This window comes from Bacillus sp. AFS029533, assembly GCF_002585125.1.
Lineage (GTDB): Bacteria > Bacillota > Bacilli > Bacillales > Bacillaceae_G > Gottfriedia > Gottfriedia luciferensis_B.
The window spans coordinates 1-57,671 of sequence record NZ_NUQC01000039.1 but is presented as its reverse complement, the minus strand read 5'-3'; the positions used below and the strand labels follow the sequence as shown (position 1 = coordinate 57,671).

At 32.3% G+C, this 57,671-nt stretch carries 56 protein-coding genes, 1 pseudogene and 1 other annotated feature (1 of these 58 running past the window's edge); of the genes and pseudogenes, 12 read left to right on the top strand and 45 right to left on the bottom strand.

Annotated features, from left to right (window positions below; translation table 11 throughout):
- The 17 genes from COE53_RS19285 to COE53_RS19205 all read right to left on the bottom strand — a co-directional run.
- On the bottom strand, positions 1-1,709 hold the 5' portion of the coding sequence (locus COE53_RS19285) for an InlB B-repeat-containing protein (RefSeq protein ID WP_098948559.1). It extends 1,120 nt beyond the left edge of the window; 1,709 of the gene's 2,829 nt are visible here — the first part of the coding sequence; the start codon lies at positions 1,707-1,709; its stop codon lies off the left edge, out of view.
- A gap of 611 nt (positions 1,710-2,320) precedes the next feature.
- Positions 2,321-3,646 carry a GntT/GntP/DsdX family permease gene (locus COE53_RS19280; protein ID WP_069032085.1) on the bottom strand — a complete coding sequence of 442 codons (1,326 nt, stop codon included), beginning with the start codon at positions 3,644-3,646 and terminating at the stop codon, positions 2,321-2,323.
- Positions 3,647-3,698: 52 nt separating this feature from the next.
- Positions 3,699-4,421, bottom strand: a complete 723-nt coding sequence (locus COE53_RS19275) for a GntR family transcriptional regulator (RefSeq protein WP_069032084.1) — start codon at positions 4,419-4,421, stop codon at positions 3,699-3,701.
- Positions 4,422-4,439: 18 nt separating this feature from the next.
- The gene (locus COE53_RS19270; RefSeq protein ID WP_091021162.1) at positions 4,440-5,453 is read right to left on the bottom strand and encodes a sugar kinase; all 1,014 of its coding nucleotides are present in this window, start codon (positions 5,451-5,453) and stop codon (positions 4,440-4,442) included.
- Entirely contained in the window at positions 5,446-6,198 is a 753-nt protein-coding gene (gene dagF / locus COE53_RS19265; protein ID WP_091021161.1) for a 2-dehydro-3-deoxy-phosphogluconate aldolase, read from the bottom strand. The genes COE53_RS19270 and dagF overlap by 8 nt, the downstream gene beginning before the upstream one ends.
- Positions 6,195-7,304, bottom strand: a complete 1,110-nt coding sequence (locus tag COE53_RS19260) for a DgaE family pyridoxal phosphate-dependent ammonia lyase (RefSeq protein ID WP_069032081.1) — start codon at positions 7,302-7,304, stop codon at positions 6,195-6,197. Before COE53_RS19260 ends, dagF begins: the two co-directional genes overlap by 4 nt.
- Entirely contained in the window at positions 7,282-8,385 is a 1,104-nt protein-coding gene (locus tag COE53_RS19255) for an amidohydrolase/deacetylase family metallohydrolase (RefSeq protein ID WP_098948558.1), read from the bottom strand. Before COE53_RS19255 ends, COE53_RS19260 begins: the two co-directional genes overlap by 23 nt.
- 338 nt (positions 8,386-8,723) lie before the next feature.
- Positions 8,724-9,164, bottom strand: coding sequence for a GNAT family N-acetyltransferase (locus COE53_RS19250; protein WP_098948557.1), 441 nt, complete (start codon positions 9,162-9,164; stop codon positions 8,724-8,726).
- A 249-nt stretch (positions 9,165-9,413) separates the two neighbouring features.
- Positions 9,414-13,511 (bottom strand): S8 family serine peptidase, encoded by a 4,098-nt coding sequence (locus COE53_RS19245; protein ID WP_098948556.1) that lies wholly within the window; start codon positions 13,509-13,511, stop codon positions 9,414-9,416.
- A gap of 503 nt (positions 13,512-14,014) precedes the next feature.
- Positions 14,015-14,473 (bottom strand): tRNA (N6-threonylcarbamoyladenosine(37)-N6)-methyltransferase TrmO, encoded by a 459-nt coding sequence (gene tsaA, locus COE53_RS19240; protein ID WP_069032077.1) that lies wholly within the window; start codon positions 14,471-14,473, stop codon positions 14,015-14,017.
- A 112-nt stretch (positions 14,474-14,585) separates the two neighbouring features.
- Positions 14,586-15,287, bottom strand: a complete 702-nt coding sequence (locus COE53_RS19235) for a hypothetical protein (protein WP_098948555.1) — start codon at positions 15,285-15,287, stop codon at positions 14,586-14,588.
- Positions 15,284-16,156 (bottom strand): ATP-binding cassette domain-containing protein, encoded by an 873-nt coding sequence (locus tag COE53_RS19230; RefSeq protein ID WP_069032075.1) that lies wholly within the window; start codon positions 16,154-16,156, stop codon positions 15,284-15,286. The genes COE53_RS19235 and COE53_RS19230 overlap by 4 nt, the downstream gene beginning before the upstream one ends.
- Before the next feature lie 12 nt (positions 16,157-16,168).
- Positions 16,169-16,540, bottom strand: coding sequence for a GntR family transcriptional regulator (locus COE53_RS19225; RefSeq protein ID WP_069032074.1), 372 nt, complete (start codon positions 16,538-16,540; stop codon positions 16,169-16,171).
- A 169-nt stretch (positions 16,541-16,709) separates the two neighbouring features.
- Positions 16,710-17,159 (bottom strand): S-Ena type endospore appendage, encoded by a 450-nt coding sequence (locus COE53_RS19220; protein WP_069032073.1) that lies wholly within the window; start codon positions 17,157-17,159, stop codon positions 16,710-16,712.
- A 155-nt stretch (positions 17,160-17,314) separates the two neighbouring features.
- Positions 17,315-18,547 carry a BclA C-terminal domain-containing protein gene (locus tag COE53_RS19215; protein ID WP_180242457.1) on the bottom strand — a complete coding sequence of 411 codons (1,233 nt, stop codon included), beginning with the start codon at positions 18,545-18,547 and terminating at the stop codon, positions 17,315-17,317.
- Positions 18,548-18,626: 79 nt separating this feature from the next.
- A complete protein-coding gene (locus tag COE53_RS19210; protein WP_069032071.1) occupies positions 18,627-18,962 on the bottom strand; it encodes a DUF3992 domain-containing protein in 336 nt (111 codons plus the stop codon).
- A 25-nt stretch (positions 18,963-18,987) separates the two neighbouring features.
- Positions 18,988-19,365 carry a DUF3992 domain-containing protein gene (locus tag COE53_RS19205; protein ID WP_091021152.1) on the bottom strand — a complete coding sequence of 126 codons (378 nt, stop codon included), beginning with the start codon at positions 19,363-19,365 and terminating at the stop codon, positions 18,988-18,990.
- A 331-nt stretch (positions 19,366-19,696) separates the two neighbouring features.
- Between COE53_RS19205 and COE53_RS19200 the strand changes: the two genes are divergently transcribed.
- A complete protein-coding gene (locus COE53_RS19200; protein ID WP_098948554.1) occupies positions 19,697-21,292 on the top strand; it encodes a peptide chain release factor 3 in 1,596 nt (531 codons plus the stop codon).
- Between the two features lie 136 nt (positions 21,293-21,428).
- On the opposite strand, the gene COE53_RS19195 is transcribed toward COE53_RS19200, so the two are convergent.
- A complete protein-coding gene (locus tag COE53_RS19195) occupies positions 21,429-21,995 on the bottom strand; it encodes a helix-turn-helix domain-containing protein (protein WP_098948553.1) in 567 nt (188 codons plus the stop codon).
- Positions 21,996-22,128: 133 nt separating this feature from the next.
- Here COE53_RS19195 and COE53_RS24120 point away from each other — a divergent pair, with 133 nt between their 5' ends.
- Positions 22,129-22,281: a ribbon-helix-helix domain-containing protein gene (locus tag COE53_RS24120; protein WP_180242456.1), complete on the top strand. Its 153-nt coding sequence runs from the start codon at positions 22,129-22,131 to the stop codon at positions 22,279-22,281.
- Between the two features lie 172 nt (positions 22,282-22,453).
- Here the strand turns inward: COE53_RS24120 and COE53_RS19190 are convergent, their stop codons facing one another.
- The 6 genes from COE53_RS19190 to COE53_RS19175 form a co-directional block, all read right to left on the bottom strand.
- Positions 22,454-23,479, bottom strand: a complete 1,026-nt coding sequence (locus COE53_RS19190; protein ID WP_098948552.1) for a hypothetical protein — start codon at positions 23,477-23,479, stop codon at positions 22,454-22,456.
- Between the two features lie 355 nt (positions 23,480-23,834).
- Complete coding sequence (locus COE53_RS24115) at positions 23,835-24,008, bottom strand: hypothetical protein (protein ID WP_180242455.1); 174 nt, start codon at positions 24,006-24,008, stop codon at positions 23,835-23,837.
- A gap of 193 nt (positions 24,009-24,201) precedes the next feature.
- On the bottom strand, positions 24,202-24,378 hold the full coding sequence (locus tag COE53_RS24110) for a hypothetical protein (protein WP_180242454.1): 177 nt from the start codon (positions 24,376-24,378) through the stop codon (positions 24,202-24,204).
- A gap of 85 nt (positions 24,379-24,463) precedes the next feature.
- Complete coding sequence (locus tag COE53_RS19185; RefSeq protein WP_098948551.1) at positions 24,464-25,588, bottom strand: phage major capsid protein; 1,125 nt, start codon at positions 25,586-25,588, stop codon at positions 24,464-24,466.
- Between the two features lie 824 nt (positions 25,589-26,412).
- Positions 26,413-26,850, bottom strand: a complete 438-nt coding sequence (locus tag COE53_RS19180) for a hypothetical protein (protein ID WP_098948550.1) — start codon at positions 26,848-26,850, stop codon at positions 26,413-26,415.
- 21 nt (positions 26,851-26,871) lie between these two features.
- Entirely contained in the window at positions 26,872-27,762 is an 891-nt protein-coding gene (locus tag COE53_RS19175) for a hypothetical protein (protein WP_098948549.1), read from the bottom strand.
- A 232-nt stretch (positions 27,763-27,994) separates the two neighbouring features.
- Between COE53_RS19175 and COE53_RS19170 the strand changes: the two genes are divergently transcribed.
- Positions 27,995-28,624, top strand: a complete 630-nt coding sequence (locus tag COE53_RS19170) for an NUMOD4 domain-containing protein (protein WP_180242453.1) — start codon at positions 27,995-27,997, stop codon at positions 28,622-28,624.
- A 124-nt stretch (positions 28,625-28,748) separates the two neighbouring features.
- Here COE53_RS19170 and COE53_RS19165 read toward each other — a convergent pair whose 3' ends face one another.
- The 4 genes from COE53_RS19165 to COE53_RS19155 form a co-directional block, all read right to left on the bottom strand.
- Positions 28,749-29,327: a hypothetical protein gene (locus COE53_RS19165; RefSeq protein ID WP_098948547.1), complete on the bottom strand. Its 579-nt coding sequence runs from the start codon at positions 29,325-29,327 to the stop codon at positions 28,749-28,751.
- A gap of 159 nt (positions 29,328-29,486) precedes the next feature.
- Positions 29,487-29,906, bottom strand: coding sequence for a hypothetical protein (locus COE53_RS19160; protein WP_098948546.1), 420 nt, complete (start codon positions 29,904-29,906; stop codon positions 29,487-29,489).
- A 166-nt stretch (positions 29,907-30,072) separates the two neighbouring features.
- Complete coding sequence (locus COE53_RS24105) at positions 30,073-30,246, bottom strand: hypothetical protein (protein ID WP_180242452.1); 174 nt, start codon at positions 30,244-30,246, stop codon at positions 30,073-30,075.
- Between the two features lie 148 nt (positions 30,247-30,394).
- Positions 30,395-31,270: a tyrosine-type recombinase/integrase gene (locus tag COE53_RS19155; protein ID WP_286162600.1), complete on the bottom strand. Its 876-nt coding sequence runs from the start codon at positions 31,268-31,270 to the stop codon at positions 30,395-30,397.
- 417 nt (positions 31,271-31,687) lie between these two features.
- Between COE53_RS19155 and COE53_RS19150 the strand changes: the two genes are divergently transcribed.
- Positions 31,688-32,029 carry a DUF3862 domain-containing protein gene (locus COE53_RS19150; RefSeq protein ID WP_180242451.1) on the top strand — a complete coding sequence of 114 codons (342 nt, stop codon included), beginning with the start codon at positions 31,688-31,690 and terminating at the stop codon, positions 32,027-32,029.
- Here COE53_RS19150 and COE53_RS19145 read toward each other — a convergent pair.
- From COE53_RS19145 to COE53_RS19125, 5 genes are all read right to left on the bottom strand, one after another.
- The gene (locus COE53_RS19145; protein ID WP_098948543.1) at positions 32,011-32,409 is read right to left on the bottom strand and encodes a hypothetical protein; all 399 of its coding nucleotides are present in this window, start codon (positions 32,407-32,409) and stop codon (positions 32,011-32,013) included. The genes COE53_RS19150 and COE53_RS19145 overlap by 19 nt on opposite strands.
- Positions 32,410-32,557: 148 nt before the next feature.
- Entirely contained in the window at positions 32,558-35,641 is a 3,084-nt protein-coding gene (locus COE53_RS19140) for an MMPL family transporter (protein ID WP_098948542.1), read from the bottom strand.
- A gap of 21 nt (positions 35,642-35,662) precedes the next feature.
- On the bottom strand, positions 35,663-36,175 hold the full coding sequence (locus COE53_RS19135) for a MarR family winged helix-turn-helix transcriptional regulator (RefSeq protein ID WP_069032066.1): 513 nt from the start codon (positions 36,173-36,175) through the stop codon (positions 35,663-35,665).
- 213 nt (positions 36,176-36,388) lie between these two features.
- Positions 36,389-37,300 (bottom strand): DMT family transporter, encoded by a 912-nt coding sequence (locus COE53_RS19130; RefSeq protein WP_286143658.1) that lies wholly within the window; start codon positions 37,298-37,300, stop codon positions 36,389-36,391.
- A gap of 14 nt (positions 37,301-37,314) precedes the next feature.
- Positions 37,315-37,869: a GNAT family N-acetyltransferase gene (locus COE53_RS19125; RefSeq protein WP_069032065.1), complete on the bottom strand. Its 555-nt coding sequence runs from the start codon at positions 37,867-37,869 to the stop codon at positions 37,315-37,317.
- 388 nt (positions 37,870-38,257) lie between these two features.
- Between COE53_RS19125 and spxA the strand changes: the two genes are divergently transcribed.
- The 3 genes from spxA to COE53_RS19110 all read left to right on the top strand — a co-directional run bounded on the left by spxA (position 38,258) and on the right by COE53_RS19110 (position 39,634).
- Positions 38,258-38,653: a transcriptional regulator SpxA gene (gene spxA, locus COE53_RS19120; protein ID WP_069032064.1), complete on the top strand. Its 396-nt coding sequence runs from the start codon at positions 38,258-38,260 to the stop codon at positions 38,651-38,653.
- 101 nt (positions 38,654-38,754) lie between these two features.
- Positions 38,755-39,168 carry an RrF2 family transcriptional regulator gene (locus COE53_RS19115; protein ID WP_069032063.1) on the top strand — a complete coding sequence of 138 codons (414 nt, stop codon included), beginning with the start codon at positions 38,755-38,757 and terminating at the stop codon, positions 39,166-39,168.
- 130 nt (positions 39,169-39,298) lie between these two features.
- Complete coding sequence (locus COE53_RS19110) at positions 39,299-39,634, top strand: IDEAL domain-containing protein (protein WP_069032062.1); 336 nt, start codon at positions 39,299-39,301, stop codon at positions 39,632-39,634.
- Between the two features lie 203 nt (positions 39,635-39,837).
- On the opposite strand, the gene COE53_RS19105 is transcribed toward COE53_RS19110, so the two are convergent.
- The 5 genes from COE53_RS19105 to COE53_RS19085 all read right to left on the bottom strand — a co-directional run bounded on the left by COE53_RS19105 (position 39,838) and on the right by COE53_RS19085 (position 44,891).
- Positions 39,838-40,746 carry an SH3 domain-containing protein gene (locus tag COE53_RS19105; RefSeq protein WP_084006707.1) on the bottom strand — a complete coding sequence of 303 codons (909 nt, stop codon included), beginning with the start codon at positions 40,744-40,746 and terminating at the stop codon, positions 39,838-39,840.
- A gap of 217 nt (positions 40,747-40,963) precedes the next feature.
- Positions 40,964-42,439, bottom strand: coding sequence for an MDR family MFS transporter (locus tag COE53_RS19100; protein WP_069032061.1), 1,476 nt, complete (start codon positions 42,437-42,439; stop codon positions 40,964-40,966).
- 338 nt (positions 42,440-42,777) lie between these two features.
- On the bottom strand, positions 42,778-43,026 hold the full coding sequence (locus COE53_RS19095; protein ID WP_025671950.1) for a DUF3243 domain-containing protein: 249 nt from the start codon (positions 43,024-43,026) through the stop codon (positions 42,778-42,780).
- A 155-nt stretch (positions 43,027-43,181) separates the two neighbouring features.
- Positions 43,182-44,045, bottom strand: coding sequence for a DegV family protein (locus tag COE53_RS19090; protein ID WP_098948541.1), 864 nt, complete (start codon positions 44,043-44,045; stop codon positions 43,182-43,184).
- 177 nt (positions 44,046-44,222) lie between these two features.
- Positions 44,223-44,891: a DUF6944 family repetitive protein gene (locus tag COE53_RS19085; RefSeq protein WP_069032059.1), complete on the bottom strand. Its 669-nt coding sequence runs from the start codon at positions 44,889-44,891 to the stop codon at positions 44,223-44,225.
- A gap of 107 nt (positions 44,892-44,998) precedes the next feature.
- Positions 44,999-45,262 (top strand) — a binding site (T-box leader).
- A 76-nt stretch (positions 45,263-45,338) separates the two neighbouring features.
- On the opposite strand from COE53_RS19085, the gene lysS reads away from it, so the two are divergent.
- Positions 45,339-46,907 carry a lysine--tRNA ligase gene (lysS, locus tag COE53_RS19080; RefSeq protein WP_069032058.1) on the top strand — a complete coding sequence of 523 codons (1,569 nt, stop codon included), beginning with the start codon at positions 45,339-45,341 and terminating at the stop codon, positions 46,905-46,907.
- Positions 46,908-46,974: 67 nt separating this feature from the next.
- Here the strand turns inward: lysS and COE53_RS24100 are convergent, their stop codons facing one another.
- Positions 46,975-47,127, bottom strand: a complete 153-nt coding sequence (locus COE53_RS24100) for a hypothetical protein (RefSeq protein ID WP_165347078.1) — start codon at positions 47,125-47,127, stop codon at positions 46,975-46,977.
- A 149-nt stretch (positions 47,128-47,276) separates the two neighbouring features.
- On the opposite strand from COE53_RS24100, the gene COE53_RS19075 reads away from it, so the two are divergent.
- The gene (locus tag COE53_RS19075; RefSeq protein WP_098948540.1) at positions 47,277-47,786 is read left to right on the top strand and encodes a hypothetical protein; all 510 of its coding nucleotides are present in this window, start codon (positions 47,277-47,279) and stop codon (positions 47,784-47,786) included.
- A 110-nt stretch (positions 47,787-47,896) separates the two neighbouring features.
- On the opposite strand, the gene COE53_RS19070 is transcribed toward COE53_RS19075, so the two are convergent.
- The 4 genes from COE53_RS19070 to COE53_RS19055 all read right to left on the bottom strand — a co-directional run bounded on the left by COE53_RS19070 (position 47,897) and on the right by COE53_RS19055 (position 51,367).
- Positions 47,897-48,514 carry a rhomboid family intramembrane serine protease gene (locus tag COE53_RS19070; RefSeq protein ID WP_069032056.1) on the bottom strand — a complete coding sequence of 206 codons (618 nt, stop codon included), beginning with the start codon at positions 48,512-48,514 and terminating at the stop codon, positions 47,897-47,899.
- A 235-nt stretch (positions 48,515-48,749) separates the two neighbouring features.
- Positions 48,750-49,685 carry a serine hydrolase domain-containing protein gene (locus COE53_RS19065; protein ID WP_098948539.1) on the bottom strand — a complete coding sequence of 312 codons (936 nt, stop codon included), beginning with the start codon at positions 49,683-49,685 and terminating at the stop codon, positions 48,750-48,752.
- Between the two features lie 98 nt (positions 49,686-49,783).
- A complete protein-coding gene (locus COE53_RS19060) occupies positions 49,784-50,401 on the bottom strand; it encodes an NUDIX hydrolase (protein WP_069032055.1) in 618 nt (205 codons plus the stop codon).
- 201 nt (positions 50,402-50,602) lie between these two features.
- The gene (locus COE53_RS19055) at positions 50,603-51,367 is read right to left on the bottom strand and encodes an exodeoxyribonuclease III (protein ID WP_069032054.1); all 765 of its coding nucleotides are present in this window, start codon (positions 51,365-51,367) and stop codon (positions 50,603-50,605) included.
- Between the two features lie 1,713 nt (positions 51,368-53,080).
- Here COE53_RS19055 and COE53_RS19050 point away from each other — a divergent pair.
- Positions 53,081-54,514 carry a flavin monoamine oxidase family protein gene (locus COE53_RS19050; RefSeq protein ID WP_098948564.1) on the top strand — a complete coding sequence of 478 codons (1,434 nt, stop codon included), beginning with the start codon at positions 53,081-53,083 and terminating at the stop codon, positions 54,512-54,514.
- A 405-nt stretch (positions 54,515-54,919) separates the two neighbouring features.
- On the opposite strand, the pseudogene COE53_RS19045 reads toward COE53_RS19050, so the two are convergent.
- Both COE53_RS19045 and COE53_RS19040 read right to left on the bottom strand, forming a co-directional pair.
- A pseudogene (locus tag COE53_RS19045) lies at positions 54,920-55,237 on the bottom strand (ferritin-like domain-containing protein); the annotation flags it as partial.
- A gap of 342 nt (positions 55,238-55,579) precedes the next feature.
- Positions 55,580-56,206: a 3'-5' exonuclease gene (locus COE53_RS19040; RefSeq protein WP_091021142.1), complete on the bottom strand. Its 627-nt coding sequence runs from the start codon at positions 56,204-56,206 to the stop codon at positions 55,580-55,582.
- Positions 56,207-56,368: 162 nt separating this feature from the next.
- Here COE53_RS19040 and COE53_RS19035 point away from each other — a divergent pair, with 162 nt between their 5' ends.
- Together COE53_RS19035 and COE53_RS19030 are read left to right on the top strand one after the other, a co-directional pair.
- A complete protein-coding gene (locus COE53_RS19035) occupies positions 56,369-56,776 on the top strand; it encodes a CidA/LrgA family protein (RefSeq protein WP_180242450.1) in 408 nt (135 codons plus the stop codon).
- Positions 56,763-57,452: an LrgB family protein gene (locus tag COE53_RS19030; RefSeq protein WP_098948537.1), complete on the top strand. Its 690-nt coding sequence runs from the start codon at positions 56,763-56,765 to the stop codon at positions 57,450-57,452. Before COE53_RS19035 ends, COE53_RS19030 begins: the two co-directional genes overlap by 14 nt.
- Positions 57,453-57,671 lie beyond the last annotated feature (219 nt).

Genomic DNA, 57,671 nt, shown 5'->3' with positions numbered 1-57,671 from the left:
CTCACTTTATGATACGGAAGAGATACGATAACGAGTACTCTTGCTTTGTACTCACCAACCTCTGAGGTCGCTGTAACTGCAACCTTTCCTCTTTGAATAGCTGTTACATTCCCATTTGAATCAACGGTTGCAACCGACGGATTACTCGATGACCAATGGATGGTTTGATTAGACGCATCAATTGGTGTCACCTCTGCTGTTAGTTTCCCTGTTGTACCGATTGTCAAATACAGTGGGTCCTCAGGCAGTGTGACTTTGACATAATCGTTCACGACGATTGGAATTGTCAGTTTCTCTTCATTATTTTTCGTGGATACCCCTTCTAATACCGCTGAACCGGGACCTATCACACTAACTCCCCCGTTATAATAGGAATAGACTATTGACTGATTCGAACTGGTCCAATGAAAGGTTTCACTTGCATCCGCCGGATTAACGGTAACTAACTTGAAATCCGTACCGTAATCGACTGTTAGTTGTTGAATTTGATTAAGTGGACGAAGATCAAGTATGATGGCATAATCATCAGAAGCAGCAGAACCGACCGCTAGAATTCCGTGTTCATTTGTTGTGACACCGTTAAATTCATCATAAACCGAGCCACCAATGGTTTTTTTCCACACAACGTTACCATCACGGTCATATTGAACGAGTAATGCATCTTCTCCATCCGTATTGAGATGGTCCAAATCACCATCATTCGAGAACGCACCACCCGCAGCTAGAAACCCATCACTTGTTGGTGTGACTGCGTTAAAACCATCTGATCCACTCCCCCCGAACGTTTTCTTCCATACAACGTTTCCGTTTACATCATATTTTATAATTAATGCATCAGACGAAGCTTTTCCTGCGATGATAACTCCATCATCTGTTGTTATGATGCTATTGTACGAAGAAAAAAGGCGACCACCATATGCTTTTTTCCAAATGACATTCCCTTCTACGTCGTATTTCACGATGAATCCAGTCGGAAATCCTTCGGTCAGACCTGTTACATCTCCATCTTCTGAGCTTGTTTCTCCTACCGCGATATAGCCATCACTTGTTGTGATAACTGAGTGAAACATATCAGATTCACTACCACCAAATTTTTTAAGCCAAATTTGGTTCCCATTGTTATCATATTTGACGATAACCGCATCGCCATTCAAATAACCAGCAGTGATAAACCCATCACTTGTTGCAGTGACGGAGTTAAATGAATTTTTACTATTGACACTTCCTAGTTCATTTTTCCACTCAACGTTCCCATCACGGTCATATTTCACGATGATGGCATTTATATAACCCTCTTTTAGGGTTAAATCACCATCATTCGAAGCGGCATAGCCAACTGCTACTGTACTATCACCTGCTGTTGTAACTGCATTAAATGCATCACCGCTACTACCACCAAACGTTTTTGTCCACTTGATGTTCCCATTCGGACCATATTTCACGATGATGGCATCTTCGTACCCTTTATTAAGGCCCAATAATTCACCTTCTGTTGAGTCCGAATAACCTACTGCCACATGATCATCGCCCGTTACGGTAACAGAGTTGAAATGGTCACGCTCACTATGACCATCACCAAACATATCTAGTTTGCCGAGCATTCTTGACGGTTCATTCGCTGCTTTAACAGTTTGAATGAAGGAAGTTAAGTTACTAGTTGAAAAAAACAATAAGCAGATAAGGACAATTTTAAAAGTAGTCTTCATCATTCACACACCCTTCTAGATCGACCAACGATGTCATCGAACTTCTATTAGACAATTATATAATTGTTCAGACTATCTTGATAGAGTTTTTCTACCAATTCCTTCCTTTGATTTTTTCGAGTCTTTAAAGTTGAAACTTAGGGGTGAAACAATGCAGTTAGATGAAGAAATGCTAGAAAAGAAGATTGGACTGCAATTAAAATCCGAAAATAGCAAATAAAAATTGCAAATCTGCAATTAAAACTTGAAAACCGCAAATAAAATTAGCAAATCTGCAATTAAAAATCAAGAATCGCAAATAAACTGAATAATTACCTATGCCAGTAAGGGTATTACGAGTTAATAATTTTACAATACTAGCAACTTTGAATTGGCAAACTACCAAATATGCTCTAACACATACAAAATAGTATAAAATTCTTCTAATAACCAAAATAAAGTACGATTTTATTAACTATAGATGAAAATTATTATGAAATACCCCCACTACTTTAGATCACCAAAGCTCTGGTAATAATATCTGATGTTCTAAAAAGCGTTCTTATAAATATTGAAAAAAGAGGCGCCTTTTGTGTCAGTTAACCTGACTTTTGAGACAGCCTCTTCCTTTATTCTTAAATAAAAATATCTAATACTAATGTAAGTCCAAACGCTACAAACGAAAGAAGCGTTTCCATTACTGTCCATGTTTTGAATGTTTCTTTGACAGTTAATCCTAAGTATTCTTTTACTAACCAAAAACCTGCATCATTTACATGTGAAAACATTAGTGAACCGGCGCCAGTTGCAATAACAAGTAATTCTAAGTTTACACCTGTCATATGTGCTACTACTGGTGAAACAATTCCAGCAGCTGTTGTTAAAGCAACCGTAGCAGAACCAGTTGCTATTCTTATTAAACCTGCTACCAAGAATGCAAGTACGATTGGTGATAGTGACATTTGTTCAGCCATAGTTGCAATGGCAGTACCAACACCGCTTTCAATAAGAATTTGTTTAAATGCTCCACCTGCACCGATGATTAAGATAATTGAAGCTAAAGGTGTTAAACATTCATCCGTTAATTTTTTGATTAAAGTTTTGTCCATTCCTTGGCGATACCCTAATAAGTAATATGCTGCAAAACAAGAGATTAATAGAGCAATTACAGGGCTACCAATTAAAATGAAGAATTTAGCGATTGCACTAGGTAGGGATAAGTATGGTGTAATTACCGTTAACACCATTAGTAAAACTGGAAGTAAAATAATGAAAAATGATACTCCTGTACTTGGTAAAGCATTCGACTTCGTTTCAACTCGAATTAATTCTGGTTCACCAATTGGCGTTACACGTTTGTGAATCCATTTTGAAAAGATAGGACCTGCAATAATTGCAGTTGGAAAAGCAATGATTAATGAATAAAGTAGGACGCGTCCTAAGTCTGCATTATAAATACCAATCGCTGTCATCGCACCAGGATGTGGTGGCACTAAACCATGTACGATTGATAAACCAGCAAGTACTGGGATACCAATTAATAGAATATTTGAATTGGTAGATTTACGAATTGATATAACAAGAGGTAACAAGATTACTAGACCTACCTCAAAAAATACTGGAATTCCAATAATAAATCCTGAAAGCAACATTGCCCATGGAAGGTTTTTTACGCCGAATTTTTTGATAAAGAAATCAGCTACTTGCATTCCTGCTCCAGAATCTGACATCATTTTTCCTAAAATCGTACCTAAAGCTAAAATCCCAACAAGATGGCCGAGAACAGCGCCTACTCCTGTTTCATAAGCAGTTACAATTTTATCCATTGATACGCCAGAAAAAACGGCTAGGAAAAGGCCAGCTACTGATAAACTAATAAATGCATGCCATTTCCACCACGATACTCCTAATATAACTATAACGATTGCTACTAATGTAATTCCTATTAAATATAAATCCATTATTTCACACTCTCCCTTAGTAATCGCTTACATTTTATATAATGAAGATACATTACTGCGTTGAATCATTGTAAGTTACAACGTAATTTTGTTTGGCCGTATTATAGTACCCTTCACTGATTTCTAAAACATTTCCATCTTCATCACTAGAACGACGTATTCTTTTTAATGTGGTTGTGCCTTTTTCTAAATTTAGAATCTCACAAACATGATCCGGAGCGACCGCTACTGCAAATTCATCTCGGAAAGATTCTAATCGAATATTATTTTCTTCTAAGAAACGATATAAGGAACTGATCTGTATGTCTTCTATTTCTTCTTCTGTGACATCAATTGAAATATAGTGTGTAAAGTGAATATATGGTTCATTTTCCAGTAAATAAATCCGCTCAATTTGGACATATTTATCACCAAATACAGAATAAGGAATAGAATCCGCTGTTATTTCCGGCTTTTTTATACTCAGTACTTTTTTAGTAATATGATGTCCTTCCTCTACTAGAATTTCTGTAAAACGTTTCCCTTTTGAAAGTTTTGCGCTCGTTACATTCGCAATAACCTTTGTTCCTTTACCACTTTTCTTTTCTAAGTATCCTTCTTGAACAAGTTCTTTTATAGCATTTCTAATCGTAATTTTACTAACACTAAACTCTTCTTCTAACTGAGGTTCAGAGGGAATATTTGTGTGAATTGGATAAACTCCGTGTAAAATTCGATCCTTTATCATCTCTTTAATTTGTAAATATAACGGTCCTTTTCTACGATTCACACTCATTCCCTTACCTCTCCTTTTTTAGCGCTTAATATCATCAATTGTCCCAGCCATAGCTGATAAAATTTCTGCTTCAGTTGACATTGGAGTATCTCCAACAATCGTACATGCTAACATACCCGCTGTTTGAGCAAATTGAACGGTTTTTTCTGGTGAAAACTCAGTTAACACACCATGTAGTATACCGCTAGTATAAGCATCTCCAGCACCAATTCGATCGTATACGGAAAATGAAGTATTTTCCGAGAAGTGAAACTCTCCATTCGTGTAAATATATCCACGTAATGAATGTGAATTATCACTATTAATTGCTCGGTGCGTTCCAGCAATAGTTTGTATGTTATATTGTTTTGCAACTTTAGGAATAAGGTCTTTCAGTTGTGTTTCCCGGGAAGTACCTTCTGTCTCCATTCCTAAAACATACATCGCATCTTTCTCATTCATCATCACGATATCAGCTAAAGCTAGCATTTCTTCATAATGAGGTTTTGCTTTACTATATCCTCCATCCCATAAAGAAGGTCTGTAATTACAATCGAAACAAACTAATCCGCCATTTTCTTTTACTTTTTTCGCGAGCATTTTCATTGTTTCTCTGACATCATCTGTCATCGCTAGTGTAATACCACAAAAATGGATCACATCTGCTTGTTTTGCAATTAGATCAAGATCATAATCGATATAAGATGCAGTATTAAAGCTACTTTCTAACCGATTAGTATAAGTCACACGACTGGAGCGCTGTCCGAAACCATTTTCTAAAAAATACAGTCCAAGATATTTACCGCCTCTAGTTATATAATTTCGATTAATTCCTAATCGCTGTAAGAAAGCAACCGCAGCATCTCCTAATGGATTGTTTGGCAATTTTGTTACCAAATAGCCTTCATGACCAAGTTTAGTCAACGCAGAAGCAACATTTACACCAGTTCCCGAGAAAGAATATTGTAATGCGTTTGCTTGTGCCAGTAGTTCATACCCTGGCACTTGCAATCGCATCATTACTTCTCCGAAAGCAACAATTTGTTTACGCATATTTTTCAACCAAACTTTTAGTGATTGCTAATAATTTTCTTACATCTTCAGGATTAGTTTTTCCAGTTTCTTCATTAATAATTGAAGAATATACATGTGGGATAATTTTAGGTACTTTTTCTTCCAATGCAATTTCTAAAATCTCTTCAAAATTCTCTAAATCAATACCACCTGTAGGCTCTAGGGCAAAACCTTCTTCACCACATGCTTTTGCTACAGCACGGAACTCTTCTACGTGTTTTAAACCTTTCATTGGGAAGTATTTTAATGCATTTCCACCCATGTCACGAACTAAGGCAATCGCAGATTTGATTGGTACAATCGCTGTTTCGCTAGCAGCACTTACAGGTCCAGTAGAAATATTTACATAGCCTACTTTTCCAGTTGGAGATACAAGGGAATTGATCCAACTATCTTTTTCACCTAAGTTAGCGCGAGTTGCTCCTACTGCAGGAAATACTTGATTAATATGACTTCCTGGATAATGTTTAGCGATTTCTGCAACAACTGCTGCTTGTTTGTTATCACCAGCACCAAGTCCAATCGATACTGCTTCATCAATTGCTGCACCGTATTCTTTCATTGCTGTAACTGCAGCCTCTACAGTTGGGTAATCTTTAGAAAGAACACCTACTAATACATGACCTTCTGCAGCTTCAAAAACTTCAACTGCATTTTCAATACTATTAGCTAAAACATTTAATGCTACTCGGTTGTTATAAAAACGTTTTTCAATTTTTGTCATTGTTCAGTTCCTCCTAATATTGCTCTAAGTTGTGCTTCTATTACGTAAATATCATCTGATTGTAGTGGTCGTGGATCAATATCAAAAAATCCTTGACGAACTCCGTAATCACGAGTGTAAATCGCGATACTACCATTCTTTAATTGATCATTTACATCCTTTGCTGTAGTTTTCGTTACAACAGGATCAATTTGGATTCGAGCTCTAAAAATAGCTCGTCCCGCTTCATCTTGTACAATCGTGACTTTTAAACCATCGATCGATTCTAGTGATTTTAAAACTTCTAAACTAGCTTTTTCATTTTCACTATTATCTTTTTTGACAAAATATTCATCCAAAGCCTGCAGCAGACCAAAAGTGGTTTCTTTACCAACTTTCATACTTCTACCGATACAATGTAATTGTACTTTTAACCATTCGATATATTTTTCCTTACCAGCAACAATACCTGAAGTAGGTCCTTCAATTGCTTTCGAACCACTATATATTGCTAAATCAGAAAATTTGACATATTTTTGCAAATCTTCTTCAGCAGCAGCATCTATAATGAAAGGTACATTATTTGCCCGCGCTACTTCCCAAGCTTCTTCAACTGAAATCATATTTTTTTGAACAGCATGATGAGATTTCACATATAAAATTGCAGCTGTTTTTTCATTAATAGCATCTGCAATATGCTCAACTTTCCCTTCATTTGCATAACCGACTTCTACTAATTTACCTCCACCAAGGAAAATCATTGTTTCAACTGGAGCACCATACTGTACGTTGTGCCCCTTTAACATAATGATTTCATTTTTATGAATTGGTTCTTGGTGTAATCTTTCGCTTTTACGTCTGTTTCCTTCAGTTACAATGGCCGCTACTGAAAGTGCAATTCCACTTGAAGCAGAGTTAACAACAACAGCTGACTCTGATTTAAGAAGACCTGCAATATGAATTCCAGCCTTATCAACTAAGTCCGAAATTTCAACGTAATTTTGACCACCTATTTTCATCGCTTCCATTACAGTGTCCGTAGGAGCAGAAACACCTAATATACTCATCCTACCGCTTGCATTAATTACCCTTTTCAAACCATATTTAGCATTCAACGTGTTCTCCATTAATAACCACTCCTTTTACTACGATTTTTTGTTCAGCTTTACGCTTGTCTCCTTCAGAATCAAGTAAGGTTGTCACTTCATCTTCAATAGTAAATAAAGTGAGGTTCGCAATATCTCCTACTGAAATTCTTCCAAGTTCCGGTTTATTAAGCCACTTAGCCGCATTAACGGTAACAGCATCAATAATCTCTTCTAGTGAATAACCTAAGTATAAAAATTTTGATAAAACATGTGACATACTATAGACTGGTCCATTCAATCGATTTTTCCGATAAATATCAGTACTAATCGTATCGAATTTAATTCCATGTTCTTTAGCTTGCAAAGCCGTTTTAAACGAAAAACTTGCATTGCCATGCCCAACATCCAAATGAACACCTCGATTAATTGCATCTAGAAAATTTGGAAGAGGTCTTCCCATTTCATCAAATAAATTATTTGCTTTCCCATTTAAGTAGTGAGTAATAATATCTTTATTTTCAAGTAGGTTTAGAACATCATTAATATCTGGAGGTCCTGAACCTATATGAACCATAAGTGGTAAATCTGTTTCGTTAGAAAACTTACGCGCTATTTTTAAAGGTTCGACACCATTTTTACCTACTACACTTTTGCTAATCCTTGCCTTCAGTCCGATAATAAAATCTTTATGCTCTGCAATCGTATTTTTGAGTTGAACCTCATCTAACCAAGACAAATCAGATAACTCATCAATTCGTTTTAAGCCAATTCGCGAAATATTTAAAAATGCGAAAACATTTGTTTTTGACTTTTTACAGCTACTAACCAATTCGGACAAATTATCAGCACCAGTGCTACCCGCATCAACAATTGTAGTAACACCTGTTTTATAACCGATCTCGTCGACATCATCACCATATGGCTCAAATTCTGCAAATGCATGGACATGCAGATCAATCCAACCACTAGAAACAAATACATTATGCTTGTAATCTACTATTTTCTCACCATTACCAGTTCCAGCAGCTACAATGTCTATAATCTTTTTATTTTCTACTATGATATCTACAGAACTTCCATCTATCATTTTTACATTCTGTAGTACGAAATGATCCTTCATTTCCCCTCATCCTTTTCAGTAAACAAAACTAAAATTGATTAATGTATTCGTTTACATCAATCTTGTTTATTATTCCAATGTAGAATAACATCTAAATTCGAGTTAGTCAATATAACGTTATAATGTTTAAATATTTTTTTATCCTTTTACTTAAAACCAATCACGAATAACATGCGTCAGATGGTCTATTCATCACTTTCAACCTGCTTACTATTTGCTATTAAAACTTTGTTATTATACAAAAAAAGCTTGTAAACATGGAGGAAACTCCAATTGTTTACAAGCTTAAGCGAAGTGAATTTACCAAATTCGTTTTCATAATCAGTAATATGATCCTTTTAGTATACAATTAATTCTTTATTAAATACTTTTTGCGATTTTGTATTTTTAAACCCAATCTTTTCATAAAAAATAAGTGTCTCTATTCTAGTTTCATTTGTCCGTACTCGTATTTCTTTAAATCCCGATAATTTTGACCATTCTTCGCATCTTTCCACTAGTAACTTACCAATTTTTTGACCCCGATATGTACTATCAACAATCAAACCACCAATTTCAACATATGGTGGAGACTCAATCAAATATCGTCCGTGAGCATGAATCCATCCAATAAGTTGACTTTCAATTTCTGCTACAATGACCACATGATCATTCTGATTTATTATTTTATTTAATCTTTCAATGACTTCATCTTTTTCAACATTGTAACCCAATTGACCTGATAATCTAGCAATTTCTGAACTATCATTTGTTGAGGCAATTCTATATTTAATTTCCATACTCCACCTCGCATTTTATTTTGTATTTACAAATTGTTTTTTATTTAATACTTGTACTTCTCTAACTAAGACTTTGTTATTTGAATCATAATACAAAATGTTAGAGGATAAAAACTAAAGGAGAAACATTCTGAATTTTCGTTTTTTCTATCGAATTAAAATTGTTTCAGATTCCATTAACATTTTTATTTAATCCATCAAGAATATCAACAATCTAAAAAACCTATCCGATTCGGATAGGTTCAAAATCTAATTGATTCCTAAAGACTTCTTAATCGAATCAATTGTTTTTCCATTATACTCCTTAACACCAGTAGGAGTATCTAATACATAATCATTCTCTTTTAAATAATTTGGTTCAAGTAACTTGAAATCCAATGAGTCAACTTTACCATCAAAATTAATATCAGCATTACGGTTATTCGAACCCCAATTTTGTTCGAGTAGTATTACATCATAAATATCAACTACATTATCTTTATTAAGATCCCCAGTATTTTCTCTTACAGTAGGATAAGAGATACTTTCACCAATAAAAATATCACGATCTTTTCGACCAATTTCCATAGGTGTGTAAGTAGTAAAATGACCTGGGACATCTATGATGACTGTATATAATTGTTGCGTAATTGGAAGTTTACTGAATACTATGTTTCCATTCTTTTGAATTTCACCAGTATAATATTGACCATTGGAGTCTTTTGCTTTTGCTTGTGCACCGATAGTAGTGTAATCAATTGCAAAGTTAAAACTGCCAGTTGCATTTAACAATCCTGCTGCGTTGATTTTTGCAGTAGCATCTGAATAAGCTGAGTAGCTTGGTAAATATCCAACTTGAGTATACGGGTTTACTGTTTTACCATTTAGATCTTTATACGAAGATGAAGTGATATAGAAAAAAGTAGTATTAACGTTTACAAAAGTATCTCGGTTCGTCTCTACTTGCATATCAAACAATGGCGTATCACCAGTTATACCATCACCTGGTGCCTTTATATTAATTGTATTTGATTTGCTGGTAGTTCCTGTTGAAGTAACTGTAAATTGAGTATCATCAGATAAAGCCTTATTTTTATTAAATCCGACTGAGTTAAAAAATCTTGAAGTGTAATCGAATTTAAGTGTTAGATCTTTTGCATTTTGCAAACCGTGAGCATAGAACGTATAAGTTAATTGATCACCCATTGTAAAAGATTCTTTATTTGGTTTGGCATAAATATATTGTGTTCCTGGTTTCATATAGTAAACTACTTTCGCCATCGTTGAATTACCCGCTCTGTCCGACGCTACAAATTGGAGCATATTGACTGGATTTGGAGAATCCACAGATATTTCTTTGGAAAACTTACCATTTGCATCAGTAGCAATACCAATGGCCGGAGCGTTTGGTCCATACCAAGCTTTATTAGTTGCTTGTGTAACATTCATACCGCTATTTTCCATTTCCGTTGCTTCATTATCTATAATATTTCCAGATAATGTAACTGTTTTTTGGCCAGGTGCTAATTCAACAAATGGAAGATCACCTTTAGGTAGTGCATTTGTATCATCTAATGTGAATGTTGGACGGTTATTATCGATATATACTTGGTCTGTTTTGGTGTACTGTTTTCCGTCTAAATTTGTACCAATTACTTTCATTTTATATATTCCTTGTGTTGCTTGAATCGATGTGTAGCCAACTGGTTTCTTAGCATTACCTGTAAATGGAAAATAGCGACCAGTAAAGGCTTTTTGAATATAGAGATCTTTATCAACTCCTGCACTTGACACATTAATTGTACCAATTATTCCTAAATCTTTATTAGTTTTTGGATCTACTAAAATAAAATCTAATGTTTTCATCGGTGAATTTAATTTAAAATCTAAATCAGACGCCTTAACGCTATATGGTGCAGTATCACGAGTTGTAGAGATGCTTGGTGAATGAACTTTGAAATATTCAAAGCCTTCTTCTACTAAACGGAATCCAAATGGAATTTGATAATGATCGTCTGGATCTTTTTCATTCACAACATGAATATAGCCCTCATATGTTCCTTTACTTGCAGTTGTTGGGATCGTAAGTGTTGCAGGAATCATCTCCTGGCTATTCTTCTTCATTTTAAGATCTTTAGGTACTGTTACACTTACCCCGTTTGACTTAGCATCCAAAGATCCACGTGTACCGATATTATATTCTACCGAAATATTATATTTTTGCATTTTATCAGTATGATTTGTGATTAATATATTTGTAGTTTTCGAAATAGCATTATTATCTACAGGAATAAAACCATAACTAAGACCACCAGTTTGCTCATCAATATTTACTTTTTCATTATTTTTAAAATATGGCGTTGTATCTTGAACGCCTAGTTCGATACGTGAATAAATCGCTTCATAAGGATCTACTCTACCTGCCCCAACTTCAAACACGCTGTATTTACTTCTTAACGGATCCGCTGTATTCATCAAGACGGTTTTAATATCAGCAGGCGTATAATCCGGATGAGCTTGTAATAATAATGCAGCTATACCAGTAACATGTGGAGTTGCCATTGACGTACCAGACATTCGCATATATGCAGAAGAATAATCTGTTGAATCATTTTTGTTATTGATATATGCAGGAACAGTCGATAATACATCTACGCCTGGTGCTGTAACTTCGGGTTTAATATCATATAAAGTTCCTGATGGCCCCCTAGAACTAAAGCTAGCTAAATCATCACCAGGAATTACATCTTCACCAATATTACCTAATGTAACTGATGGTGTACCATTACTAAATAAATCGCTAACCGCTAAGCCATCTTTATTTGTCATTGAAAATACCGGGATATTATCATTGCTTTCTCCCAAATAATACGGGATCTGTCCCTCAGTGGCATTATTGTTGTATATAATTACCCCTACAGCTCCATTTTGCTTTGCATAGTTCATTTTATCAACAAGTGCATACGTCCCTCGAGCAACAAATGCAATCTTACCTTGAACATTTTTTCCTGTGTAATCTGTTGGACCACCTTCTCCAACATTTACAATTTCAAATGTTTTTCCAGACATTTTAGTAAAATCATCTGTCCATTTTTTTGTCATTAATCGAAGAGTACTATCCTTACCTTTACCGTTTACTAAAAATTTACTTGCGAATGTAGTAACTGTAGTTGGTACAGAACTCGCACCTACTGTTAACGCAAGTGCTGCTGCACCTGGAGAGCCTAGTGTGTACATACCATCTCCAGCATTTCCTGCTGCAACGACAGCTGTAACACCATTTAAAACGGCATTATCAATTGCTAAGCTAGTTGCTTCTAATGGATCGTTTATAGAGGCCCCAAGCGAAAGATTAATTACATTCATCCCATCGGCTACCGAACGATCAATTCCTGCAATTACTGCAGAATTAGAACCTGAACCATACGGTCCCAATACGCGGTATACATATAAGTCTGAATCAGGCGCTACTCCGGTTACTTTATAATCAGAATTATTTTTCCCTCTTCCAGCAATCGTTCCGGAAACATGCGTACCGTGATCAGTATAATATGAGCTGCCATTAACAAATTCAGCTTTTTTAGAAGCTTTCCATTGATCGTATGTTGCTTCCATTGGGTTATTATCATTATCTACGAAATCATAACCACCTTTGTATGCATCTTTTAAATCGGGATGGTTATAATCAATACCCGTATCGATAACACCTATCTTAATATTTTTACCTGTAAAACCTTCTTCATGCAATTTATCAATTTTTAAAAATGGTAAACTATCAACCTTTGATTGGTCCTTTTCGACTGGTTCATCCGGTGGCTTAATTTGTATTATTGAATCACTATAAACAGCTTTAACTGTATCCAAATCTAGTAAATCCTTAATTTGATTTGCTGGAAGTGTCAATGAAACGCCGTTAAACGCATTCTGATATGTATATTTAATTTGAATTCCTTCATTACTTGCTTTCTCTTTATTTCCTAATTTTTCTTGTAATTCTTGTTTAAAGTGAGCATGCGACTTAGTTACATTTTCCTTCGCCTTTTCTAATGAAATTGACTCCCCTTCAACAGCCTTCTCTAACTGTGCTACTTTAGCAGGAAGTTCTTTAAATTCAACAATTACAGAAACATCTTTATCACTTGATAGGTCGATATCATCTGATAATTGCAAACCTGTTTTTGAACCAGCAAGATCTAACTGATTCAAAGCCTCCCTTTGTTCTGCTGTAAGTGATTGTAGAATGCTTTCTGCTTCACTTGAGTTCGCATATGCTGGCTTTTTACTAATCATAGTCGATCCCAAAATTGTACTGCTAGCTAAAACTAGTACTGATGTGGTTTGAAAAAATTTACTACTTAACCCCTTCATTTAATAACCTCCAACTTTTTCTTAATTAAAAGATTCTAAAATAAGAAAGAATATATGTGATTTTTCAGAAAAATCACTTAACTTAGATTATAGCTAGAGTTTTTCTTGAAAAGTATTGGGGGAATTTTCATGAATGAAGGAAATTATAAAATAAATTAAATGTCGATATTAGTAAAATCTGATAAAAAAATAAAGTATTGCGTTTACCTAAATGTAGATTCATGTAGTTTAATGTAAAATCCCATTAAAAAACTTGGGGGAAATTCACTAATAACGCCTTATATTATTGTTCTAGCTAAATTTTAAATTAAAAATTTTTAACTATTAGTACAATATAAAAATGATCAGAGCAAGGGCGTATGTGAGTGGCATCTTAAATACATTGTCATCAATTGTTTTTATAAGGAAATAATAAAAGTTGGATTAATTTATTTACATAAAAACAAAAAAAGAGTTTCCCCAAAAAAACCTTTGAGAAAACTCTTTATCTTTTTTTAATTTCTTCACCAATATTTTTCCATTAAAGCCTTTGACCATTCTGCTTGTTTGATCTCTCCTTTTGGAAGAAATTCTTTCATAATTGGTTTGATATCAATGATTGGCGTTCCATCGATCGCATCTAACCCTTTAACTGTAAGAATGCGGCCACTGTGTTTTAATAGTTCTACTGATGTTAGCCCTAATTTATTGGGTCTGTTTTTACCTCTTTGAGCAAAAATTCCAACCTTTGGATAATGAATATTATTTCTAGGATGTCTAGCATTATATTGAATCATTTCATCAGTTACTTTATCGAAATAAAAAATTATCTCTAAATGTGAAAAATCACTTATTCCACTTAATGCTTCTTCATTAAACTCCTCTACTAACTCAATTTCAGAAATAATTGACCCCCAGTTATCGTCTTTAATTTCTTTTCTTGAATTTTTAACAAACGCAATTGGCTTAATAGTAAATGTCATCAATTCATCTCCTAACTTATTGTATTTCGTCTATATTATACTGAATTTTTCGTTAATAATTTATAAAAGAAAAAGTATGCATTCTATCCACATACTTTTTCTTGAATCGGTTTTAACTTCTACCTCTCATTTTTAATGGTGCATTGATCATCATTGGAAATGTTAATAATTGAAGCACTATTCCTACTAATCCAATTAAAGTAAACAAATTAATCGGATTAATATTAAAAATCATAGAATAAAAGTCTGAACTTATTCCATTGATTGATAAAAAGGTCATTAAAATACTAACTAAAACTAGTGTTAGTAGAAAATAGAGAATCCCCAATCTTCTAACTAATACAGCAATAAAAGAAGAAAGCCCTAGTATAATAAAACCAACCATTAGGTCGACCCAATAATACGTAAAGAAATGATATCCTGAGGAAACTAAATCTGCAGGATGGTAAAAGTGAAAACTATTTATTCCTTTGTCTAATAATATTTTCATAATGTAATACATTATATTTAAATAAGTAATACTTGAAATAACCATTAATACTGACATTACATTATAAGATTTTAGAAACTGTCTTCTTGTACTACCTAATCCAATTGCAACTTGGAAAGGAATGACCAATCCTGCAACCGCGAATGTACTAATCCCCCCATAAATCGGTCCAAACAAAGCTGCACCACTTTGTAAAGGGATATTAAAAATTAAACTAACGAGTACGTAAACAACTGATAATAACAAAGTAATTAAAGAAAATATTTTAAAATACCATTTCAATTCATCGAAAACTAGTTGATAAGTGCCTCTTATCGAGTTCATCTTTTCACCTCTTTGTTTTTTGTTTTATTTATTAAATAGTCTTGTAGAGTTGCTTTTTCAATTTTAAGATGATGATCTTCAGCGATTTTTTTCCATTCATTTGTAAATAACTCATCGATCATTACTTTTTTAGTCGAACTGATTTTTGAGGATTCAAGTATAGAAATATTTTTCGTTACATGTTCTATTGAATCTATATTGCCAGAAAGAATAATACCTTTCTCCCGCATAACATCCATTTGTTCATGAAATAGTACTTTTCCATCATTTACTACAACGATCGTTTCACATAATGGTTGAATTTCTTCGATATGATGTGTTGAAAGTAATATGAGTCTTGGATTTTCTTCATAGCTTTCCAATAATGCATCATAAAATAGTTTTCTTTTCACTGCATCTAGTCCATTAGTTGGCTCATCGAGAACTGTTATTTTTGCGTTACTAGCTAATCCTAAAATGATTTGCACTGCCGTTTTCATTCCTTTTGAAAACTTAGTGATTTTTTTATTCATCGGTAACTCAAAAACTTGCACTAAATGTTCAGCAAATTCTTGATCCCATTCAGGATGAAAGTACCTTCCGTATTTTAATAAATCGTCTATTCTCCAATTATGACCAAATGGATGATTTTCTTGGATATAACAAATATTCTCAAGAACATTTAAATTATTATAAGGTTCTTCCCCTAAGACTTTTATTGAACCTTCGTTTGGTTTATAATGGCCAGCGACTAAACTCATCAAAGTTGTTTTTCCTGTACCATTTCTTCCCCATAATGCAATAATACTCGGTTCTGTTTCAATTAAATTGAAATTCGTTAAAACTGGTGTATGCTTATAGCCATATGTCAAATTTTTAATTTCGATCAATTTTTACCCCTCCTAATTCGAGTCGTTTTTTCTCTTTATTAATTCAATTACCATTTCTTCATTTAAATGAATTCTCTTGGCTTCTTTAAGTAAAGGTGCAACATAATCTTCATAAAACTGCTGTTTTCGCTCTAAAAGTAACTTTTCTTTTGCTCCAGTAGAAACAAACATACCTACACCTCTTTGTTTAAAAATTATCTCCTTATCAACTAATGCTTGAAGTCCTTTCCTTGCAGTTGCAGGATTAATATTAAAAAAGCGAGATAATTCATTTGTTGAAGGCACTTGTTCACCCTCTTTAATTCTTCCGTCTATAATTTCGTCCATAATCATCACCGCAATTTGTTGAAATATTGGTTGTGATTCATCTAATGTCGGTTTCATTAGCACCTTCCTTTCTGGTTAGTTATTTAGTTAGTTACTCATGTAACTAACCATACTACTCCTTAAATCATATGTAAAGTGTTTTATTTAAGTACGCCTATTTTTTAGGAAATAAAAAAAAGCTTAATGCGATTATGCAATAAGCTTATGTTTAAATACTATGTGTTTATTATTTTTCAATAATTTTACCAGTTATACAATATTTTCCTTCTAAATAAATTGGAGATTGACCTGAGTGTAGTATGGTCACAGTTTTTATATATTGACTAGTATAGCTACTCGTATTACCTGGTAACACGGAAATTATATGACAGATATTGCTACTTACTTCGATTGTAATCGGTCCAGTACTGCCTTCGCTATTATAGACTGAAATCGTTGCTAAAGCAGTTAAATTTCCACCTAAACTCCACAGTTCAACTGGTTTATCAAGATTATCTTGAATCATAATATTGCCAAATAGATCAATTGGAATACATGGATCACATTTTGTTGGCGGAGGTATTGGTGTTGGGGGGGTAGGTGGTGTTGGCGGAGGTACAGGTGGTAATAGAGTTGGAGAAGAAACTGGTAATTTAATACTAGGTAAGTTTGATATATCTGGTCTTTTTTGTTTCAATTTTTATCCCTCACTTATTATAGTTAATATCCTATGTATCTAAAATACTGAAAAGGCATTATTTTTAGTATTAAATAAAACATAAAAAGAAAAGTGACCACTATTAATCTTACTCATATAACTTGTAGTCACTTGTTGAATTAAAATAATATTAATTAACCTACTCTAACAATGGAAATTGTCGCAGCGGTCGTACCAGCTGCTAACGATACTGTAGCGGCTAAAGTAGCAGACACCATTACTTGTATCGAATCACCTGCATTTATATTAATAATCACTTGATTACTGACTAAACTTAATCCAACTGCAGCAGAAATATTTGTACCTGCAACTCCAGCCCCATTTCGAAATAACTGAAAAGTCGTTAATAAAGATAATGTAGGATACACTTGATATGTTATTAAATATCTACCACTTGTATTAATCGTAAAAATGGTAGCTGTTGGGTTGTTCACTGTTATATCTGCTGATAAATTTTGCGCGTTCGGAAACGGTATCGGTGAAGGGCCTAAAAGTGTAATCGCAATTGTTGCTCCAGAGGTATTTGCTGCCGATCCAGAAGTATTAAAACTTGATCCGGTTGATCCTGTTGCTCCAGTTACTCCGGTTGCTCCCGTTATTCCGGTTGAGCCGGTTACTCCCGTCGCTCCCGTTATTCCGGTTATTCCCGTTACTCGTGTTACTCCCGTCGCTCCCGTTATTCCAGTTATTCCCGTTACTCCTGTTACTCCCGTCGCTCCCGTCGTTCCCGTTATTCCAGTTGGGCCGGTTACTCCCGTCGTTCCCGTTGTTCCAGTTAGGCCGGTTACTCCCGTCGCTCCCGTTATTCCAGTTGGGCCGGTTACTCCCGTCGTTCCCGTTATTCCAGTTGTTCCAGTTGGACCGGTTACTCCCGTCGTTCCCGTTATTCCAGTCGGACCGGTTGACCCGGTTACTCCTGTCGCTCCCGTTATTCCGGTTGGGCCGGTTACTCCCGTCGATCCGGTTAATCCTGTCACCCCAGTTGCTCCGGTTGTTCCAGTTGGGCCAGTTACTCCTGTCGTTCCCGTTATTCCCGTTGACCCGGTTAATCCTGTTATTCCGGTTGAGCCCGTTGCTCCGGTTGGACCGGTTAATCCAGTTGCTCCTGTTTCTCCTGTCGTTCCCGTTATTCCACTTGGCCCGGATACTCCTGTCACCCCAGTTACTCCTGTTTCTCCTGTTATTCCCGTTGCTCCAGTCGGGCCCGTCACCCCAGTTGAGCCAGTTACTCCTGTTGGACCAACTTTTTTAATCGCATTACATGAAAAACTATTACAACAACTACATTTATTCGAATTGGAATTGAATCCTTTTACGAAAGGAATTGCATTACCATTCTCATCTTTATTATTCATAAAAGAATACATTAATTATCGTTCCTCATTTCATTACATAGGACTGTTCAAAAAATTATTCTGAACAATACTATTTAGATAAAATGAACTATTACATTGAATATCTAACCGTTAAACAAAACTCACCCTCTACTACCCCGGTTAAACCTGTAGTATCAATTTGAATTTCATCGAATAGCTTTTCTGAGAAAGCTACACTACTTTGAGGTGGGACAGTAAGGGTATCAATTACATTTCCTCCTCTTAAAAAATTAACAACGATATTATCTGTTCCTGTATCATTTTTTACATAGCCTGTTGCAGAAATAATTGGAGCGATATTATTTGTAAAGATTGTGATAATACCGGGTGTATTCACTTGCCAAGTTATACAAACTTTGTCTTGAAAAATATTTTTAGTTGAGCAACAACTTAATCCATTACACATTTGCTTTTCTCCTCATTTTCTTCAATTAAACAGAATATCGTGTTGTTATACAAAACTCACCTTGAAATAGTATACCTGCTCCAATGGGAATAACGGCTTGTATTACATCAAATCTTCTAATTGTAAATGCCAAACTAGAACCTAATGTTACAACTTCAGAATTAATCGTGCCTCCAGCAGAGTTTAAAAATAAAATCTGTATTGGTGTTGCAACAGAACCTACCTCATACTTCACAAAACCAGTTCCTATAATATTTTGGTTAAAATTATTTTTAAAAAGTGGAATTGTAACGGTTGTTGCATCTCCTACTGCTTGCCATGGTGTACATACCTGGTCTTGAACAAAAACCTTTTCAGGACAGCAAGTTAATGTTGATGTTGAACAATTACATGATGATGCCATTTATGTTTACTTCCTTTCTTTCATTAAAATGAATCATTATCATATAGTAATCAAAGTGTCCTGAACATGCTTGTACATTTGTCATAAAAAAAGGAATCTATCACCCATAACTAGGAGATAGATTCAGCATTTAAAAGATTGATAAAAAAATGAATGTTATATGAAAAAATTACAAAATAAAACGAAAAAAGAAAATTCTTATTTCATAACTTGGAAATACTTTGTATATAACTTGGTTACTAAATGTTTCATCAAACGCTGAATTCTAGTATAATAGATAAGATGTAAAAATTTGTTTATGATCTTTGATTTAGAAAGGACTTTATAATAGATGTCAAATAAAGAATTAATCAATCAAGTTGCTAAACGCCGTATTTTTGGGATCATCTCTCACCCTGATGCTGGTAAAACAACTTTAACTGAAAAATTACTACTTCATGGTGGGGCTATTCGTGAAGCTGGTACTGTAAAAGCTCAAAAAAATTCAAAATATGCAAAATCTGACTGGATGGAAATCGAAAAACAACGTGGAATTTCTGTAACTTCCTCTGTTATGCAGTTTGAATACGATGAAAAAATGGTATCAATTATGGATACTCCTGGTCATAATGATTTTGGTGAAGATACATATCGTGTACTAACTTCTGTTGACTCTGCTGTAATGGTAATTGATGCTGCAAAAGGTATTGAAGCACAAACTAAGAAACTTTTCCAAGTTTGTCGTTTACGTGGTATTCCTATTTTTACCTTTATGAATAAATTAGATCGCCAAGCTAAAGATCCACTAGAATTAATGGAAGAATTAGAAGAAGTTCTAGGTATGCCTTCTGTTGCAGTTACTTGGCCAATCGGAAGTGGAATGCAATTTGAAGGGGTTTATGATCGATTAGAAAATGAAGTTCATCTTTTCCGAAAAGACGAAGTTATTAAACTTGGTCAAGATGGCGTTCATGGTCCTGAATTAGAAGCACATTTAGAGCCTTCAAATTTAGAAAATTTACGAGATGAAGTTGATCTTTTAGAAGGTGCAGGAAATGAATTCAATTTAGACTTAGTTCGAGCTGGGGAACTTACTCCTGTTTTCTTCGGTACAGCATTAGTCGATTTTGGTGTAACACCATTTTTAAATCATTTCTTAGATATGTCACCTGCACCAGGACCTCGTAAAACAATTAATGGTGAAGTTAATCCAACTGATGAAGTATTTAGTGGTTTTATATTTAAGATTCAAGCTAATATGAATCCTGCTCACCGTGACCGTATTGCATTTCTACGAATTTGTTCTGGTGTATTTGAACGAGGAATGAACGTAATGCTTTCTCGTACAGGAAAACAAATTAAATTAAGTCAATCAACTCAATTGATGGCTAATGACCGTGAAACGATTGACAGAGCATATGCTGGTGACGTAATTGGTATTTACGATTCAGGTACTTATCAAATCGGAGATACAATCACATCTAGTAAGCAAAAATTATTCTTTGAGCCATTACCAACTTTCCCACCTGAGTTATTCTTACGAGTTAGCCCAGTTAATTCATTAAAATCTAAGCACTTCCATAAAGGTGTTGAGCAATTAGCTCAAGAAGGTGCAATTCAAGTTTATAAAAATGAATTTAATGAGGTTATTTTAGGTGCTGTAGGTCAACTTCAATTTGAAGTATTTGAATACCGCTTAAAAAATGAATATGGATCTGATATCCGTAAAGACCATGTTGATTATAATATTGCTCGATGGGTTAAAACTGATGATGTAAAAGGACTTAAGAAATATCAAGACATGCGTAACATGCTAGTATTTGACCGTTTCGAACGTCCATTATTCTTATTTGCAAACGAATTTACATTCAATCGTTTTAAAGAACGTCATGAGGAATTAGAATTAGTTGAAGCGCTTGATGTTAACAATGAAATACAAGTTGATTAAGGTTATTTGAGGTTGAATATTTAAAGAGGTGATGAGTAAAAACGTCACCTTTTTTTATGTAATTTTATGATGGTTTATAAGGTTAATTCTGATACATATCTTGATATAATTAAGTTTAAAAATATCAAAAAAGTATTTACCTTATGAACTCTGTTAACTGTTTTTCTAACTCCTTTCTCTGTTTTCTTATATCTTCTGTTTCTTGTTGTTTAAAATAAGACTTATTTAACCAGGCTGGAACAATTTCAGTTCTTTTAGACATTTTATTACCTGTATTTCGAACCCTATTTTGATTAGTAACTGTGTTAACTACCTTTTGATCAGGCTTTACAACCTTCTGCACTATCTTACTCTTTATTTCTTTAACTACTTCAACAATCTCTTTTATCAATTCAAATGGTTTGAAAGGTAATAATCGAATAATATTCGTTGATCGTCTACCATCAATAAATTGAGCTGATACACAAATGATTTCGTACTCTTGCATACGTTTTACTGTCCTCTGTACTGTCTTAGTAGACACATTTAATTCAGTGGCGATAGTGGAGTAGCTTTCGTAGAACTTACCTTTATATTTGCGTAGTTTTGAAATGATGTACTTAACGATCATTCCAGATTGTTTTGAGAAATAACGTAGTTTTGTTTGCATGTGTCTATTACCTTGTTCAAAGATGTCAGAAACGTTTGTAAGTGTAGTAGTCATTGTGTTCACCTCACCTTCACTGATTGTAATTTTAATATACAACACAACTCTGCAAAGGTCTAGACTTTTTAACATACTAATATACTTTTGTTTGAGTTATACTATAAGTAGACATATATCAAGAGGTGTTTATATGACCATAAAACCAACAAAAGGTGCTATAAATATTACTTTAGAAAAAGAAATGATTGAAAAGTTAAGATTAGAAGCAGCAAACAATAAACGTACTTTATCAAACCAAATTGCTTTTATTGTTGAAGAATATTGGAAGATAAAGAATGGGTAATGATTAAATTCATTACTCTTTTTTAATTCTATATTTCTTCAAACATTCTTTTTTTACAGGACTGGCTATTAGACAATATATAGGACTGACCATGGGACAATTTTCTGACAATTAGAGCCATAAAAAAAAAGAGACTTTAATAAAAGTCTCAAACGCGTTTGTTGATTTTGAATTAATTGAATTGATTTATTTCGTAATATTCTTGTCCTTCTGCAGTTAATTCTATTTTAATTAAATCATCATCTTTTATTATTGATACTAATTTTTTATCTTTTAAATAAAAAAATGCATTTTTATATTCATTATGTAATGTTTTAAAGTCATCTGAAGTAAAATTGAAATTGTATTTAGATTCATAATATAGAGAATTATAAAGATTAGAAATAATGGCTTCACGATATAATCGCCTTTGTGTTATTGACAATTCTCCTATATCTAAATCTAAGTTTGAAAGCATAGTTACTGTAAATGTATCTTGAATTTCGTCCTCATCTTCAAAGAATGTATCTAGATATTCTTCATTGTCATTCTGATGCTCTTTATTTATTAATTCTTTCAAAATATATTTAAAATCTGTTATTATTTCATCTCGTTTTACAAGATGGTTTATTTCTATCAGACGATTATAAATATCTTCATTAAATTTACTATGATCTAAATAAAATCTTCTAGACATTGGTATGTACCCTGTATTATTAGGATTAATTTCCACTGTGATTTTCCACATTAACAATAGACACCCAAAAGTTACTTCTGATTGATATAATTTTAAATCTTCTTTTTTTAATAAATTTAAATACGCATCAAATATATAATAAATTAGATTAACTTCTGCCCGTTCATTATATCTTCCACTCAAATCCTCATGCAGATTTTGTGAACGAACTTTAATGTAACTAGAATGTATATTAGGAGTTATATACAGTGAATTTTCAGAAACGTGTTTAATTATATCTACTCTGAAAGATGAGTTGTCAGTCCATTCTACTAAACTATCCTTCCTAAACTCATTTGTTACTTTAAAATAATCATATATATATGGAATAACTTTATAATAAAACTTCTTTAAACTTTCTTTATCTTTATTTTTCTTTTCCCTCCTTAGTGTTAGGAAATTATTTAAATTCTGAGTAAAAAGCGCACCCAAAACTGCTGATATAAGGGCTGAAAAAAATATTTTTATCCAAATTTCACTCATCTTACCTTTGTCCTCCATAAAATATAATATTTTTAATTGTACTACACAAAACTCTGAATCGTCAGTAAACTCCTCAAATTATGAAAATCTATATTTAGTACAATATGCTAAAAAATTAAATGATTAGATAAATACAACTAGTTGTTTTTATACTTAAAAATTAATAATTTACTTTAATAGAGCCTTTAAAATAAATCATTTCATTTAGGGAAGTTTTTATGAGCAGTTGGCAGGTGTAGGTATAGCTATTTGAAGGATTTTTCGAGTCTTAGGATGGGGGGATGAAAAAAAGATGCCACAACGGACATCTATACCTTTCTATGTAAATGGACAATAAAAACTTGCTCAATTATATTTAGCTTTCCCATCTTGCTAATCGCCTTTTTAAGTTTGCGATTTCCTCATCTTGCTCTTTAATTATTTCCTCATTGGCTTTCTCAATCTTTCTCCCCAAAATATGATAAGCTAAGAGAATTAAAAACATTATTGTCGATGGAGCATAGATGCTCCAATCTACTCCAAGTGCCATCGTCATTACCACCTTCATATATATTGACGTATATTAAATAATATTATATATCAACAATACAATGATATATATATATATTATTTATCTTATGTCCTCATACACCCCATATTGTTGTGTACTTATTAGTAATGTTATTACTATGTCATTCTCATTACTTCTGACTGTTTCTCCAAGCGTTATAAATAAAAAAGGATCAAGTATCTCTACTCAATCCCTTGAAATCAAACAGATCCAGCATCTCATTAGCATCTTTAAGACACTTCAAACATCTCTTTGTTTCATCAGTTAGATATGCACCTGATCCGATTAATTCAGTTAGTTTATCTTCAAATACTTTTACCCATTGTAAAACCTCTTGCCTTGTTCTCATTGTTATATCCTCCATATAGTAATGTTTTAGCTTAGAGATCATTTCTGATCATAATAAAAAGGGAGCTATTACTCCCTGTGATTGATTATTTACCTACATAAACTGCTAAACCTTGAGGCTCAGCCACCGAACCATCAATTTCAACATATCCAGCAATCCCCACTGCGTATTGTTTAGCGTATAACTCTTGTAAAACTTGAATTTGCACATCCTGAGTCATTTTTACTTTCATACAAGAAAAGTCTCCATAATACAGAGCTTTTTTACCCACTCCATTGACATCTACTGCATCAGAGATCATGACAGGTTTATCTAATAACAAGCCATTCTCAAATAGATTTAAAGGGCGACCTTGAGAATCTACCATTGATTTGATATAGCCCAAAGTAGCTGGATTCATCAGCCACGCACAATTAGGATCATAGTGAGCTGGGATCTTAGTCTGCATTGCAACTAACTCAGGATATGTGATTACTAGTGTAGTAGCACCAGCAACCTGTTGTGTAACTCCTGTAGCAAGTGATCCTTGAATCTTGCCAGCTCCACCTGTGCCCTTGATTAATTCATTTTCTAAGAATAATGAAATAGACTTAGCAAGAGCATTGATAACATATCCTAATACATCAAAGTTATCAGTACGATTAATTAATGAACGACCGATTTTAGTTAATGATCCAATAATTAACGATTTTAGAGTTACTGCTGAGAACGTTCCAGCACTCTCCACCATGTCAGTAAATTCTGTTTGGTAAGCAGTAGTATGTTGAGTAAAATCATAAATAGGTAATTGAAGATCCTCTTTTACCTTGTATAATTCAACTTTTGATAATAGTGGTGAAATGTTGATCACTTTATCAATAACACGAGATGCTACAGAAACAGGAATAATAGATCCATTTGATCCAGCATTTAAAGCTCGTACATCTCCTTTAATAAAATCAATAAATGCTCGTTCCTCAGATTCTTGTAATTTACGTTGTTCTTTTTCGTTCATGTGTACTTTATCTCCTTTTGTGATCACCATTCGATCCTCTTTTTGCATTTGGTTTAACTGTGATTCTCTTTCGATTTCAGCAATCTGTGACTTGATAGCCTCAATGCGATTTGTTTCTGACACTTTGAAATGTCGTTTTTCTTTCTTAGCGAGTGCTAAAAGATCATCCATCTCGTCTAATAGCTCATTTCTTAATTCCTGTTGGGCTTTGTTCATTTGAACACTCCTTTGTATTTGCCTGGTCTCACTGGGCTTATATTTTCACTGTTATGAAAGGTCTTTTTAAAATGATTTAGGTATTTAAATCAAAAAAGACTCCATCTCATTAAAGATCCCACCAGCCTACTGTTACTGATGAGATCTAAATAAGAGAGAGCTTTCCTTGATTGGTGGCCATAATTGACCATAATAAAAAGAGACCTACTGAGGATTAGTCAGTAAGTCAAAAGGTGATCCAATTTTTTAGGAGGTTAGGAGAATCAAGACTAACGAAAAAAGTAACGTTTTAATAGACTCAAAGAAGAAATCAAAAGAAAGAATAAATTAGAGGATTTAAGAGAATGAGAGTAATCTTAAATCATTGGTTATATTCTTAGTGCTGATCAACATTCTGAGCCTCAAAAAATATTGCTATAAAGGTAAATAACCCCTATATACTTAGTGCATGATTCGTACCTTTTTATCAGATCAATGTCATTACAAAAACAATATGTAATAATTACAAAAATATTTTCAATATGTAATATGCTCAATCCCTTGGTATGACTGGTTTTCGAGCCTCAAAATTACAAAAATACATAAATTACAACAGTTTTCTCATACTCTCTATATATCAACTTATTACTTTTAATATCTTTCTATATAAATATTATTACTTTTAAAAATAACTAATTATATATATATTTTGTAATAAATAAAGGTAATCCCTTTGATACCAAGCGTTTGACAAATTACAAAAAGCATTACAAATGCAAAAAGTCATTGTAATAATCTATTAGTTTTGTAATTTTGAATATAAAAAAGAGTAAGGATCAATGTCCCTACTCTGGTAATACGATATATTCAACTACTGTCTTTGGTTTGTAGTAATAGATTCTACCACTTGGAGAGACTAAAGGAATCTCTGTAGTATAATTTATATATTCCTCATCCATTTGAATTTTCCAGCCTTTACGCTTTAATATATTCTTAAAGGCTCTTTCATTATTGATCCCTATCCCTTTCTGATAACACTCCCAACAACCTCCTTGTCTATTTGATGTAAGATTATTAGGTATCACATTTGATACATGACCATTATTACATCTCATTTTGACAGGAGTGGAGGCGTTTTTCCAAGCTCCTATGACTTTATATCCTAATTCATCTGTAACCTTTATAAGCCTGTCCAATGATCCTGTTACCTTTGAATTATATTCTCCATCAGCTCGATATAATCTAACCTCGTTTAATAGTTTAATTCCTCTATATTTAATCATAATTTATTTCCTCCCTTCCAATTAATACTGACGTGGTAATGGTAAAGATTTATCCTCTGATACTAATTTAGATGGATATCTTACATAACCATCTTGACATTCCCATTTGAAATTAGCTCTTGTCATGCGATTGTATTTGACCTGTTCATCATGCGTTTTAACCTGTTCCCCTTGAGGAACGACTTTTTTAAGATTGGACTTTTTATCTTGATCTTCTGAAATATAATTCCAACCATAATAGTCTTTAAATTCAGCATTCATTCTGATCTTATTAACTGCCTGTTTAAGCGTCTTTCTTATAGCACCCTCTGAAACACCTCTCTCTTGAGCTAAGAGAGTGTTTGTCACATTTGATGTTAATTTATTAGCAAGTACATCAAACTGTTTCTGAGTCAAGCTACCAAGCTCTTGTAAGTCGTTTAACATTTTATCCTCAATCAAATGGTAGATACCTCTATCATGTGGATTATTGTTGAAATCATCTTTTATCCATCGCTGATGTTCAAGAATTTCTAATAGATCTATCTCAGATCCGTCAGGCTCTTTTTTCTTAGGTGATTTAATAGATTCGTAGTACTCCTTTTGCTCCCATTCTTTTATGAAATATGAACTTTCACCATTTGCCCTATGTCGCTGTTTAAATGTAGATCCTTTTTCTTCAAACTCTTGAGTATGCCTTGACCAGTCAATATTATTCAGATCATTTGTAAATTCATTTTCCCAATCAATAGGCTGGATCAATCCCTGTGCTAGTTTCTTTTTGTAGTAAAGAGCTTGTAAATTAACCTCGTCAGCCTGTGTCCATCCGTTTGAATAAATATCACCATTTACAGTGATATATTTTTGATCGTTTCCTCTTGCATTTGTGATTTTGACTTTATAGAAGTCTTTTTTATTAGAAGTGTTTTTCATGATGTTCTCCTCTCAAAATACGTTTACAAACTCTTAACGTGAGAAGGAGTTGAAATTCACAATTGTAAATAAAAAAAATCCACTATATGAAACCAGGCAGGATCAAAATAGAAAATATTAACTTGTCTTTTCAAGGGTACGAATTAAGCACTAATAATAGAGGGATCATATTAATTCAGTACACGAGATGCTGAAATTTGTTCCCAACATTAATTATTGGGAGCTGATTAAGTTGACAGTTAAGGAATTTATTCAAGGAAAAGGAAAAGAATATTTTATTAATCAAACATCACCTGAAATTTACAAAAAATATCAAGAGTGGTCTGTTATTAAGGAATTAGAGGTCTGCAGTAAACAAATATTAAAAAGAACTATTCAAAATGAGTTTGATTTAAGTGTAAAACCTGTATGTATACATGGAAAAACAATGAGAGTTTATACTGATATACCTAATCGACCAGCAAATAACGTGCCATTATTTATTGAAGGTGAAGAATGGGAAACAATCAATGGATTCGAATCTTATCAAGTTAGTACCCTGGGGAGAGTTAAAGGAAAAAATATGATCATTAAACCATCTGATAATGGGCTTGGATATTTGCAAGTTGGATTACGAAAAAATAATGAATCAAAATTCGTTTTAATTCATAGATTAGTCGCTCAAGCGTTTATATCAAATCCTCATAATCAACCTTGTGTACATCATTTTAATGGAGATCGTACTTGTAATTATGTGGGCAATTTATCTTGGGTAAGTCATGAGCAAAAATCTTACTATGCTAATTCTTATCAGAAATTGTTTAAAGACAAAAAATTAGTGTTCGAAGATAATCAATTTATATTAAAAAATAAAAATATATAGAGCAAAGATATTTTAAAGCAGAGCAGAGCTGATCTTGTAAAAGGGATTGGCTTTTTCAATAAAATAAAAAAAGACCACTTTTATGTGATCTTTGAATTCTCTTCTTATTCAACTAAAGCATGCGTTAGTTGAATAAGTTTATTTTATTGATGAAATCAATTTCAAATTTTAAATCACTCTTTTTCGTTTCTTTATTTGCTAATATATTTGTAACTATTGGAAAACGATTCTTGTTTTCCAAATAATGTTTTAACTCTAAAAACGTACTTAATGGGAATTCATTTTCACACCACATTTCTTTATATCCAACGATTCCAAACTCTAATAAAATAAGTTCGACTTCTCTTAGTACTTCTTTTAGAAAAACATCATAAGGACATTCTTGGTTTAATACCACTACACCATCTTCTTCATCATCTTCTTCATCATCTTCAAAGTAGGTAAGATTTATGTGTATATTCTCATTCTCTATATATTTAAAGTTCCAGTCTAACCTATCAGGTTCTGCATCCCAAAAGTAATACGAGCCATCCTCTTTATAGTCGCCTTCCGTATCGAATACTGGATGAATTACTTTTATTGCATTTAAAAGTCCACCTAATGCATCTGTAAGATAACCAGGACTAAAGCTAAAACTTTGGGAATTAATTTGTATATTAAAATTTGCCCAACCAGCCCCTCGTAATTTATATTCAAACTTCATAATTTCAAACACCCTTCTAATCTATTTTGAAACCAATTATATCATTCCTTATTGGACTAAACTGCCATTTTGTTCAATAAAAAAACGAGCTGCTAGCAACTCGTGATCTTCAACTAAAGCATGCGTTAGTTGAACAAGAAGTATCATAGTCATCGAAAATTAATTCCTTTTATATTTTATAATCTCTTTTACTAAGTTTGCATCTTGATTATTCAAGCTTATATAATTGAACTTATTCAATATATTCTGCTTAATTATGGCACCATTATTCGTAAACCAAATTAAAAAGCTATACGATTTTTCATTCTCAGGAACTTTTAACGATAATTGAATATCGTAATCTTGTAAATTATCTTTTGGTTTATTAATAGTTTTACCGAACAATAAAATCTCTTCTAATTTTGCTATCTTGGACTGACTTTCCACATTCACTCGTTTAAAATCTGTACTACTTTTACTGTTATAACCTACCCAAACTGCACTAGATGACTTTGTTTTATGCATTTTAACATATTGAAATCCACCTAAAAATAAGGTGAGAATTGATATAATACTAATTACTAGATATCTTTTTTTCAAAACTAATTACCTCCGATTCAAATAAAATTTGAGTATATACATACCATATTTTACCATAATAGTTAGGACGAGTTTTAAAAATAATACTGCACTGACATAAGAAAGAGCTACCGAAGTAGCTTAATGGTTGTTCAACTATTGCACTGCGTTAATTAAATATTAGCTATTATTTTTCTAGTTTACTATCTATCTCATTTAGTTTTTTAAGGATTTTATTAAGTAGTAAAAGTATATGTATCGGAAATCCAATGGCTATACCCACTAATGGAGCATAAGGACCAGCAAAAAAGATTGATACAAGTATTGCAGTTATATAAATAATTACAATTACTGTCGCCATATAAACACACCTTTTTTTGTAAATTATACCATGATTACCCATCTGATTTCAGGGCAAAACTGCCAATTTCTTATTCAACTATCCTGCCAATTAGTTGTATAAAAATTTCACCAAATTAATTTAACAGAGCTTTAAAAAAGAGTCCTTATCATGGGAACCCTTTTGAAAGTGGACTATTCATACCTCGTTGAAGTATCTTTTCGTCTTCAGTACCACGTACATATATTTCGGTAGTCTTAATATTTTCATGCCCCAGTAATCTCGATAAAGTATATAAATCAATATTATCTAACATACTTTGAGCATAAAACCTTCTAAAACCATGTGTTATTAATTTGACATCCAGATCAAGAGCTTTACCAACTTTTCGAATAATGTCTCTTGGAATCATGTATGACATTTGTTTTCCCCAAGTGGAATAAAAATAGTAGTTAGTTAAGCTGCTTTTAGAATTTTTATCTCGTGCTACAGAATACTTAAATAATTGTAAATGAAGTATGTCAGAAATAGGAACGAATCGTTGCTTATTTCCCTTCCCTTTTATTCGTATCATATTATCATAAACGTCATCGTTTTTAATACCACACAACTCAGAGACCCTAATTCCTGTTTCAGCTAATAGAGTAAGTATAGTTTTGTTACGTACACTTACATAATCTTTTCCATTGTAATAGTTTATCATCTCTTCTACTTCATTCTTGTCAAAAGTCTTTATTACAGTCTTTTCTCTTTTTGGTACTTTAACCTTTTCTACTGGGTTCTTTGATATTATTTCCTCATCTACTAGCCATTTAAAAAATGCTTTAATAATAACAACTCTCGTATTAATTGTACTACTCTTTAATCCTTTATCTTGGCAATAATTAATAAATTCCATTAACTTAAATCTATCAATTTCTTCAAGTTCTTGAAAGTTACCCCAATTAAAGAATAGTTTTAAATCCTTTCTACGAGCATTAATAGAGTTGATACTATGACCTTGTACCTTTGATTCTCTTAAATATGCGTTTAAATACATTTCCATCAAGAAATATTCCTCCTGTATAGGTCTTAAAAACCACCCTGTATCAAAAGTTCTGGCATCTTGATAAAATTACATAAAAAACCTTCTCACCTCATGGTATAACTGTATTTATCCCATCAAGATATGCGTAACATGCTAGTATATGACCGTTTCGAACGTCCATTATTCTTATTTGCAAANNTTCAATCGTTTTAAAGAACGTCATGAGGAATTAGAATTAGTTGAAGCGCTTGATGTTAACAATGAAATACAAGTTGATTAATTGACGTAGAAGACCGATTTTTTCGGTCTTTTTTTGTTGGTTTTTGACGAGGTTCTTCTTACTTATTTTATAAGTGCGCTTTTCTTCGTTTAAAAGGATAATTGATGAACTAGTCGAATAGTATGGGATATATGGAAAATATTAGGAGGTTTAAGATGAAAAGAACGATTAGAGGTATCTACTTAGGGACAGCAATCGCTACCGGATTAATTGTCTTTAGTGGCTGCTCGAATTCAACTGAATCGAATGAAGCTACAGGTAAAGCCGTTATCATAACGAAGGCAGAGTTCGATAAGATTCAAAACGGTATGACATCGAAGCAAGTATTCGAAATTATTGGCGGTAAAGGCGAGGTAATGAGCGAAGCTGGCGAGAAAGATAAGCCAGGATATACGATTCTTTATACATATAACGGTAAAGGTTCAACGGGAGCTAACGCTAACTTTACGTTCCAAGACGATAAGTTAATGGCGAAGGCTCAATTCGGATTAAAATAACAAGTGAATTTCGCCTTAATTGGCGTCTTTTTTTGAAGGCGTATCATTGACAATAAAGATGATTTACACTTTATTTCGCGTTTATCCATAATTTGGCTATAACTAAATAAATTAACCCTCGGGATTTCGCCAAGGTTTATTAAAAAAACAATTACACCGTATGCCATACCAAGAAACGTTTTATCTTTATCATCTTTTTGTTGTGAATTTGCTACTTGCTCAATTATAAGCTTATATAATTCTTTTCTTTGTTCAGTTGTGAAATCATTATACTTTAACTCTTCCTCATAAATTGAGAAAGTTTTAATAATGTCGTAAACATTTTGACAAGAAGAACTAGAGGTTTTAGTAGCATTAATAAACATTTCTTTAATATACATGTTTGTTCTCGTGCAAATTATACTAATATCTCGGATCGTTATCAATATCAACATTTACCTTTATCTGAACCAGAATCTTAATTAAAAAAAGCCGACCCCACTATTATTTCAATAGTTAGTCGGCATTTTCAAATAACCTATTATTCTATTAAATTACATGTTTTTCTGTATCAACATTAGCTTCCTTGTTTCTTGAAAATAAATTAGCCAATGCTTCTGGCAATGCAATCATTGCTGGTAAAAAGATCGGTAATAATATAAAGCAAAGGACTATAAGACCTGTTATTACCGCTATTGCTAATTCAAACAATAAAAGGATTCCAGATGGCATAAGTGTAGCAAATGTACCTCCAAGTATGATTACCGCTGAGATAATTACTCCACCAGTATGCTTAGATGCTAATACGATTGCCTCTTTCGGTGACAAATGAGTATATTCCTTAAATCTCATCATTAGGAAGATACTATAATCCACACCTAAAGCTACTATAATTATGAAAGAGAAGAACGGAACAAAAGAAGATATTCCTTCATATCCTAGCAAATCTATGAAAATATAATTGATCATAAACATAGCACTGTAGTATGCTCCTAAAAGTGATGCGGTGATAAATACTGGTGTCCAGAATGATTTTATCACTAGGAATAATACAAGTAATACCCCAATTATAACAATAGTTGTTGTTTTATTTAGGTCACTACTCAAAATATTGTTCATATCATTTGTTGTTGCACTCGGACCTGAAACACCTGACTTAGCATTTGAAAGTTCTGTGCCTTTAAGTCCACTTTTAACAGCTGAATTTATTTTATTGATCGTATTTAAAGATTCTTTTGAATATGGATCGTTTTCCAAAACAATCGTTAGCTTTGTAATCTTTTTATCTTTTGACATAAACATGTCGATTGATTTTTTAAAGTTCTCGTCAGCCAATGCTTCTTTTGGAATAAAGAAAGTTTTATTCGAATTATACTGAGTTAAGAAATCATTTGTCTTTCCTAATCCGTCAGATATTTTTTCTAACCCACCATTTACATCTGATAGTTTTTCCCCGAATGTACTAAATCCATTGATGCCAGATACTAGCTGTTGCTGACCTGATTTCATTTGACCAAGTCCATTTGATACTTTATTCATATTTGTGACAATTTTTCCGATTCCAGATGATGCATCACTTAAGCCACTTTCAAGTTTTTTCAAACCATCAGCCATTTGAGTTAAGCCATTACTCATACTAGAAAGATTACTGTTTGCGGTAGCAAAACCTGCAGTTACAGCATTATAATTATCATTTAATGCTTTGATTCCTTCTGGTGTAATTTGATTTAATGAAGCAACTGTTTGATCAATTGTTTGCTTTAATGATTGGTAATTTACATCATCTTTTGAATTCGCATAACTACTACCAAGTGCTGTCACCATTGATTGCATTTGAGAAATTGCGCCTTTTAGTCCAAGCAGTGCTTGTGCTGATTCTTGGTAATGACTTCCTAATTCTTTATAACCTGATTGCATTTTCACATAATTTTTTGCTAATAATGATACGCCACTACTCATTTTTCTTTGATTCATTTCGATTGTTGCTATTCCACTAGAGATTGTTTGAGAATTACCAGAACCATCGCCAATCCCTGCTTGAATTTGTTTTAATCCACCACTTAATGCTGTCACACCATTTTGTAGTTCCATTGTTCCATCTACCATTTGGTTAACCTTTGAAAAATCCGCTGATCCTAATTTATCTTGGGCTAAACTTAAACCGTCATGTATTTCGTTAACTCCATCTTTTGTTTTTGAAATACCATCAGTCACCGTACCCATTTGGCTATCAACATAAAAACTATTAATTTGTTTGCTTTCAGGTTGTGTTACTGAAGATACTTGCTTAACACCTTTTATGTTCTTAAGTCTTTCAGTAACATTATCAATTACTGCAAGTGATTGATTATTATCAAGCGCTTTGTTGTTTTCAATCACGACTGTTGCAGGCATTGCTTGACCTTTACCAAAATGATCTGAAACGATATTAAATCCTTTTGATGAAGGATATTTATTTCCCAATTCTCCAATTGTATCGAAGTTTAGCTTTTCTTTATGGAAATAGACCATTGGAGATAAAATCAATAATATGACTACTATTGTTATAATTGGTTTCTTTATAGCAAAAGCAGACGAATTACCAAAAAATTTGTTTTCTTTATGTCCACTAACATTTTTAGATGGCCAGAAAAGTTTTTTTCCTAATACTTTCATAATAAATGGTGTTAACGTTAAAATTTCTAGTAATAATATACATACACCTATTACAACTACTACACCTGATTTATAAATTGGAGATTCTGCGAATACAAGTGCAAGGAACGCAATAAACACAGTTAAAATACTATAGGCAATTGTTTTACCAGCCGTTTTATATGTGTTTACAATTGATTCATCAACTGAATGTCCAAGTGAGAGTTCTTCTTTGAAACGATTAAAAAGGAGTATGTTGTAATCAGTACCAACCCCAAAAAGAATAAGTACTAGCAGCATTTGAGTAAGACTAGTAATTGGAAATCCAGCTTTATCGATTAATTGGGCAGCTATTCCCATTGAACATAGGTAAGAAAATGCAACCGCAATCAAAGATACAAATGGTGTAACGATCGATCTAAACGCAAGAATAAGTACTACTAAAATAAAAATAACTGTTAGAGCAGCACTTTTTTCTACTCCCGCTTGTGAAGCTTTTAAATAATCATTATTGATAAAATCTTCACCACTTAGATAATATTCGACTGGTACTTTACTTAATTTATTATCTATTTCCTTTTTAATATCATCTATTTCTCTTCCGTTCTTATCTAGCTTATAGCTCACCATTAGTGTGGTGCCATCTTTTGAGACTAATGAACTTTTTGCATTTGGAATACTAAAAGGATCAATAATTTCCGAAATTCTAAGTTCTTTACTACTATCACGTATTCCTTTAACAGCATCTCCGATTTTTTCCATTTCGTCATTCGAAATTTTATTTTTATCATAAAAAACAATCAGATTATTCGTTCCTTTTGAAGTATCCATTTTTTTGAGGATATGATCTGCCATAACAGAAGGTGAATTACTATTCGCTCCTTCTTGCCCCTTATTCCGTAGAATTGCATTTATATCAGGCTGAAGAACTGTTAACAATACTGTTGCAATTAACCAAATTGAAAAAATGATCCAACGACCCTTTATGATTTTGTTCACACGGTCCCCTCCTTCATTAATTTATTTCTCTTTTTTTTCTTTTTCCTCATCAAGAAAGTACAATACATCAAAGAATTCATAATTATCCATTCCATCTGTCTCCATCTTTTTCTTAACAGCTGTAACTAATAATTTCATTCCTTTCTCTACAATCTCTTGTTCATCAGAGTCTAGAAGACTTAGTGCACTATTTAAGGACTTATTTGCAATTTCAGTAATGCTATCATGTATTTCTTCTGCAATATTTTCAGGTAAAGAAATCTCCACGAAACGTTTATCTTTTGGATTGGGTGTTTTCAATAATAGGCCTTTTGTAGTCAGACGCTCAACGATATCAGATACAGTACTTTGCGTCATTTTTAGATTTTTAGAAAGTTGTTTAATGCTCATTGTTTTATGAGCATACACTTCGCCAATAACTCTTGCTTGTGGAATTGTAACTCCATGTTCCTCCGAATGCTTTTGAAGGCTTTTCATTAAAAAACGCTGTAAAAAATCGATTGATTCACGAATAAATTCTGGTCGTTCTACCATTTAATCACTCCAACATAATTCTTCTAATTAAAATACATCTTATACGATGTATCGCACAAGATTTATATTATTTGTCCTAACTGCATTTGTCAATTTAAATACATATAACAGTCTGTATTCAAAAATTCATTCCATCTAATCTTAAAATTCGTATATCTATGTAAATTAGCCAATAAAAAAAGCAGTCGAATAGTTCAACTACTTTTAAATGTTTCACGCTTTTTTAGAGTTATATTGAAGGTTCGTTTTCTGATTAGGTTCTTTAATCGATAAATACACAGCTACAACAATTAGAATACTTCCAATGAAGAAAGAAGGACTAATTTCTTCATTTAATAAAAAATATCCAAATATCGTACCAATTAATGGTTGTAAAAAGAAAAATAATGATCCAGTTGAAGTATCAATATATTCAAATCCTTTGTTCCAAAGATAAAAGGCACCTGCTGTTGAGATTGTTCCTAAAAATATGACCCCCATCCAAATCCAACCATTTGTTGGTAAATGAGTTATGTGTTTACTTTGTTCAAGAAACGTAAATGGTAATGTAAAAATTACGCCAAATACTGTCGCCCAAGTTGTTACGGTTAATGATGAATATTTACTAGTCTGAACTTTACTTAGAACTGTATATAGCGCCCATGTAATTGCTGCACCTACTAGTATTAGATTTCCAAAATATGCGCCTAAATTTGACCCACCTTTTGGTAATCCGATTACAACGATTACTCCAATCGTTGCTAAAATTAACGATACAATCTTACGGCTATTAATTTTTTCTTTTAAAATAAAAAATGCAAATAATGATATTAATGCAGGTGAAGCTGAAGTAATTAAAGAGCCCATTGCTGCGCCTGAAAGCTTTGTACCAACAAATTGAAAACCAATTGAGCCAGTATACCCGACTAAAGCAATAACTGCGAGAGGAACCAAATCTTTTTTATTAATTTTCCAGCTTTTTTGGAAAAGACTGATTATCCCTAATGTTAATAAAGCTAAAAGAAATCTCATTTCTAGTAATAACCATGGAGAAATGCTATCTAATACTACTTTACTGACAACATAAGTCATACCCCAAATACTTGCGGCCAATGATAAATACAATGCTCCTTTAAAGAAATTCACTTATTTCCCAACTCCTACCTTTTATTCCAATCATTTTTCGAAAGTCCAAACATAAATTCAGTTACATATTGGCCTTTAAAAAAAGAATTTTCTATTATGTTCATTTCATGAAATCCTAATTTTTTTAGTAATTTAATTGAAGATGAATTTTGTTCTACTGCTATTGCGTTAATTTTTTCTTTATTTAATTCGTTAAATAAATAATCAAGAATCCCTTGTAATGCTTCAAAGGCATATCCCTTATTCTGGTACACTGGCTCTAATGTAAAACCGACTTCAACTTGATTTTTAGGATTTGATAAAGTGTGTACTCCAATATCCCCTATTAGTTGACCATCCATTTTATTTTCAATCGCTACTTGAACCCATGAGTTAGGAATATTCATTACAGCTGACTTTTGCTTTTCGATAAAATTAATCGATTGTTCGTATGTATAATTTTCCCAGCCTTGATAAATCGCCACAGCTGGATTTGAACGATATTTATAAAAATTGCTAACATCTTCATCTTTAAACCTTCTAAGCTTTAATCGACTAGTCTCTATTTCAAAAAATTCTAGTTTGCTCATATTCCACCTCTAAAAATTCTCATTCTATTTTAATTGTACTTTCTATTATACTTAGAAATTTCAAAATAAACTAACTTTTTACACTTTACTTTTTTAATTCTATCTATCGTAATTCCTATAATTCGTTGTAGAAATCTTTTTTATAGTAATAAAACATCTATATATAATAAAGTTTATTTTTGTAATTCAAACAAGTATAAAACACACTCCATCATTTAAACTCAAAATATAGTTGACATATTTAACTGTAAACAATAAAATTACAGTATACTCATATCAATTGAGTAAGAAAAAACCTAATTTGTTTTATTCGATAGTACATTTTTAACTATTTTTTTATTTCAACTGTAATTTTTTTTATTACATTTTATAAGGAGTGTGTAATAGAATGGTGAATCTATATGTAACACCAAGTTGTACATCCTGTCGTAAAGCAAAAGCTTGGCTAGATGAACATGATATTGAATATAGTGTGAAAAATATTATGAATGAATCACTTACACTTGAGGAGATTAAATCGATTCTTCGCATGACAGAAACTGGTACTGAAGAAATTATTTCAAATAAATCAAAAACGTTTCAAGAATTAAATATAAATATTGAATCGCTGCCACTTAATGAATTATATAATTTAATCATAAATAATCCAAAAATGTTGCGCATGCCAATAATCCTAGATGAAAAGAGATTGCAGGTTGGTTATAATGAAGATGAAATTCGTAGTTTTCTTCCGCGTAAACTACGAACATTCTCATACATTAAGTCACAAAAAGTAGCTAATTAATATTTTATTATTTAAACTGTCAGTTCGCTAACACATTTTATTACCGAACTAAATGTAAACACGAAAAATAGAAAGAAATTAACGATTTTAGGAGGCAGACCATGAATAGTGACTTCACTCTTGCCATTCATAGTTTAACGTATCTTGCGCTGCAGCCGGATCGGATGTCTACTAGTGATGCAATATCAGAGAGTGCCTGTGTCCATCCAGTTCGAATTCGAAAAGTGCTTAGTTTGTTAAAAAAGCATGGATTTATAAAATCGAAGGAAGGATCGGGCGGTGGATTTATTTTCGCGGTAGATTTAAAAGAAGTTAATCTATGGGACATTTATCTAATCACCTCTGAGGGGGCACTGCAACCTAAGTGCCCTGAATCAAATGATAAGTGTGTTGTTGGGGCAAATATGCAAAATGTTCTTTTTACTATTTTCTTAGGTGCAGAAAAACATCTTGGGGGATATTTAAAGCAATACACTATTGGGGACATAGTCGATCATATCAAAAGTGATAAGTGAGCAGCTAAATAAAAAGAAGGCTCTGCCTTCTTTTATCCAAAGTGTAATAAAAATAATTACAGTTCGTTTTAAGGGCTGTAATGATCACTAGTTTTTTAACTAGTAACTCTAAATAAGAAGGTGGAAAAAAATGAATTTAAATAATGATTCTATTTTAAAAATAGGTGACTGGGTTAAAGGTATATCATTGCATGGAGAATTAGTAATAGGTTATGTTGATTCACTTACTATTCTTGATGAAGTAGTAAAGGTAAATGTCATAACTTCAGATAATAAAACGACTGTTGGAAAGACCATTCAAATGCTAAATAGAAACGTAAAGAAAATGCCTGATTCGAAAGTGACAAACAAAGAACAGATTCACTTTCTAATTGACTTGGCCCTCTCAACGGGAGATGAGGATTGGTTTAATGAGCTATCTTCACAATTAAACTCAATGAGGCAACTTGTTAATAGCGTAAAATAAAGCTTATAAAACAGTAGTAATAAAAGTTCCTAAAGGTTGTCTATTTAGACAGCCTTTTTTAGTTCAAAAATCCTTTCAGATACCCTCCTTCTCTCGAACGATAAACAAGACGGTCCTCTTTAAAATTAATCATCATGACTCCTGCGAGTAAAGTTTGAAACGTAAAAAAACTGATCAAATCATTGACCAGTTTCAGGATCATATTAATATTGCGTTAATTTATTCAATGGTGTTTGAATAATTAGTGGTTTTTTTGCCGGATCTAACCATTTTAAAATGGATACTACATTTGTTTTAGATGTAGCTGTACAGCCTGCCGTATACCCTGAAGTACCAGCTACGTGAAAAAAGATTGCACTACCTTTTCCTGGGGTTCTCGCAGTATTGTAGTTAATAACAAAACCATAATCATATTGAGAAATATTCATCTTTTCGGCCGTTTTCCATCTACCGTTATTTTCTGATGCCAATTGCCAAGTATTATATAATTTACTATTTGAATCATCTACATATACATCATTTGAAGTAATTTTACGGTATGTCATTTTTGTACCTGGATTTGAATATCTACCGAATGCTGTTGTAATTGTATATTTCCCTTCAGGTGTTTCATAATCACCCTCATGCTTACTACTAATCATGCCGTTTTTCCCGATTACACCTGAATATGTATGTAATTTTTTCCAACTAGTACCGCTTTTTTCAAATGTTTCAATTAATGCATTTCTTGTACTTTCATTTGCAGCTGACACAATGATTAATTGCTTTGAAGTACCTAAAGTTTTCATTTTATTTACGGTTGTGGCAGAAACTGTCGTTGGGGCTTTTTTAATATATTTACTTGAAACCCATCCAGTTTTTGTTCCACTTGTTATTTTATACCAAGATCCACTTGTGCTTGTTATCGTAACTTTCGCACCCTTTTTAAGTGTGCTAATTACTTTATAACTAGTACTAGGACCGCTTCTTACATTTAAAACTGATGCAGTTACTGTACCGCTTATCGTAGCAGCTTCCACGGTCTTAATTGAACTCGGAGTACTATTTCCATAGAATAAACCTCCAGTTAAAATTGATAGTGCTAAAGTTGTTTTGCAAATACTTTTAATCATTAAATCAGCTCCATTGTAAAGTAAATCGATATTCGAGCTTTAATTATACATAACTAACCTTACATAATAAGGACATTTTTATTACAATTCAATTAGTTTTATAACAGTTCTCTTAAAATTGTAGAAATTATAAAAATTCTTTCGATACTATTTAAATTATAATCAAAAATGACAAAAAAAGAAGCCAATTTTTTAATATTGGCTTCTTTTATATATATTAATGTCCTACCATCATTGAAGATTTTGACTCGTCAAGATCTGCTTTTGCCGCATCTGTATCTTGCACTTTTGGTTTACGTAAAATAATTGCTAATAACGCTCCTACTAATGCGATACCTGCTGCTAGTAAGAATGTATCACCAAATGCTGAAATCATTGCATTTAGTGGATTCGTTGTTTTTGTCATATAATCCTTTGTACTAGAAGTTAAAAATCCAGCCATACCTGCTACTGCAAATGATACCATTACTTGCTGAGCTGCTGCAGTTAAAGGCGTTACACGACTTACTAAATGTCTTGGTGCAGATTGTAATACGTGTGTATTAATTGGCATCATTGATAATCCCATTCCAGCACCCATCATAGCAAGTGTTAACATAATAAATGTATTTGATGAGTCCACTGAAATTTTAGAGAAAATGAATAGTGCAGATGTGATAATTGTTAAACCAACTAACGCCATCGGTCTAGCACCAACTTTATCATACATTTTACCACCAATTGGCATCATTAAAGCAGATGCTAAAGCTTGAGGTAACATAATTAAGCCCGTTTCAAATGCCCCATATTGTTTAACTGTTTGTAAAAATAATGGAACAATTAAGAAAGAACCGAATAAAGCAATTTGCATAATCCACGTAATTAAAATACTTCTAACAAAATCAGACGATTTAAATACACGTAATTCAAGTAAAGGTTGTTTTAGGCGAAGCTCAACAAAGATAAATAGTAATAAAGCAACTCCACCAACAATTAAACCTGTTAATGTTCCTTTTGATGTCCAACTTGTTGAACTTTGACTAACTCCGTATGCTAACATTGAAAAAGCGATTGGAGCAATGATGATTCCTAATCCGTCTAAAGCAGGTACTGATTTAGATTCAAAATTAGGTAAGAATTTAGCTCCAATTATTAAAGCGATAATACCGATTGGTAAATTAATTAGGAAAATCCAATGCCAAGTAGAATACTCTACGAACCATCCTGAGATAACCGGACCTAAAGCAGGTGCAAGTAACATCGGTATTCCAAGCATCCCCATAATTGAACCGATCTTTTCTGGAGGAGCTAATCTAAAGATAATTGCCATACCGATTGGAGCAACCATTCCTCCACCGATTCCTTGTATTACTCGAAATAAAATTAACTGTTCAGGTGTTTGTGCTACAGAACAAAGAACTGAACCGATTGTAAAAAACAAAATCGTAAATAAGAAAATTTTCTTAGCTCCAAAACGATCAGACATCCAGCCTGCAAGTGGTATAACAGCTGATAATGCCAATGTATATCCAGTAATCGTCCACTGCATTTTTGTTAAATCAGATTTAAAATATTCGGTAATTCCAGGTAATGCTACATTTACTACCGTACTATCTAAAATAACCATGATCATCCCTACGATTACAGCCATCATTGGACCAATAATCGTTTTTACGCTAAACGGCGTGTCAGCCGAGTTTTGCTGATTATTCATATATTATCCCCATTTCTTCTCTTTTTTTGTAAAGCTGTATTGAAATTCGTTCAAATTTTCTATTCTATTTATAAGTGCAAAAAAACATTTTATGATAAAAGCGAAATTTGAACAGAAAGTCTATCATACAAAAAAACAATTAAAATGTAAATAGTAATTGTCCTTAATCCGAAAACAGTACTCACAATAAGTACAGTATAAATTAATCAAATGTCCATTTCAAGTTTAATTTTTAATTATTTTTGTTGATTCTTTGTTAACATACATTGTTGCTTACAAATAAAAAATAGCCCTTATGATTCTATTCACTGGGCTATTTTTTAATCACATTATTTTAATTATTTATTTTTAACATACTTCATCATTAGAGCAGCAATTGTATGTTGCTCTTGTTCATCTGCAACATTCCAGAGGTCTTTTAAAATTTGTTCTTCTGCATTTTTTGGTTCTACTTCATTTGCTAAGTAATTTCCTAAGCGATATGCCATTTCATTAATAGCACCTTCACCTACACCTTTTTCACCTGTTGCTTCTAATCGATCACCTAAAAAATCTTTCCATTGATCCCAGTTATCTAAAATTGACATCGTTTTTCACCTCATAATAATAGTAGTTGAAGATTACATAAATACTATTTACTTTTTTTGAAGAAATTATGTATGAATTAATATCCAGGTGACATTATCAGAAAATTAAAATAAAAAAGCTAATTAATTTTGCATAATTAGCTCTTTTTATCATATTATTTTTTATTTTCGTTCATAAAAAATATTGCTAAAGTACCAGGTCCTGCATGAGCACCTATAGCAGAACCGATTGAATTAATGACAAACTCCTTACATCCAAATGACTCTGCCATCGCATTTTTAATTTCAATTGCTTTGTCTAAATCGTCACCGTGAGAAATACCAATTAATTGAGTTGATAAATTTGTCCCTCGGGATTCCATAATTTCGAGAATTCTTTTTATCAATTTTTTTGAACCTCTAATTTTTTCAAGTGGAATTAACTTTCCATCTTCAACATGTAAGATCGGTTTAATATTTAATAAATTACCTACAAAACCAGCCACTTTACTTAAGCGACCTCCACGTACCAAATATTGTAGGTCATCAACTGTAAAGATATGTTCAATATGACCGATGCTATGTTTTATATTATTAATAACCTCTTCTTTTGTAGCTCCGTTCATTGCAAGCTTTGCAGCATTAACAGCAATTAGCCCTTGTCCGATTGATGCACTTTTTGTATCAAATATCTCTAAATTAAAATCAGGAAGTTCCTCGTCAAACTCATTTTTTACCATTACTGCTGATTGATATGTACCTGAAAGTTCAGAAGAAAACGCAATATAAATACATGGTGTATTTTCTTTTGCATATTTAGCGAAGGTATTATAAATATACTCATATGACGGAAGAGACGTTTTAAATACCTTTCCATTACGCATTTCATTGAATAAAGTCTTTGAATCCAAAGTTAAACCATCAAAATATTCTTTTTCATCTTCTGAATAAACTCGTAGTGGAATGACATCAATATTATATTGTTCAATGATCTCCTTTGGTAAATCAGCCGCACTATCCGTAATTATTTTTAAATTCATCTAATCATACCTCTGTTTCAAAAAATTGGTTTATTCTATTTAAACCGATAAATTCTATTTTCTCACAAAATGCTTTTACAGAAAAATAAAATGTTTTAATATAATTTTAATAATAATATTTGCTATTAACGAATAGATACCTTCTTTTTTTCGTATTCTTCACAAAAAATTATTATTTTACCATTCGAACTGTTTATTTGGATAATAACCATATCGATAGTCTAACTGTTCTTTTTCATATTCGCTTCTTTTATTGCGAAGTGCATAAATTATTAAAATGGCTCCAAACACTTGAACCCAACTACCGACAAGTAATAAATCATCTCCTAAAATAATTTTATCACGTAGTAATGCAGCATTACCAATACCATCAATTAAAGCACCTAAACCGATTAATTGATTTCCATAAGCCTCAATTTTATCTAGTTGCGTCCCCTCGATCAGTGCTCCAGTTGTTTCTATTTGAGCACCTATTGATTGAATGACGCTTCCAAGTGCATTTAATTTGTGACCTTCCCTTTCCAAACCTTCAATTTCTAAATTTGTTGCAAATGTATTTGTACCGTTTCCGATTGCTTGAATCCAAGCACCAATCATCATTGTTAGTTCAAATTCTTTTTCTTTTTCATTATCATTTTCATTTTTTACTCTCTTATATAATTTTTCTCTTCCAATTGCTTGTATGGAGTTGCCAAATGCTTCAATTGCATTCCCTTTAGCGAATAAACTTCTTCCAAAGTTTTCACTTACGATTTTTTTACTTGATACACCAACAGCAGCCGTTGATGTACCTAATAATAAAAAATACGCACCGATTAGAGGTAAATCATCAACTAAATCCCTCAATTTGGCACCTCCATTCAAACAGTAATTAAATTAGTTTATTCAACTTTAAATTTAATTGACAATTAATATTGTTTTGATTAATATAATAACAATTAATATTTCGACATTTAAAAGCTATGAAGAGAAAAGTAGTAAAGATAAAATTATTTACAGAGAGCTCCTGGTTGCTGAAAAAGGAGTAATAATAAACTTTATGAAAAAAGACTTGGAGCTTCGTATGGAACTAAAGTTCACTTTAGGGATGGTACGCCGGGTTCTCCCGTTATAGAGATAGGGTATAAGCATTCGTGCCGTACCTAAATAAGGTTGGTATGGTAACATATCAATAAACTGGGGTGGTACCACGAAGTTAACAAACTCTCGTCCTCAAGATGATAAATCTTGGGGGTGGGAGTTTTTTTATTTTCAATTAGAAGGTTAAATACAAATAATTTTTGAGGTGAAAACATGCATTGGGCATATAAAATCGCAAATGAATTAATAGAAAAATATCCAAATAAAGAAACTTATGTTTGTGCATCTGGCATAAGCCCATCAGGGTCGGTTCATATCGGAAATTTTCGTGAGATCATTACAACTTATTTTGTTGTGAAAGCTTTAAATAATTTAGGTAAGAAAACAAGATTTATCTTTTCTTGGGATGATTTTGATCGATTTAGGAAGGTCCCTAATAATCTTGATCCAACATATCATGATTTTATAGGGAAAGCTTATTCAAATATCCCTGACCCATCTGGCTCTCACTCAACATTCGCTGAACACTTTGAAAAGGAATTTGAAAATTCCTTATCTGAACTAGGAATTGAGGTTGAGTTTATCTATCAAAGTAAAGAATACAAATCCGGTAGATACAATGTTGACATTATACATGCTATTGAAAAAAGAAAAGAAATTTATGATATTTTAATGAAGTTCAAAACAAGTGTACCAAATGAACAAGAACGAAATAATTTTTACCCAATTACGCTGTACTGTGAAAATTGCGAAAAAGATGATTCTTCAATTACAAAATATAATGATGAGAGCAAAGTTCTTGAGTATACATGTCGTTGTGGATTTTCGAATCAATTATCTGTAGAAGTTGCAAACAATATTAAATTAAACTGGAAAATTGATTGGGCTATGAGGTGGATGAAAGAAGACGTTGTATTTGAACCTGGTGGAAGAGATCATTCATCTGAAACCGGTAGTTACAATGTTTCAAAAGAAATTGCCAAAGCCATATTTGACTATGATGCACCTCATTATACACCTTATGAGTTTATTGGAATAAAAGGACAAAATCAAAAAATGTCTAGCTCTTCTGGTAATTTAATAACTCCAGGTGAGTTATTGCAAGTCTATTTACCCGAAGTGATTCTCTTTATGTTTGCTAAATATAAACCAATAGCAGCATTTAATATTGGTCTAGATGAAGATGTGATTAAAAATTATTCAGAATTTGAACGCTATCAATCAAATTATATTGATCACTCTTTACACGATTTAGATATTTGCCAATCGGTCGAATTTGCACATATCGGGAAAATTGATAAAAAATATCCAAAGTTTAATCATATTGCTAGTATCCTACCTCTCGTTAATTACAATGTAGATCTATTAAAAAACATAATGGCTAATAATGAAGAAACTTACTCATCAATTGAAATAGAGAAAATTAGTCATAAGGCTGAATATTGGATTAAAAAATACAATCCACATAAAAATATAATGATAAATGAAAAGCAAGCTATTGAATTTTATAACTCTTTATCTGAAGAACAGCAATTTTGGTTAAAAAATTTATGTGACTATCTATTAAATAACGAGCCCCAAGATCAAACTGAATTAATGAAAGAATTATATTCGATTTGTTATCATGACGATAAAAAAATCATGAAAGCAAATCAAAAAACTTTTTTCAAAATGATCTATCAGCTTGTTTTAAATAGAACAAGTGGGCCACCAATACCATTGTTGTTTCAAGTAGTGAATAAAAATCAGCTAATCAATTTATTAAACTTAAACGAAAGTTAAAATGAGGTAATTAAAATAAAAATGGACTCAGATTTATAAAATCCGAGTCCCATTTCTTTATCAATTTTTATTGAATACGATTTTTAAATGCTTCTTCTGTCACAATATAATCTTCTTCTCGATCTTCATGTTTACGGTCTTCTGGTGCAACTAGTGATCCTTTTGGATGTGTAGGTTCATGACCTTTTTTCTTATGATTAAAGCTTTTACCTCTTGCCATTATAAAATCCTCCTTAGTTAAATCATCATTAATAATATGAGTATTTGGACTTTAACTTATAGATGGTAGATTATTACAAGAAGAATTTTATTAAGCTGATTTTGATGTTATGATAATGAAAAGGACTTAATTAACAGTTGAGGTAGTAGATGAAAAAAGAATTTGCAATCAATATTTCAAATCAAATTAAAAATTGGATGGTTTCGAATAATTCTTTATTTAATATTGAAGAAATACCAACAACTTTCAATACATTACAAAATTTTCAACAATGGACAAACGGTAAACCAATTGTTTCAGCCTTTCATTTAAGAAAGGTCGAAGAAGAAAGCTATTATTTACTTTTAATCGACTGGCATCGAAATGAAAATTTTTATTTAGTCATCTATGTTGAAAATAAATCTACAACTGCAGCAGAAATAAGAGAAATTCGTGAGCAAGATGGACAATTTTCTTTAATTTGGAAATATAATCCATTGAAACGAGATGGTAAAAACGCTGAACGAAAAGCTTATTTCAAACAAGCATTTGGTTCACTTGAAGTAGAAATACCCATTCCGAGTACTCCTAATGAAGTTGAACGGTTTTTTAATGATCTCTACAAATTATGTAGAAACCGTCAATCTGCAGACAGGATTATAGATCAATATGATTTTTAAATTAAGAATGAGCACTCTAACAAAATAAAAACTCAACAAAAGAAACCTAGTCCATTCCGAACTAGGTTTCGTTTAAAGTAAAAACATAATTGTTTTTTCATCTATGTATTTTAAACATTAACAGAGTTTTGAAATCTTGCACCTTTTTTTAATAATAAAGGAGTGATTATAAAACCAATAATCATACCTGCCAAGTGACCAGTTAAACTTGTCGACGGGATAATTAATGAAGATAGTAAACCAATCCCTAAAAATGTTATGACAAACTTCCGATCATCTGAAAAAAGCATCTTTTTTCTAAATAAGGTAATAAATAAATACATTCCTAAAAAAGCATAGCCTACACCGGATGCCCCTGTCTCGACTGTATTAGGCGTATAGTTAAAATTAATAATAAGTCCTGTAAGGATAACCGATACTAAATAAAATAATAAAAATTTAACTGAACCTAATGCTCTTTCTAATGGTCTACCTAAAATAATCATAAAGGTCATATTCATAAAAAAATGAGCGTAGCTTCCATGCATAAATGCATAAGTAAAAAGTCTCCATATTTCACCTTGTTTTACTAATTCGTGCTCATAACCACCTAAAATGATGATATTTTCAATCGTATACCCACCTAAAAATGTCGTAATGATCGCTAATATAGTACATAAACCAACCATAATTGTTGTGATTGGATATTTCCTAATAAACGTTTTGAAGTCTTCTGTCACCAAAAACATCAATCTTCATCCCTTCTTGGAGCTATTATCAAGTTGTTATTTATATTTACTTATTACTTAATTCGACATTTTTCAAGTAAATTCCTATTCTCAAATAAAAAAATCATACAAAATTTAGAAGCAAATAGAAATTACTGTTTAAAGGGTATTTTAAAAGGATTAAATGAAAAAGTAGCCGTCATTTTGGATAATGAATTCTTAGACTAAGTATCCACCTTTCCTCTCTTTTTTGGCTCTATTCATTTGTTAATATAAAAGGATAATATTTTTGAATGATTTTTAATGGGGTAAAAGTATTGATATATTTTGCACTTGTAAAAATAGCTACGAATTGATTTTTTGGTGAAATAATGATGAATTGACCTCCATAACCCATGGCAAAATAAATCGATGAATCAAGATCCTTTAATAGATTATTTTCAAGCACCCACCAATGATAGGCATATGAGCCAACATGTGGATATGTATGATACTTCGCTTTTGTTGATTTTTCAATCCACTCACTTGAAATAATTTGTTTATGATTCCATTTTCCTTTTTGCATCATTAAAATCCCAAGCTTTAGTAGATCCTCTGTTGTTAAACTTAAACCAAATCCACCGATATTAATTCCTTTTGAATCTTCATGCCAAATAAACTCATTTATGCCTAACGGATCAAATAACATTCGTTTTGCAAAAGTAGATAGTTTTTCATTCGTTACCATCTGAATAATTGCACTTAATACTTGAGATGCTCCCGAATCATAAATCATTTTTTCACCTGGCTTATTAACCATTTCTTTTTCTAGTACATATTCGATCCAGTCTTTACTATTAATCATCGGGAATGGCCGCCCACCCCATTCTCCCCACTCTTGCCAATCATATCCAGGTGTCATTGTGAGCAAATGTTCGATCGTAATGTCTCGTTTTTTCGTTTCAATATTTGGAAAAAATTTAGAAATTGGTACATTAACACTTTCTATAAATCCTTTATCAATTACAATCCCTATTAACATCGATAAAACACTTTTCGTAACTGAATTAATTTTGAATACTTTTGTTTCGCTTTTTAAATTTTTATAAAAATTATATTTAATTTCTCCATTTTGATAAATTAGACACGTAGAAATGCGTTCTTTTTTTAATTCATTTTCGAATGTGACATAGTTCATTAAATTTGTTTTCAAATCATTTCTCCTTTCAATGCCCCTTTAAAACAAAATCGAGCTGCGATAGCAACTCTAAAATGTTTTATTTAACATTATATCTATTTTTAAAATGAACTTTAATCAAAACAAACTTCTTTATTAGGATTTTGATAATATTCAAACATTAATTCCAATTGAGAAGTAGTATTTCGATTAAGAGAAAGTTCTGGTAAATGTTCTTTATCAAAGAAATCAATATCACTTGTTTCTGTTCCAATTGATGGATTACCACCAACAATTTCACATTGTATAAATAATTTGTAGTAGTGATATGAATGAGGTGGATGGTCGTGCTTTGTCATGTCTAAAACTGCAAGTAGTTTCTTCACTTCAACTTTGTAGCCTGATTCTTCAAAAACTTCTTTTATTACATTTTCTGAAGCTGACAATCCAACGTCACAAAAACCACCCGGTAAAGACCATTTATTTTCTAGCTTTTCTTTTACTAATAATATCTTTCCATTTTTAAAAACAACACCTCTAACATCAAGCTTTGGTGTGGGATACCCCCGTTCATTACGAAACAATCCCTCGATTTCTTCAATTTGTAATTCTGAATAATGATTTAAAATATCAGCACTTATGTGTCTTAGTTCTTCATATCTTTCTTTATCAAAAACATCTTTCGTAAAGGTCAATCCTGCTTGAGAAATTGCTTGGATCCTCTGTGCCCATTCTAACCATTTCATACTCATAGGAATCCACATCCTTTTCTACTTTTAGGTAGGTTTACAAAACAATTATATAATTTGTCCTAACTTTAGTTTACGCACAATTACTTCAAGTTGACTTACTAAATGCCTATATAAAAAAAGAAAGCTCTAAAACCTTAGAGCTTTCGGACTGCCCGCCAAACGCTTGCAATCAGTCTGAAATTCAAATCTTTGTGTCTATTTTTAAATAATCGAGTCTTCTAATGTTAAAACAACGGGACAATGATCACTTCCCATTATGTGAGAGTGTATTTCTGAATTTATTAGTTCGTTTTGAAGTCTATTTGAAATAATAAAATAATCAATACGCCATCCAATATTTCGTTCACGGACTTTTGCCATATAAGACCACCAACTATATGAACCTTCTTTAGTTGGATTTAAAAATCGGAAGCTGTCAGTAAAGCCACTTTCTAATAATGCTGTCATTTTACCACGTTCTTCTTCCGTAAAGCCAGAATTCGTACGATTTGATTTTGGATTTGCTAAATCGATCTCATTATGTGCGACATTTAAGTCCCCACATAAGATGACTGGTTTATGTTCATCGAGCTTATTTAAATAGTTTTTAAAATCATCTTCCCATTTTAATCTTATTGGTAATCTAGCTAAATCTCGCTGAGAATTGGGCGTATAAACATTTACCATATAAAATTTCTCAAATTCTAATGTTAATACTCTTCCTTCTTGATCCTCTTCTTTACCGTTAAATCCAAAGCTTACATTTAATGGTTTATGTTTCGTAAAAATTGCAGTACCTGAATAGCCCTTTCTTACTGCAGAATGCCAATATTGATAATAACCGTCTAATTCCAACGTTATTTGATCTTCTTGGCACTTCGTTTCTTGTATACAAAATAGATCCGCTTTTTGTTCATGAAAATAATCTAAAAATCCTTTTTGCACACATGCTCTAATTCCGTTTACATTCCAAGAAATTAATTTCATATTTTTTTCTCCAATTTACGTTTAGGTTTCGGTTTTACTAACGATGAACGTAAAAAAAGCAACATCATATGAATGTAAATCATTTTCAAGTTTACTGCGTTCAGCTTCAAGTTGTTCAATTTTCCTTGAGAAGCCTTCTTAACCTGTTCTGACTATTCTATAAGCTGTTGGAAGAATTCACATTCGTCTTTATCTCCGTTATACGAGTTCGTAAAGCCTTTTTATTTACATCTATACGATTTAACTTGTCCTCTAGTAGACTAATAGAGTAACCAATCATTTTAATTAAATCGTTTTTCCTATTGTTATGTATTTTATGTAACTCACTTTCACAAAACGGTTTAACAAAAGATTCTAATATCCTTAATTTTCCTTGAACCTTGTTCTTTGGTTACGTCTCCCTTACTAGACATTAGTAGAAAAGCGTTACCAGTATATTTAATTTGACACAACATATCTATAATACCATTAGCCACCAGCGTTTCCCACTTATATTAGGTATCAATTCATTATTTAATGTATTAGCTATCCATGATTTACGTATAAATCGAATACTCTCTTTACCACATTGATTCAGATTGAACTATAGTTATTTCCTTAGTTTCAGTAGAAAATGAATAACCGTATAATCTATTTGATAAGTGTAATTTACCCTCTGCTGCTTTGACACGCAGCCCAAATTTAATCTTATTACTTCTGTCTAAAGATTCATTTTCAAAAAAAGTTGAGTAACATCTGTAACATCATTCTATTGTACCTTAAGTATTAAGACCCACATTCTGATAGTAGATAAAAACCTCTTTATCCCTCAGTGAATCAATTACATCAATAACCCTGGTACTAAGGGTGAAATTGCATGATCATGTTAGTTCCACTCATCTCATCGACATACATTTCGACTAAGTTATAACCTACCAATTACATTCGTTGATTTATATAGACCCGTAGTCAAGGATTACCAATAAAGGAATATAAAGTTTTCACATTTTCTCTACAGTTATAGAATTAAAATTTCAATATAATTAGAGAGTATTTAAGAAATTTTACTACACGACTAGGATGAGATGTTGAGTTTTCATTAGTTAATCCGATGAATTCAGACCTTAAATTATTGATTGTTAAAAACGGTAACGTATTCTATAACTTAGCTAAAAGAGGAGGAATGTTGATGAAAAATAAGGTATTAGACTACTTAGATACAATGCATGTTGTTGAAATGTCGGGTTGGATTTGTATGGCACTAATGGTTTTAGTAGGTATTATAGCTTGGTTAAAGAGCGAACATTAGATTTAAAGGAGAGATAAAACATCTTCACTTAATATCAATATTAATAAATAGCGGTTGGCTTTACTGTGGTCTTGGTAGTGTATCACCTGTAGGGTATTGAGTAGCAAAGATCAATCTATAGCCTACTGCACGACCTAAGCAATGAGCGCCTTTCGTATTAAACGTGGTTACTTCATCACTTCAGCTGGTTTACAAAAGATGTCCTCGCATACACAAATATTACTTTAATTGATGGAAATAAATTGATTAGACAACAAATGCACTCATTAAGAGCTCACTTCAGTGGGCTATTTTTATATTAGAAGTAATAAATTTTTAAATTAAATAGTTAAAATTCTACTTCAACTCGTAGATGAATAATTTTAATAGACAATCTATTTATTCAAATGAAGAGGTGGGATTCTTTGGTACAAGCAAAAATCTCGATGGATCAGATGGTAAGTATAATACAAAATGGATTAACTAAAACGAATTCTCCAAAACGAGTATTAATTATTGGTGGAGGAATATCAGGGCTATTAAGTGGCTCACTATTAAAAGAAGCTGGACACCAAGTTACAATTATTGAGGCAAATAGAAGAATTGGTGGACGAATTTACACAAGAAGAGAACCTTTTCTTGATTACGATTATGTTGACTTAGGTGCTATGCGTATCCCTTCAATTCATCAGTTGACATTTGCACTAATAAATAAATTTCATTTACAAGTAAATGAATTTATTAATAGTACTCCCAATGATCTAATTTATCTTAATAATGTACTAACAAATCAAAAAACGTATGAATCAAATCCAGATATCTTGAACTATTCTGTTCTCCCACATGAAAAAGGAAAAACGGCAGTAGAGCTACTGTTATCTGCAATAGGCCCAGTGATTGATTTTATAAATCAAGATCCAGATAAAAACTGGGATATCATTATTGACAAATATGATCAATATTCAATGGAAAATTTTTTGAAATACAATCCCGTAGGAAATTCTTTATCAACCGGTGCAATCGATATGATTAAAGCAATTGTTGGTTTGGAAGGTTTTCCAGAACTTGGATTTACAGCTATATTACGAGAAGTTATAATACTTTTAACTCCGAATCTAAAGCTTTATGAAATTACAGGAGGAACTGATCACCTCGTAAGAGCTTTTTTACCACAATTGAGGGACAACATTATATTGAATGAAAGGGTAACCAAAATTATACAAGGAGATTTCAATGTAACAATCCACACAGAAAATGAAATACTGACTAGACAGAATCAGTATGAATGTGACTATGTTATCTCTACAATCCCTTATTCTTTATTAAACTTTGTTGATATTTTCCCATACGAGTCTATATCTGATATAAAATGGAAAATTATAAGAGAATTGCATTATGCAGATTCAACTAAAATTGCTATTCAGTTCAGAACAAAATTTTGGGAAAGGTTTGGCTTGTATGGTGGAAAACTAACAACCGATTTACCTATCAAATTTTCCTATTTTCCTAGCCATGATATGGGTTATAAAACGGGAATTATGTTAGCAAGCTACACCTGGGAAGATGATGCTGCAATTTGGGATCATATGAAAAATAATAAGCGTATTGATAAAGCATTAGCTAATCTGTCAATGATTTTTGGTGATGTAGTTTATAAAGAATTTTTGGCAGGTTATTCTCAAAGTTGGACGCAATTTTCATTTGCAGGTGGAGCATTTGTGATGTATAAACCAAACCAACAAAGAGAACTTGGCCCTTTTATTAGCACACCCGAAGGTAGAATACATTTTGGAGGATCTCATGCCTCCTCTACTCCTGGATGGATACAAGGGGCAATCGAATCGGCTATCCGAACCGCTAATGAAGTTAATAATTTATAATTTAAATTCATAACGTACTTTTGAATGGCTTAGACATAGTTAAACACTGACTACTTAAGTAGTCAGTGTTTATTTTTTACCTTGTTTTGTTTCGGTATGTCTAAAAAGTTAATAAGTAGTTAATTGGTCAAATGTATTTTAGAAGATAGAAGAAGGTATTTTCTAAGGCAATTAAAAAAATTTCTATTTTACTTTTAATATTTTGTGAATAATTAAATTTATTGATTTTGTATGTGGTTATTCAGAAATAAATCACAAGCAGAACTTTAATCATAACCATTGCTATTTTTAAAGCAAAATAAAAACTAGACTTATAATTAACATAAAAAAAAGTTCCTTTTTTTTGAGAAGGAACTTTTTTTTATTATCCAATGATCGTATTTCAAAACTATATTGAGATTGTTTCTAAGAATGTAACAGTGACTTTAGGTAATCTACATGTCCACGGTCCTTATTAAGAATGTTATGAACCAGTTTTAGACTTTCTTCATCTAATTTATCACGTACCAGGTCCTCGGTCATTTTTATCCCGTATTGATTTTCACCTTTAATCGCATGTTTAATAATGTCCTCATCTGTATTGTAATTATTAATTAAATTTCCGATCACACCTTCAACTTTTCCAACCAATCCTTTACTCGTTACAGGTGTTCCACCAAGATTCTGAATTCTCTCTGAAATAATGTTTGCATGATTTTTTTGATCTTTCTGAATTGAAATAAACGAGTCTTTTAATGGGGATTATTGCAACTTTTTTATAAAGTGTTCATATGCATGAATGCCCATATATTGACCCTGCAAGAATTTGTTGAGTGTCTTAATTGTTTGTTGTTATTCCAATTGTACCACCTCTAAGTATAATCTTATTATGCCACTTATAATAAAAATTATTGGTATTTCAACTAGTCGAGTAGAAAGGAGTCTTTTTACTTTACGGGTAAATTGAACTCCATCCCAAAACGTGCTTGCGCTATTAACGCACACGGCTCCTCCAAATTATCTTTCACAGAACTCAGCTGATTTCAATTAGAAATTGCACTAAAAAAGACAGAAAAGGAATTAATCCTAATCTGCCTTTACCCTAGTCCTTTTATTGCTTTTCTTCGGTTTTACTAAAGATGAACGATAATCAAACTGATGAATTTGCCCATGGTAAATTGAAGTTTTCTCATATAACTCTTCAAATGATGAGATTTCATATTCCTTCGTTAAATGCAGAAATATTTTCGCGCAAGCCTCTGCATCCGCTAATGCATGGTGATGATGATCTAATAAAATACTGAATTGCCTTGATAAAGTATCTAATGAATAACGAGATTGTTTTGGTAATACCTTCTTAGCAAGTTGCAATGAACATAGTAAATTATTTGAAACTGAAGGTACACCATATCTTGATAAATTATCTTTTAGTGCATATCCATCAAATGGTAGATTATGTGCAACTAATGTTTTCCCCTCAATTTTATCTTTAATCGTTTCATAAAATTCTGGGAATAGAGGTGCATCTTGTACATCTCTTGGCCTAATTCCGTGCACAGAAATATTCATCGAATAAAATTCTTCTTCAGGATTAATTAGTGAGTAAACTTGGTCAACAATTACTCCTTCTTCAACAAATACAAAACCGGCAGCACAAATGCTATGTCGATTGTAATTTGCCGTTTCAAAATCGAACGCTACAAATGATTTCATATTCTATTACTTCCTCTATTTATATGATAAATCTATTATAATCTTTTTTATAAAAAGATGCATTTTTATAATCTCTAAAAAAGTTCACATTTTCGCCATATTTTATTGTACAATAATAAGATTAATAGTTTATTAGTTAGTAAGAATCAAAGGATGTTGAAAATGAATTTTGTAAAATTAATTGTTCAAATAAGCTTTCTTTACTTATTATTTTTTATTGGAAATATCATTCAGCAGCATTTACATCTAATCATACCTGGAAGTATTATTGGTATGTTGTTATTATTTTGTTTACTATTCATACCATTCTTTAACGAAAAATGGATTCGATATGGTAGTAATTTTTTAAGTAAGCATTTAACGCTTTTGTTTATTCCAGCTACTGTTGGAATAATGAATTATTCTTCAATTTTAAATTTTCACGGTTTAATTTCGATTATAATAGTATTAGTTAGTACAGCAGTTGTATTTACTATTACTGCAAGCATTAGTTCGTATCTTACTTCAAGAGCCCATAAAAAACAAACAAAAGATTTATTAATTGGGAGTGATACGAATGAAGGACTTTAAAAGTTTACTATTTATCCTCTTAACCATTTTGTGTTATATTCTTGCTAAAAAAATGTACGCTAAATTCACATACTCGCTATTGATCCCGATTGTTACCTCTACTTCAGTTATTATCATAATTCTTGTAAATCTTCACATTACGTATGACTCGTATATGCTTGGAGGAAAATGGATTAATTTACTTTTAGGTCCTGCTGTTGTTTCTTTTGCCTATCCATTATACGAGCATCGAGCAACATTAAAGAAACATTGTCTTTCGATAATAGTTAGTGTGATGGCTGGTACAATTGTCGGTCTACTTTCAGGTGTATACTTGTCACTATGGCTCGGATTAAAAAAAATCATCTTGCTTTCTTTAGCAGCAAAATCAGTTACAACTCCTTTAGCTATGGGCATCACTTCAATGATAGGTGGTATTCCATCTTTAACGGTTGTATATGTAATGATTGCTGGTATTTCAGGATCAATGTTTGGTCCTGCTATTCTATCAAAACTTAAAATCGACCACCCTGTTGCGATTGGCGCTTCGTATGGTATCTCATCACATGGAGTAGGTACAGCAAAAGCAGCAGAATATGGAAAAATTGAACAAGCAATTAGTTCAATTGCAATGACGCTTAGTGCGATATTGGCCTCTATTCTTATTCCATTTTTCATAAAATTAATCTTGAAATAAAACTTCCCACAAGGTACTTATTTTCCTTGTGGGATATTTTTTGAATTAAGATGATTTTCACTGATCAGTATTTTTCCAAACATAAAAAGGTGTCTCAAAAGTACAATGACCTATGAGACACCCTATTCAATATTTTTTTAATTTACCAAGGTCTTCCCCAACCCCATGGACGGCCCCAGCCCCATGGACGATAAAATCCCCAAGGTCTTCCCCAGCCCC

Excerpts from the sequence above, each read along its gene's own strand:
- COE53_RS19185 (WP_098948551.1), bottom strand. The coding sequence starts at position 25,588 with ATGAACAAAGCCCAACAGGAATTAAGAAATGAGCTATTAGACGAGATG.
- COE53_RS24115 (WP_180242455.1), bottom strand. The coding sequence starts at position 24,008 with ATGGCACTTGGAGTAGATTGGAGCATCTATGCTCCATCGACAATAATG.
- tsaA (WP_069032077.1), bottom strand. The coding sequence starts at position 14,473 with ATGACATTTACTATTAAGCCAATTGCGTTTGTTAAAAATTCAAGAAAA.
- COE53_RS19060 (WP_069032055.1), bottom strand. The coding sequence starts at position 50,401 with ATGAGTATGAAATGGTTAGAATGGGCACAGAGGATCCAAGCAATTTCT.
- COE53_RS19205 (WP_091021152.1), bottom strand. The coding sequence starts at position 19,365 with ATGGCATCATCATGTAATTGTTCAACATCAACATTAACTTGCTGTCCT.
- lysS (WP_069032058.1), top strand. The coding sequence starts at position 45,339 with ATGCATTGGGCATATAAAATCGCAAATGAATTAATAGAAAAATATCCA.
- COE53_RS19235 (WP_098948555.1), bottom strand. The coding sequence starts at position 15,287 with ATGAACTCGATAAGAGGCACTTATCAACTAGTTTTCGATGAATTGAAA.
- dagF (WP_091021161.1), bottom strand. The coding sequence starts at position 6,198 with ATGACAAAAATTGAAAAACGTTTTTATAACAACCGAGTAGCATTAAAT.
- COE53_RS19195 (WP_098948553.1), bottom strand. The coding sequence starts at position 21,995 with ATGACTACTACACTTACAAACGTTTCTGACATCTTTGAACAAGGTAAT.
- COE53_RS19260 (WP_069032081.1), bottom strand. The coding sequence starts at position 7,304 with ATGGAGAACACGTTGAATGCTAAATATGGTTTGAAAAGGGTAATTAAT.
- COE53_RS19245 (WP_098948556.1), bottom strand. The coding sequence starts at position 13,511 with ATGAAGGGGTTAAGTAGTAAATTTTTTCAAACCACATCAGTACTAGTT.
- COE53_RS19030 (WP_098948537.1), top strand. The coding sequence starts at position 56,763 with ATGAAGGACTTTAAAAGTTTACTATTTATCCTCTTAACCATTTTGTGT.
- COE53_RS19145 (WP_098948543.1), bottom strand. The coding sequence starts at position 32,409 with ATGTATATTAAAGAAATGTTTATTAATGCTACTAAAACCTCTAGTTCT.
- COE53_RS19110 (WP_069032062.1), top strand. The coding sequence starts at position 39,299 with ATGAATTTAAATAATGATTCTATTTTAAAAATAGGTGACTGGGTTAAA.
- COE53_RS19035 (WP_180242450.1), top strand. The coding sequence starts at position 56,369 with ATGAATTTTGTAAAATTAATTGTTCAAATAAGCTTTCTTTACTTATTA.
- COE53_RS24110 (WP_180242454.1), bottom strand. The coding sequence starts at position 24,378 with ATGAGAACAAGGCAAGAGGTTTTACAATGGGTAAAAGTATTTGAAGAT.
- COE53_RS19200 (WP_098948554.1), top strand. The coding sequence starts at position 19,697 with ATGTCAAATAAAGAATTAATCAATCAAGTTGCTAAACGCCGTATTTTT.
- COE53_RS19190 (WP_098948552.1), bottom strand. The coding sequence starts at position 23,479 with ATGAGTGAAATTTGGATAAAAATATTTTTTTCAGCCCTTATATCAGCA.
- COE53_RS19175 (WP_098948549.1), bottom strand. The coding sequence starts at position 27,762 with ATGAAAAACACTTCTAATAAAAAAGACTTCTATAAAGTCAAAATCACA.
- COE53_RS24105 (WP_180242452.1), bottom strand. The coding sequence starts at position 30,246 with ATGGCGACAGTAATTGTAATTATTTATATAACTGCAATACTTGTATCA.
- COE53_RS19070 (WP_069032056.1), bottom strand. The coding sequence starts at position 48,514 with ATGTTTTTGGTGACAGAAGACTTCAAAACGTTTATTAGGAAATATCCA.
- COE53_RS19255 (WP_098948558.1), bottom strand. The coding sequence starts at position 8,385 with ATGAAGGATCATTTCGTACTACAGAATGTAAAAATGATAGATGGAAGT.
- COE53_RS24100 (WP_165347078.1), bottom strand. The coding sequence starts at position 47,127 with ATGGCAAGAGGTAAAAGCTTTAATCATAAGAAAAAAGGTCATGAACCT.
- COE53_RS19075 (WP_098948540.1), top strand. The coding sequence starts at position 47,277 with ATGAAAAAAGAATTTGCAATCAATATTTCAAATCAAATTAAAAATTGG.
- COE53_RS19095 (WP_025671950.1), bottom strand. The coding sequence starts at position 43,026 with ATGTCAATTTTAGATAACTGGGATCAATGGAAAGATTTTTTAGGTGAT.
- COE53_RS19100 (WP_069032061.1), bottom strand. The coding sequence starts at position 42,439 with ATGAATAATCAGCAAAACTCGGCTGACACGCCGTTTAGCGTAAAAACG.
- COE53_RS19050 (WP_098948564.1), top strand. The coding sequence starts at position 53,081 with ATGGATCAGATGGTAAGTATAATACAAAATGGATTAACTAAAACGAAT.
- COE53_RS19180 (WP_098948550.1), bottom strand. The coding sequence starts at position 26,850 with ATGATTAAATATAGAGGAATTAAACTATTAAACGAGGTTAGATTATAT.
- COE53_RS19250 (WP_098948557.1), bottom strand. The coding sequence starts at position 9,164 with ATGGAAATTAAATATAGAATTGCCTCAACAAATGATAGTTCAGAAATT.
- COE53_RS19215 (WP_180242457.1), bottom strand. The coding sequence starts at position 18,547 with ATGTATTCTTTTATGAATAATAAAGATGAGAATGGTAATGCAATTCCT.
- COE53_RS19165 (WP_098948547.1), bottom strand. The coding sequence starts at position 29,327 with ATGAAGTTTGAATATAAATTACGAGGGGCTGGTTGGGCAAATTTTAAT.
- COE53_RS19135 (WP_069032066.1), bottom strand. The coding sequence starts at position 36,175 with ATGGTAGAACGACCAGAATTTATTCGTGAATCAATCGATTTTTTACAG.
- COE53_RS19280 (WP_069032085.1), bottom strand. The coding sequence starts at position 3,646 with ATGGATTTATATTTAATAGGAATTACATTAGTAGCAATCGTTATAGTT.
- COE53_RS19155 (WP_286162600.1), bottom strand. The coding sequence starts at position 31,270 with ATGGAAATGTATTTAAACGCATATTTAAGAGAATCAAAGGTACAAGGT.
- COE53_RS19040 (WP_091021142.1), bottom strand. The coding sequence starts at position 56,206 with ATGAAATCATTTGTAGCGTTCGATTTTGAAACGGCAAATTACAATCGA.
- COE53_RS19210 (WP_069032071.1), bottom strand. The coding sequence starts at position 18,962 with ATGTGTAATGGATTAAGTTGTTGCTCAACTAAAAATATTTTTCAAGAC.
- COE53_RS19225 (WP_069032074.1), bottom strand. The coding sequence starts at position 16,540 with ATGAAACCGACATTAGATGAATCACAACCAATATTTCAACAAATTGCG.
- COE53_RS19150 (WP_180242451.1), top strand. The coding sequence starts at position 31,688 with ATGAAAAGAACGATTAGAGGTATCTACTTAGGGACAGCAATCGCTACC.
- COE53_RS19115 (WP_069032063.1), top strand. The coding sequence starts at position 38,755 with ATGAATAGTGACTTCACTCTTGCCATTCATAGTTTAACGTATCTTGCG.
- COE53_RS19275 (WP_069032084.1), bottom strand. The coding sequence starts at position 4,421 with ATGAGTGTGAATCGTAGAAAAGGACCGTTATATTTACAAATTAAAGAG.
- COE53_RS19125 (WP_069032065.1), bottom strand. The coding sequence starts at position 37,869 with ATGAGCAAACTAGAATTTTTTGAAATAGAGACTAGTCGATTAAAGCTT.
- COE53_RS24120 (WP_180242456.1), top strand. The coding sequence starts at position 22,129 with ATGACCATAAAACCAACAAAAGGTGCTATAAATATTACTTTAGAAAAA.
- COE53_RS19055 (WP_069032054.1), bottom strand. The coding sequence starts at position 51,367 with ATGAAATTAATTTCTTGGAATGTAAACGGAATTAGAGCATGTGTGCAA.
- COE53_RS19105 (WP_084006707.1), bottom strand. The coding sequence starts at position 40,746 with ATGATTAAAAGTATTTGCAAAACAACTTTAGCACTATCAATTTTAACT.
- spxA (WP_069032064.1), top strand. The coding sequence starts at position 38,258 with ATGGTGAATCTATATGTAACACCAAGTTGTACATCCTGTCGTAAAGCA.
- COE53_RS19270 (WP_091021162.1), bottom strand. The coding sequence starts at position 5,453 with ATGCGTAAACAAATTGTTGCTTTCGGAGAAGTAATGATGCGATTGCAA.
- COE53_RS19090 (WP_098948541.1), bottom strand. The coding sequence starts at position 44,045 with ATGAATTTAAAAATAATTACGGATAGTGCGGCTGATTTACCAAAGGAG.